Source organism: Candidatus Neomarinimicrobiota bacterium, from assembly GCA_016784545.1.
In the GTDB taxonomy this organism is placed as follows: domain Bacteria; phylum Fidelibacterota; class UBA8477; order UBA8477; family JABMPR01; genus JABMPR01.
In genome coordinates this window covers 1-57,671 of the sequence record JADHUM010000009.1, presented here as the reverse complement: position 1 = coordinate 57,671, position 57,671 = coordinate 1, and the positions used below count along the sequence as shown (strand labels likewise).

General features: G+C 44.4%; 40 protein-coding genes (1 of these 40 running past the window's edge). 4 read left to right on the top strand and 36 right to left on the bottom strand.

Features of this window, described 5'->3' with window-relative positions; translation table 11 throughout:
• The 4 genes in view from ISR87_03565 to ISR87_03550 are tightly spaced (at most 14 nt apart) and all read right to left on the bottom strand, a layout consistent with a single transcriptional unit that may run on beyond the window.
• Nucleotides 1-838 carry the beginning of an efflux RND transporter permease subunit gene (locus tag ISR87_03565; GenBank protein ID MBL7024509.1) on the bottom strand. Its footprint begins 2,249 nt before the window's first position, so the window shows 838 of its 3,087 coding nt (coding positions 1-838); it begins with the start codon at nt 836-838; its stop codon lies beyond the left edge, outside the window.
• Between the two features lie 14 nt (nt 839-852).
• On the bottom strand, nt 853-1,902 hold the full coding sequence (locus ISR87_03560; GenBank protein ID MBL7024508.1) for an efflux RND transporter periplasmic adaptor subunit: 1,050 nt from the start codon (nt 1,900-1,902) through the stop codon (nt 853-855).
• Nucleotides 1,902-3,341 (bottom strand): TolC family protein, encoded by a 1,440-nt coding sequence (locus ISR87_03555; GenBank protein MBL7024507.1) that lies wholly within the window; start codon nt 3,339-3,341, stop codon nt 1,902-1,904. Before ISR87_03555 ends, ISR87_03560 begins: the two co-directional genes overlap by 1 nt.
• Nucleotides 3,338-3,955 (bottom strand): TetR/AcrR family transcriptional regulator, encoded by a 618-nt coding sequence (locus tag ISR87_03550; GenBank protein MBL7024506.1) that lies wholly within the window; start codon nt 3,953-3,955, stop codon nt 3,338-3,340. The genes ISR87_03555 and ISR87_03550 overlap by 4 nt, the downstream gene beginning before the upstream one ends.
• Nucleotides 3,956-4,088: 133 nt before the next feature.
• On the opposite strand from ISR87_03550, the gene ISR87_03545 reads away from it, so the two are divergent.
• Both ISR87_03545 and ISR87_03540 read left to right on the top strand, forming a co-directional pair.
• Entirely contained in the window at nt 4,089-5,006 is a 918-nt protein-coding gene (locus ISR87_03545; protein ID MBL7024505.1) for a histone deacetylase, read from the top strand.
• Nucleotides 5,007-5,167: 161 nt separating this feature from the next.
• The gene (locus ISR87_03540) at nt 5,168-6,583 is read left to right on the top strand and encodes a DASS family sodium-coupled anion symporter (GenBank protein MBL7024504.1); all 1,416 of its coding nucleotides are present in this window, start codon (nt 5,168-5,170) and stop codon (nt 6,581-6,583) included.
• A 69-nt stretch (nt 6,584-6,652) separates the two neighbouring features.
• On the opposite strand, the gene ISR87_03535 is transcribed toward ISR87_03540, so the two are convergent.
• The 12 genes from ISR87_03535 to ISR87_03480 all read right to left on the bottom strand — a co-directional run bounded on the left by ISR87_03535 (nt 6,653) and on the right by ISR87_03480 (nt 20,343).
• On the bottom strand, nt 6,653-8,815 hold the full coding sequence (locus ISR87_03535) for a M56 family metallopeptidase (GenBank protein ID MBL7024503.1): 2,163 nt from the start codon (nt 8,813-8,815) through the stop codon (nt 6,653-6,655).
• Nucleotides 8,808-9,197: a BlaI/MecI/CopY family transcriptional regulator gene (locus ISR87_03530; protein MBL7024502.1), complete on the bottom strand. Its 390-nt coding sequence runs from the start codon at nt 9,195-9,197 to the stop codon at nt 8,808-8,810. Before ISR87_03530 ends, ISR87_03535 begins: the two co-directional genes overlap by 8 nt.
• Before the next feature lie 139 nt (nt 9,198-9,336).
• Complete coding sequence (locus tag ISR87_03525) at nt 9,337-10,587, bottom strand: tetratricopeptide repeat protein (GenBank protein ID MBL7024501.1); 1,251 nt, start codon at nt 10,585-10,587, stop codon at nt 9,337-9,339.
• A 233-nt stretch (nt 10,588-10,820) separates the two neighbouring features.
• Nucleotides 10,821-13,682 carry an FAD-binding oxidoreductase gene (locus tag ISR87_03520; protein ID MBL7024500.1) on the bottom strand — a complete coding sequence of 954 codons (2,862 nt, stop codon included), beginning with the start codon at nt 13,680-13,682 and terminating at the stop codon, nt 10,821-10,823.
• A 10-nt stretch (nt 13,683-13,692) separates the two neighbouring features.
• Entirely contained in the window at nt 13,693-14,649 is a 957-nt protein-coding gene (locus ISR87_03515) for an exopolyphosphatase (protein MBL7024499.1), read from the bottom strand.
• A 7-nt stretch (nt 14,650-14,656) separates the two neighbouring features.
• Nucleotides 14,657-15,154 carry a histidine phosphatase family protein gene (locus ISR87_03510; protein ID MBL7024498.1) on the bottom strand — a complete coding sequence of 166 codons (498 nt, stop codon included), beginning with the start codon at nt 15,152-15,154 and terminating at the stop codon, nt 14,657-14,659.
• A 139-nt stretch (nt 15,155-15,293) separates the two neighbouring features.
• A complete protein-coding gene (kbl, locus tag ISR87_03505; GenBank protein MBL7024497.1) occupies nt 15,294-16,475 on the bottom strand; it encodes a glycine C-acetyltransferase in 1,182 nt (393 codons plus the stop codon).
• On the bottom strand, nt 16,462-17,484 hold the full coding sequence (locus ISR87_03500; GenBank protein MBL7024496.1) for an NAD-dependent epimerase/dehydratase family protein: 1,023 nt from the start codon (nt 17,482-17,484) through the stop codon (nt 16,462-16,464). The genes kbl and ISR87_03500 overlap by 14 nt, the downstream gene beginning before the upstream one ends.
• Nucleotides 17,485-17,764: 280 nt before the next feature.
• On the bottom strand, nt 17,765-18,256 hold the full coding sequence (locus ISR87_03495) for a hypothetical protein (protein MBL7024495.1): 492 nt from the start codon (nt 18,254-18,256) through the stop codon (nt 17,765-17,767).
• A gap of 181 nt (nt 18,257-18,437) precedes the next feature.
• On the bottom strand, nt 18,438-19,109 hold the full coding sequence (locus tag ISR87_03490) for an ABC-2 transporter permease (GenBank protein MBL7024494.1): 672 nt from the start codon (nt 19,107-19,109) through the stop codon (nt 18,438-18,440).
• Nucleotides 19,102-19,968, bottom strand: coding sequence for an ABC transporter ATP-binding protein (locus ISR87_03485; GenBank protein ID MBL7024493.1), 867 nt, complete (start codon nt 19,966-19,968; stop codon nt 19,102-19,104). The genes ISR87_03490 and ISR87_03485 overlap by 8 nt, the downstream gene beginning before the upstream one ends.
• On the bottom strand, nt 19,969-20,343 hold the full coding sequence (locus ISR87_03480) for a GntR family transcriptional regulator (GenBank protein ID MBL7024492.1): 375 nt from the start codon (nt 20,341-20,343) through the stop codon (nt 19,969-19,971).
• 161 nt (nt 20,344-20,504) lie between these two features.
• Between ISR87_03480 and ISR87_03475 the strand changes: the two genes are divergently transcribed.
• Complete coding sequence (locus tag ISR87_03475) at nt 20,505-21,494, top strand: aldo/keto reductase (protein ID MBL7024491.1); 990 nt, start codon at nt 20,505-20,507, stop codon at nt 21,492-21,494.
• Between the two features lie 13 nt (nt 21,495-21,507).
• On the opposite strand, the gene ISR87_03470 is transcribed toward ISR87_03475, so the two are convergent.
• From ISR87_03470 to ISR87_03375, 20 genes are all read right to left on the bottom strand, one after another.
• Entirely contained in the window at nt 21,508-24,099 is a 2,592-nt protein-coding gene (locus ISR87_03470; GenBank protein MBL7024490.1) for a hypothetical protein, read from the bottom strand.
• A 9-nt stretch (nt 24,100-24,108) separates the two neighbouring features.
• Nucleotides 24,109-24,939 (bottom strand): hypothetical protein, encoded by an 831-nt coding sequence (locus ISR87_03465; GenBank protein ID MBL7024489.1) that lies wholly within the window; start codon nt 24,937-24,939, stop codon nt 24,109-24,111.
• 164 nt (nt 24,940-25,103) lie between these two features.
• Nucleotides 25,104-25,646 (bottom strand): DUF4402 domain-containing protein, encoded by a 543-nt coding sequence (locus ISR87_03460; GenBank protein ID MBL7024488.1) that lies wholly within the window; start codon nt 25,644-25,646, stop codon nt 25,104-25,106.
• A gap of 249 nt (nt 25,647-25,895) precedes the next feature.
• A complete protein-coding gene (locus ISR87_03455) occupies nt 25,896-26,459 on the bottom strand; it encodes a hypothetical protein (protein ID MBL7024487.1) in 564 nt (187 codons plus the stop codon).
• Nucleotides 26,460-26,484: 25 nt separating this feature from the next.
• Nucleotides 26,485-26,979 carry a hypothetical protein gene (locus ISR87_03450; protein ID MBL7024486.1) on the bottom strand — a complete coding sequence of 165 codons (495 nt, stop codon included), beginning with the start codon at nt 26,977-26,979 and terminating at the stop codon, nt 26,485-26,487.
• Nucleotides 26,976-33,359, bottom strand: coding sequence for a DUF2341 domain-containing protein (locus ISR87_03445; GenBank protein ID MBL7024485.1), 6,384 nt, complete (start codon nt 33,357-33,359; stop codon nt 26,976-26,978). Before ISR87_03445 ends, ISR87_03450 begins: the two co-directional genes overlap by 4 nt.
• Nucleotides 33,360-33,836: 477 nt before the next feature.
• Nucleotides 33,837-34,751 (bottom strand): hypothetical protein, encoded by a 915-nt coding sequence (locus tag ISR87_03440; protein ID MBL7024484.1) that lies wholly within the window; start codon nt 34,749-34,751, stop codon nt 33,837-33,839.
• A gap of 905 nt (nt 34,752-35,656) precedes the next feature.
• Complete coding sequence (locus tag ISR87_03435; protein ID MBL7024483.1) at nt 35,657-36,571, bottom strand: hypothetical protein; 915 nt, start codon at nt 36,569-36,571, stop codon at nt 35,657-35,659.
• A 591-nt stretch (nt 36,572-37,162) separates the two neighbouring features.
• On the bottom strand, nt 37,163-37,663 hold the full coding sequence (locus ISR87_03430) for a prepilin-type N-terminal cleavage/methylation domain-containing protein (protein ID MBL7024482.1): 501 nt from the start codon (nt 37,661-37,663) through the stop codon (nt 37,163-37,165).
• Complete coding sequence (locus ISR87_03425; GenBank protein ID MBL7024481.1) at nt 37,663-38,130, bottom strand: type II secretion system protein; 468 nt, start codon at nt 38,128-38,130, stop codon at nt 37,663-37,665. The genes ISR87_03430 and ISR87_03425 overlap by 1 nt, the downstream gene beginning before the upstream one ends.
• A 129-nt stretch (nt 38,131-38,259) precedes the next feature.
• Nucleotides 38,260-39,081, bottom strand: a complete 822-nt coding sequence (locus ISR87_03420) for an SDR family oxidoreductase (GenBank protein MBL7024480.1) — start codon at nt 39,079-39,081, stop codon at nt 38,260-38,262.
• Entirely contained in the window at nt 39,074-39,835 is a 762-nt protein-coding gene (locus ISR87_03415; protein ID MBL7024479.1) for an NADPH-dependent oxidoreductase, read from the bottom strand. Before ISR87_03415 ends, ISR87_03420 begins: the two co-directional genes overlap by 8 nt.
• A 181-nt stretch (nt 39,836-40,016) precedes the next feature.
• The gene (locus ISR87_03410) at nt 40,017-41,297 is read right to left on the bottom strand and encodes a T9SS type A sorting domain-containing protein (protein MBL7024478.1); all 1,281 of its coding nucleotides are present in this window, start codon (nt 41,295-41,297) and stop codon (nt 40,017-40,019) included.
• 45 nt (nt 41,298-41,342) lie between these two features.
• Complete coding sequence (locus ISR87_03405; protein MBL7024477.1) at nt 41,343-44,807, bottom strand: T9SS type A sorting domain-containing protein; 3,465 nt, start codon at nt 44,805-44,807, stop codon at nt 41,343-41,345.
• A 157-nt stretch (nt 44,808-44,964) separates the two neighbouring features.
• Entirely contained in the window at nt 44,965-49,125 is a 4,161-nt protein-coding gene (locus ISR87_03400; GenBank protein MBL7024476.1) for a response regulator, read from the bottom strand.
• 172 nt (nt 49,126-49,297) lie between these two features.
• Nucleotides 49,298-50,392, bottom strand: coding sequence for a peptide-methionine (R)-S-oxide reductase MsrB (gene msrB / locus ISR87_03395; protein MBL7024475.1), 1,095 nt, complete (start codon nt 50,390-50,392; stop codon nt 49,298-49,300).
• Between the two features lie 74 nt (nt 50,393-50,466).
• Complete coding sequence (locus ISR87_03390; GenBank protein MBL7024474.1) at nt 50,467-51,798, bottom strand: spondin domain-containing protein; 1,332 nt, start codon at nt 51,796-51,798, stop codon at nt 50,467-50,469.
• A gap of 212 nt (nt 51,799-52,010) precedes the next feature.
• Complete coding sequence (locus ISR87_03385) at nt 52,011-53,474, bottom strand: HAMP domain-containing histidine kinase (protein MBL7024473.1); 1,464 nt, start codon at nt 53,472-53,474, stop codon at nt 52,011-52,013.
• Nucleotides 53,471-54,202: a response regulator transcription factor gene (locus tag ISR87_03380; GenBank protein ID MBL7024472.1), complete on the bottom strand. Its 732-nt coding sequence runs from the start codon at nt 54,200-54,202 to the stop codon at nt 53,471-53,473. The genes ISR87_03385 and ISR87_03380 overlap by 4 nt, the downstream gene beginning before the upstream one ends.
• A 103-nt stretch (nt 54,203-54,305) precedes the next feature.
• Nucleotides 54,306-56,192 (bottom strand): von Willebrand factor type A domain-containing protein, encoded by a 1,887-nt coding sequence (locus tag ISR87_03375; protein ID MBL7024471.1) that lies wholly within the window; start codon nt 56,190-56,192, stop codon nt 54,306-54,308.
• Between the two features lie 505 nt (nt 56,193-56,697).
• Here ISR87_03375 and ISR87_03370 point away from each other — a divergent pair.
• Nucleotides 56,698-57,671, top strand: a 974-nt coding sequence (locus tag ISR87_03370; protein ID MBL7024470.1) for an activase, incomplete at its 3' end; no start/stop codon positions are given.

Sequence of the window (57,671 nt, the reverse complement as noted above, 5' to 3'; positions counted from 1 at the left end):
TCACACTATTATGTTGTTGATAGCGTGAGTAACTGCTGGGTTTTTCAAATCCATCGGTGACGGTAGCAACATCACGTATGCGTTTCACATTCCCCGAGGCATCTACGCCCAGGATGGTGTTTTCGATATCGTAGATCTGTGCGTATTTACCCACAGTTCGCACAAAGATATCCTGTCCCTTTAACTCAACGGTGCCGCCAGGGAAATTTATATTACTTTTTTTAAGAGCGAGTAAGATTTGGGGAATACTCAGATTATTAGCCAGCAGTAAATTTGGGTCAATTTCTATGGCTATTTCACGCTCCTCACCGCCAAACATTTCAACTTGATTTACCCCTGAAATCCTGGTGAGTTGATCTTTGACCCGCTCAGCGTGAATACGCAGGTCATGGGGTGAAAAATCACCATAGATATTCAAGATGCTGATGGGTGTATCCGCAAAATCTATGTCCGTCACGGTGACATTGTCAATTTCTTCTCTGAGCTCGGGAATGACTTCATTCACCTTTTCCTTCAAATCATCAATGCTGGACTCAAGATCAGCTTCAGGAGAAAATTTGATGGTGATAAATCCAACATTTTGCATGGCATAGCCAGTGATGTCATCCACATCCTGTAACTGCGCCAGCTTTTCCTCAATGGGTTTGATAATATCTGTTTCAACTTCAGAGGGGGCAGCCCCAATGTAGGTAGCTGAAACAAATGCATAGGGAATTTCAATTGCAGGAACCAATTCCAATGGCAGTATCATGTAGGCTGCAACGCTGGCGATAAATATTCCCAACGAAGCAAACATGGTGGCCTTGGGGTAGTCCAGAGCCTTTTTTGATATTTTCATGAGGTGATCCTTCCCTACTCCACGATATCCAGAAGAACACCATCTTTGACATCATTGTGTCCTTTGACAATGAGTACATCACCAGGGACAACTTCGGCATCAATAAATACTCGTGATCCTGAAAGCGCGCGAATACGGATCTCTTTCCGCACTGCACGACCATCTTTCTCAAGGAATATGAATTTCTTGGTTCCATCATCCTGGATCAGATTGAGGGGTAGCACCAAAGCTTTTTCATAGTATTCCTGTACAATACGGACATCGCCAACCAGACCCAATTTCATACCACTCATATCGCCTGACATTCGAACTTCAACATCAAAATTGTTGGACATGTTTTTGGGAGCCATGCCAATACGGAGCACGGCTCCCTCAAATATCCGATCCGGGAAGGTTTTAAATTTGATCTGGGCAAACTGGCCATTTCTGATTTGACCTATGCGTGCCTCTGGGACGGGAACAATGAGCTTTAGATGCCTCATATCAGCTAATACCATGGGTGGCTGCATGGCACCACCTGGAGATACCAGATCACCGATATTCAAATTCTTAGCCACAATCCAGCCACTGAATGGTGCTCTCAAAATAGTATTGTCCATTGAATTCTTAGCCTGTGTATAGGCAGCTCTGGCATTATCCAGACCGATTCTTGCCATTTCAAATTGATCAGATGAAATCACATTGGACTTAAACAGGGATTGGGAACTTTCAAGATCACGTTTGGCTTTTTCGTACATGGATTTAGCCTGGGCATACATGGTAGAATACACATCGGTCTTGATGCCTGCCAGACGTTGATCCTTAAAAACATAATCACCCACATTTGCCCAAACCGTATCCACTTGACCTGCAGATTGGAATAAGAGATTGACCTGATGCTCCGATACAACACGACCAATACTGTGGAAATCAATTTGAAAGGGTTGATATCTAACCGTATCCAGTGCAACGGGTACTTTTGTCTCTATAATTTCTTTTGCTTCCTGCTGACCCCCGCAATTAGCCAGGAACGTCAAACTTGCTGAGATAAGTAGTATGGGTAAATATGTCCTAATCGATTTCATTATTCTTCTCCAAGGGCACGTGCCAATGAAGCACGAGCGCTGTTATATTCAAAATATGCCTGATAAAGACCAAGTTCTGCCTGGTCACTGGCGTTTTGGGCATCTAAAACCTGCAGTTGGCTGGCCATGCCCTGTTGAAAGAGGCTTTGTGCCATATCAACACCCTTGTGTGCCTGCTTCACACCTTTTAATCCAGCATCAACTTTTCGGGCAGACTCCTGGATGCTCAGGTAAATACTTTTTAATTCAAGGAGTAAATTCTCCTTCATATCATGCTGCTGATATTCAGATTTCCTGTGGTCCGCTTTGGCTTTCTGTACCCTGGCAGTTGAACCAAATCCATTAAAAATTGGCATGTTTACACCCACAGCCAGGGATGAGGATTCATTAAAATTGGCGTCAGCAAATCCATTGTCATTATATGATTTCATCTCCTGGTAAGAGCCTGTTAATGCAACAGAGGGCATAAATTCAGCCTTGACCATGAGGATATTTTCTTTCATCAATCTGACATTGGCTTCCAGTTGTGAAAGCAGGGGCTGATTGGATAGCAGTTTCCGCTCCAATTCATCCAAATCCAGATCACTCTCAATCTCGGTCCGCAGTTTTCCCTGCGTCACAATTTCCTGATCTATATCAAGTCCACAACTGCGTTTTAACCCGGCATAGGCCAACGCTTTCATCTTGCGAGCATTGCTGACCATGGTGGTCTGATTTGCCACCTGGACATCCGCCCGAATCACATCAAACTCTGCTATCTTGCCCTGTTCATAGAGTGCAGTCACATTTGCCAGATTTCGTTTCATGACCTCCAATGAGTTCTGCATGACAGACACCATTCTATCGGCCAGCAAAACACCATAATAAGCCTTTTTGGTGTTCTCAATCACAGCGAGACGGGTGACATCAACTGCAGAAGTTGCCAGATCCCCGTAAACATTGGCACCTCGGATTGCAGCAATAACACGCCCCTCAAACAGGGGTTGAGTCAGACTGAGACCGTAGACCATGGTATTATCTGATCCAAACGCTATCTCAAGCGGAACCATCTGGATGCCGGTCATTTGCAAATTCTGCCCAGGCACTGCAATACCATCAGCTCCAATGAAGGGAACCGGATTACCGAATTTATCGGTTAGCGCAACGGGGTTCCCGCTGGCATTTATAACTCCAAAGGGGACTGGGAATGACAATGGCTGAGCACCAATGGCAAAGCTATGGGATACTTGACCAAAAGCTGAGACTACCGGGAGGGCTGACGAAAAGGCTTCCTTGCGTTGTGCCTTTGCCTTGAGGAGATCCTCTTTGGAATTCTGCATTTGGACATTGTTCTTCAATGCTAATTTGACGGCCTGGTCAATATCCAGCTCCATAGTTTCAGCATTCACTGAAATTATCAAACTGAAGCTGACGATCAGCGTCAGCATATATTTATTCATGATTTGGCTCCATTTAAAAAAATATCCATAATTTCATCGGCGTACATTTCATCCACCTGCATGTCACCTGCATTAAGTGAACGGACCTGTGCGTGGATCATCCCACTCAAATAGCTGGCATAGTGCTGTGCATTTCCTGGACGCAATTGACCTGCATCTATGGCAGCCTGCATTTCGATAGTCACCAACTTTTTTAAATCCTGAAAGCGATCAAAGACTTGTGCACTGCAGGCATGATTCATCAACACCTGATGATTTGTCATAATCACATTCATAAAATCGGTATTGCTTCGATAGTAGTTAAATTGAGAATTTGCAATGAGGCGAATTCGCTCGAGAGGATCCCAAACTGAAGACAGTTGATCGTATAGGAAATCCAGTACATTCCCCACAGCATAGTCAAATGCTGAAAGTAGTAGATCATCCTTATTCTCAAAATAATTATAGAGGGTACCTTTGCCAAACTCAGCCAGAGCAGCGACATCCTCAAGTTTTGTTTCAGCAAATCCTTTTTGGGCGAAGAGATGAACGGCAGCTTTCAGGATGTCTTCCTTATTGCGGAGCTTGTCTCTTTCCTTGCGACTTAAAACGGTATTTTTTGAACTATTATTCATAATATGACTCCTGGGTCACAAATAAGTCTTGTGGGTCATAATAGCAAGAGGCTTTGTTCTTTTTTTGAAACTATTTTGAACTTCAACTGACATACGGGTGGTCAAGGCATGAGATTTGAATATCTTTCTGGCCATGATAAATATTATTACCAGCGAAAGATTCCTACAACACGATACGGGTTTCGGTCACCCCGAACGGCCCGAGCGGTTATCAGCCTGCACAGATGGAATACGGAGAAGTGATTCCCTGGACCAGATAAAATGGATTGAACCACGCAGAGCCAATGTTGACGAGATAAAGCTAGTTCACACCCCTGCTCACATTCTTAATGTGCGGAATACCGCCGAACGAGGTGGTTTCAGTCTGGATCCAGACACCACGGTAAGCCCGGAGAGTTATGATATCGCTCTCCAAAGCACTGGTGCCTGGTTGGATGGAGTTGATCGGATTGTGGGCCACAAGGAATCTTCATTTGTGGTATCCCGTCCGCCGGGACACCATGCTGAGCGTGACCATGCCATGGGATTCTGTCTCTTTAACAATTGTGCTATCGCAGCCAATTATGCCATGACTGTCAGAGGTGTCAATCGAGTAGCGGTTCTGGATTGGGATGTGCATCATGGGAATGGAACCCAGCATATTCTGGAAACTGATCCCAATCTGGCTTATTGTTCACTCCATCAGTGGCCCTACTATCCAGGGACTGGCGCTGATCATGAAACCGGTAATTTCAACAATGTTTTGAATATCCCCCTTTCCATGGGTTCTGGTAAATACGAATATTTCGACGCATTTGATAAACAGGTATTGCCTTTCTTGAAAAGCTGGGAACCTGAATTATTGATCATTAGTGCTGGATTTGATGCCAGTAAAAATGATCCCCTGGGTGGCATGTTGCTCCTCCCTGAACATTTTGCCGAGTTTACCCGTTACTGTCTGGATATCACGCCCCATCTACTAGTCGGTCTTGAAGGAGGTTATGATCTCAAAGATCTTGCTGATTGTTCTCGAGCCGTTGCTGAAGTGCTTATTGAACGTGAGCGGGAATGAAGAATTAACCCGATACCAGGTGACCAGTCTTCTCGAGCGTAGCGCGGCGATCTCGGCCAATACCCAATCCATGAATTCGGAGATTGCCGCAGTCGTTATCACTCCTTCGCAATGACGACCAGAGATAGCATAAGCTAAAGCAGGAATTAGGTAAGAAAAATATGCTAGATACTAGAAGACAGGCGGGGCGCGTACTGGGAAAACTGCAAATTTCCTCAGGAGGACGTCTTTTAAAAATGATTGGGGCTGCACTTTTTGCAGCTGTGATCGCCTTCGTCCCCTCCTATTCCGGTTTAGAACCCGCGGCCATGTGGACGCTCTTTATCCTCATTTTTGCAGCAGGGCTATGGATGACAGAGGCCATTCCCGCATTCGCAGTGGCCATACTCATCATTGGGCTGGAAATTCTCATTCTCGGAAAACCAGGTGGTGTGTATGCCACTGGTCCCAAGGATTGGCAGATGTTTGTGAATCCCTGGTCCAGTCCCATTATGTGGCTCTTTCTGGGTGGCTTTGTGTTAGGCCAGGCGGCTCAAACCACTGGTCTGGATCGGATGATGGCTCGATTTGTTTTAAAATGGTTTGGGTCTCGTCCCTCCAATGTGCTGCTGGGAGCCATGGGTTTGACCTTCATCTTTTCCATGTTTATGTCCAACACGGCAACTACGGCTATGATGATGTCAGTGATGGCGCCGGTCATTGCCGGGATCGACAAAAAAGATCCCTTCGTCAAGGTCCTGCTCCTTGGTGTACCCTTCGCTGCCAATGTGGGTGGCATGGGAACCATTATTGGAAGTCCCCCCAATGCAATCGTTGCAGGTTTGCTACAGGAATCTCACAATATCAGCTTTATTGATTGGATGATGTTGGGACTTCCCCCGGCCATCGTCCTGTTTTTTATTGCCTGGTTCTATTTACGATTTGCCCACCCCTCAAATTCTGAAACCCTGGATCTCCGTGGACTGGAATGGGAAACCAGAACAGGTTCCTTGCTGCCCATGTGGAAACGTATCCTGGTATTCCCCGTGTTTATGCTGACTGTATTATTGTGGATGACCAGCTCCTTACATGGAATGCCCACCGCTGTGGTTTCATTTATACCCATCACCGTATTCGCTGTTGCCGGTATTTTGAATGTGGCTGAAGTGAGACGCCTGCAATGGGATGTGTTGATGCTCATGGCTGGCGGTCTGTCCCTTGGTGTGGCAATTCAAAAAAGTGGTCTGGCCACCTGGGTGCTGGGTCTCATCCCCATGGATAGCATGGGTTTGCTGGCCATTGCTTTTGTATTGGCCTATGTAACAACCTTGCTATCAAATTTCATGAGCAATACTGCCGCCACAAATATCCTGGCTCCTCTGGGTATTGCTGTGGCTGTTGGATTTGAACCCATCGTGGTCATCCCATTAGCCCTGGGTGCATCCTCAGCCATGTGTTTGCCCATCTCCACCCCGCCAAACGCCATTGCCTTCGCAACAGGTGATCTGAAAACCACTGATTTTGTTAGAGGTGGTCTTTTAATGGGGATACTTGGACCTGTTCTGGGTGTGGTCTGGGTCTTCTGGATGCTGGGATAGCTGGCATATAAAAAAGGGCGGATCGTAATCCGCCCCTACATGATTGCTTACACAATTATTACTAGTTATCTAGTCAATGAAGGTGATATCCAGGGGTATCTTTACCCATTGGGCTTTTAACTCTGCTCCTTCGGGAACTGCAACCCATTTTGTCTTCATCCATTTATCTAGAACACTATAATTCACCGCAACCCATTCTTCGCTATTGGTATTTGAACCACGAACTGCTTCGAATTCACCCTGGTCATTGATATAGAATTCGTAATATATCTTAGTTGCTTTTTCCCTGGCATCTGGACCGCCGATTTTAATGGGAATTTTTTGGAGCACATCAACAGGTCTTAGCCCTACTCCAGCATCTACGGATTTCTCTGCATCCAGTTCAAACCCAATCCCCATTTCCATGGTAGCAGAGATGGGTTCACCACCTTTGGATGCTGGAATCCATTCAGTAGATTTGAGGGCAACGATGGCTGCCTGTTTGAGTGCTTCATGGTCAGGTCCACTCTTCACAATCGGGTCAATGAGATTGCCTTTTTTATCAATGGTAAATTGCATGGTAAGTGTACCAGTAATACCATCTTTTCTGGCCTGCTCCGGATAGATAATATTTTGACTAATGGCTTTAAAATTTTTTGGACGAGGCGAGACATCCCAATCTCGCGTACCTATGGTATTTGCTGTAGTAATTGAATGTCCCTCTCCACCAACCTTTAGCCTGAAAACGATGGGCATAGCTATTCGAACTGCAACTGGAGACCCATCCTGTTGTGCAGGTAACCATTCTGTTGCCATGACTGCATCCAACGCGGCCGAATCAAGTGATGCATCACCTGCACTTTTGAGTACTATTGAGGCTTCTGCCTTACCTTGGGCACTGATGGTTACTTGAACGATGGTCGTTCCACCAATTCCGGTTTCTCTGGCTAATTCTGGGTAGTGGACATTTTCTTGAACTGCCGCATACCCTCCAACTGGTTCTGGTGGGACATCAAATGTTGCAATAATTACATTGTCTTCAAGACGAGGTGGAGTCTCAGTAGGTACTTCAGTTGCCTCTTGCTCACGTTGAATCTCTAAATGAAGGACTTCTTCACCCTTTATAAGCACAATCCGTGATTTTGAGATTGAGGAAACTGTGTATCCCTCTATTTCAGCTCCTTCACCATAAATATCCTCATTGATAATCGCGTAAGGCTTCTCCCTATCCCAAATGAGTCCATTTATAACAAATTCTCCACTTCCATTCGCAATTGAATTTGAATTGTTAATCACATTTTCTGAGTCCTGAGAACATGCGATAATCACTGCCAAGCTGATAACCACCAGGATCAACAGCATATGATATATTCTTAATTTCCCCTTCATGTCTCCCCTCTTTTCTTTGATGTATCTAAAGCGTTTAATGATACTGCTATCACTCATGAAAAAGCCACCAGCCAGGACGGGCACTGCTCTTTCACCCTTCTCTAAGGATAGCTGTCTGAAAAGCTGTTCTCCATAGGCTCCACGGTCTGCACTGGATAGCTCAATGGCTTCATCATCGCAAATTTTCTCCCGTTCCAGATCGATTTGATCGTTTACCAGCCAAATTACTGGATGAAAGAAGTACAGCGTTTTAACAATGGCCTGGAGATAAATGACCAGGATATCAAGACGTCGTACATGGGTGAGTTCATGAGCCAGGACACTTTGTTTTTCATCACGTGTCCAGGATTGGTATTCCTGGGGCAAATAAATGCGGACATTCCACAGTCCCTGCATCAGAGGGGATTGAATTTTCTCATTTATATATAGATGGATGTGTTGTGTTAATCCCAGGTCAGTTTTCATCTCCTCGAACCAGGCTTCTGGGGTCACCTCTTCAGCCATTCGCATGCGTTTTCGATGTGCATATTCTGCCAGAAAGAGCTTCATTCCCAGCAATAGAACCCCCAAACCCCAGAGTGTGGCAAGTATGGTGTTGACGGAAATACTACTGGTTGAAGAAACAGTCGTTTCCTGGATGAATTGTCCAGTGATAACTGGAGAAAGTAAAACCACCGGTATTTGCTGTGATTGCAGCGTAATATTAATCGGGATCAATGCTTTGATCAGGATGACCACCCAAAGGATGTAGGCAAAATTTGGATAGGCTTTAATGCTTAATCTGCTTAGAGGCCAGACGATGATGGATAAAACGAGAATTTGCCATGACGATTGAATCAGGATATGAATCAGTTGGTCAATCATGGTCTTCTCCTTTCTCCAATATGTCTTTTATCTTTTGGAGATCGTCTGGATTCAGGGACTTGTTTTTGAGGAGATAGGCAGCCAGGCTTGACCCTGAGCCCTGGAAAACCCGCTCGATAAAGCTATTGGTAGCGCCATCCACGACCTCTTCCCTGGGCACCTGGGTGGTGTAGAAATTCACCATCCCAATTTTTTCCTTGGCCAGATAGCCCTTGTCCACCAAGCGCTCCAAATAGGTTTGGATGGTGGTATAAGCCCGCTGGGCCTCTTCTGGCATTGACTCCATGACCTCACGCGCCGAAGCTTTGTCATTGATCCACAGGTGATTCATGATGAGCCACTCAAATTGACTTAATGCATCCAGACTTGTCTTACTACTCATATCGCCACCCTCCTACGTTTGTAGTAATATATGAATGATTTACATTCTTCAAAGTGTTTTTCTATCTAAGGCAATAAGCACTGGAAAAATAATTTTTGTTAAACCATCAAGCCTATGGCGCTGGTTCAGAGGTGTAAAATTACTGCTTTAGAAATAATACTTCTGATATTTTCTTGATTCGATCTTTGATGAAATCATCAATGCTGGGGGAGATCGAATCGGTAGCTGCCCTTTTATAGTACTCCAGGGCTACCGATTTATCCTCGTAATAACTATCATATGCATCTGCTAAAAAATAGTTGAGGAGTAATGAATTTGGATTCAGCTCTAAAGCCTTTTTATAGAACTCAATGGCATTTGGAAAATCTTCTCTTGATGAATAAATACTACCCATGCTATGATACAGGTCCATCAAATAATTTGGCTGTAAGCGTTCTATCGACTCTTTATAGGACTCGATAGCCGCATCATATTGCTTCTCGCTCTCATAGCATTTACCAATGTAATAATAAGTGGCTGCATCTGTGTCACCCATAGCAAGCGCTTCTTGAAAAAGTTCTAGTGCCCGTGGGTAAGCCGCAATCGTGTAGTAGGCATATCCCATTCTTTTAAAAACATCCTCAGACTTGAATCCAGAAAGCCATAGTCTATTGTAGAATGGGATCGCCAGTATATACTCTTTCTTCTTAAAGTGAATATCGGCTGTTAGTAACATGAATTTGGTGGAGCTGCGTGTCTTCCTATCTGCCTTATCGATGAGATCTAATGCTTGGTCTAGATGGTTCTGGGAATATTCATGTCGAGCAAAGTCATATATAATATTCGCGTTATCTGGAGATAACCGAAGTGCCTGTTCATAGTGATGCGATGCCAGTTCAGGTTCACCCGTATTCATAAAGCACTTCGCCAACATTCTCTGGCTGGAAAAATCCTGTGGATAGTGGGAGATAATAGTTTTGTATAGATTACTTGCGGCACCATATTCACCAGATTCATAGGTGATTTTAGCATAGGGACGAACAATAGAAATATCTGTTGAATCTTTCAGAAACAAACGCTGGTACACCTCTCGGGCTTTTGTTGTATATCCTATTTCTTTTAGGATAGTTGCATATCGATAGCCAATTTCGGTTGATTGGGGATCAAGATTGTATGCCTCCTCAAACACTTGTAAAGCCTTGATTGTTTGCCCCATATAAAACAATGCACTTGCCTGAAAAGCCATAGCGGATGCATCCGTACTATCGATGGAGAGCAATTTCTCTGTCTCAAGGATTACATACTCATAATCTCGTGCGAACAATTTTTCAAGCAAGGTGCTCTCAATTTCGCTCGTTGTTGCATGAATACTAATGGCTGATAGAGTTAGTACGAATAATAGTCTTGACAATTCCCCCTCCTCACGACTTACCTGCTCAAGTGCAGGTGGTAGTTCCGATCACATTCTCGCAGTAATAATGGACAGTAAAAGCTTAGGTCCTTTTGTTTCTATATTTTGTAATAAAATAGCTTACAGATTCAAGGAAGCAATCCTATTCTACTACTTGTGTAGTAGAATAGTGTCTTGGATGGTTTTGAGAAACAATGGGACCACAATTACATTTGCTTAGATCGTAGGCATACTCATCTCTGAAAAACAGCGGTGTGTACGAGATGAACAAGTGATGAATAGCTCTCATCCGTGGCATTTGACATGCCCATCTCACAGGTCCTTGATGTGGAGTAATGGCCATTTACACCCTGGTGAGTGCGAACCTGAGTGGCTTCATCCCGGGTTGCATGCTCGGTGAGTTCTGGCACCAGAAAACCTCGATCTCCGGCAAACCCGCAGCACCCCACATCCTCAGGGATAACGGTTTCTTCTGCACAAGCCTGGCCAATCGACAGCATTTTGCCTTCCAGACCCATTTTCCGTGATGAACAAGTTGGATGTAAAATAATTTTATCCGTTTTGAATTTTAGATCCAGACGTGGGATGATCGCATCATTTAAATAAGCGATCACATCAATTATTCTGAGAGCTTTCCAGTGCTCCAAATGCTCACCTTCAAGGATTGTATCATAATGCAGCATTTTGTAGGTACAGGGCGAGGTATCCACCACAATGGGCAACTTGCCATGTTGAGAGGTCTTCCACAGGGAACGTACCGTATTTTCGGCCATGAGTTTGTAAGCTTTATCAAAACCCTTGGATGAATAAGGGGTTCCACAGCAAAGGTCTTCCAGATGGTCTGGATAAATCGGATGTATACCTGCCTCCTGTAAAAGTTGAATAAAGGCTTCTGCAGTACTCAATTTGTTGGTTTCGCCAGGAGTTTTGTTCATCCCTCGATTGAGACAAGAAGCGAAGTAAACCATTTCTTCTTTTTCTTCAGAATTCTTAATCCTGATCACTGGCAATCCTTTTCCACCAGTTGGCATGAATTTGTGCCAGACGGGAATTCTGCCCCCACTCCATCGATGAAGTTTCATGGAGAAGGACACAATTCTTTGGCTACCTGCAAACCTGGCAATGGGAGTCACCAGATTGAGACCCAGCCTGATCATCTCCACCACAAAACTAAAATACTTTACTGTCCACCAGGCAATCCGACGACTGATTAAACCGTGACTCTCTTTTCTGAAGTGACGGGTTAAATCTCCAGTATCTATTTTTACCGGACATCCCAGGGCGCATAAACCGTCCACCGCACAAGTGTCAACACTCTCAAAGGCATAGTCCTTAAGCAGAACCTGAGCTGTTTCCCGATCCGTAAAATCGCCCCCCTGCAGATATTGAATTTCACGCCAGGTGGCAATGCGCTGACGGGGTGTCATGCTCACGTCTTTTGAAGGACACCAGGTTTCACAAAACCCACATTCAATGCATTTGTCAACCACAGCTTCTACGCTTGGTGTCGGTTTGATATTTTTGAGATAGATATCAGGATCGTCACTGATGATAACCCCTGGATTTAAAAGTAAATCCGGATCAATGAGCGCTTTAAGATCCTGCATTATTGCTACTGCAACCTCTCCCCACTCTGTTTCAAGAAATGGCGCCATATTGCGACCAGTGCCATGTTCAGCCTTCAATGCACCATCGTAGGTGCCTACGGTCATATGGACGACATCCTTGATAAAATTTTCATACTGATCTATGCCAGCAGCATCAGCAAAGGTTTGAGAGATGACAAAATGGAGGTTCCCATCCTTCGCATGACCAAAAATGATGGCATCTGTATAGCCATGTTTTTTGAACAGTCCCTGAAGTTCCAGCGTTGCATCAGCCAGATCTTTTAAGCGGAAACAGACATCCTCAATTATAACAGTGGTTCCAGATTTCCTTACGGCGCCAACTGAGGGCAGCAGGCCCTTTCGAATTTTCCAGTATAGTAAACGGGTTGTTTCATCCTGTGTGAATTTGGCTGGATGTATCAATTTTGCTTTCTTCAGAGATTTGAGACCTGCTTCAACCTTCCTGGATAATTCCTGGACATCTCGTGCTTGAAATTCACAGAGCAAAGCAGCAGACGCTTCAGGGAGGCTTTTAATTTCTTCAGGCATTCCCGGTTCATCCTGAATGGATCTGAGCGCTGCCCTATCCATGAGTTCCAGAGCCTGAGCCCCAGCCTCTTCCAGAGGGATGACTGTCTCTGTACCTGACCGGATATCTTTGAAAAAGAGTAAGGCAGCAGATTTATGGGGATGGTCCTCAAGCGTTTTCAGACGGACTTTTGATATGAATCCCAGTGTTCCTTCGGAGCCCACCAACAGGTGACTCAGTATATCAATCGGTTTTTCATAGTCGATGAGAGCGTTCAGAGAATATCCCTGGGTGTTCTTGCGAGTATATTTATCTCTCACACGTTTATAGAGTTTCTTGTCAGCGAGGACACGCTGCCTGAGATTCTGTAGACCCTGATGAATTTCAGGCGCCTGCTTTAAGAGTTTGTCATCACTATTTTTATCCAGGGTATCATAGGTCTGGCCATTGGGTAGTATAAATCGCACTGAATCCATGGTATGATAGGCATTATCCTTGACACCACAGCACATCCCACTGGCATTATTGGCAATGATTCCACCAATCATGCAGGCATCCAGGGAGGCGGGATCCGGTCCAATTTTACGACCATATGGTGCCAGCCGTCGATTGACCTGTCCTCCAATCAAGCCAGGCTCCAGGTGAATGGTTCCCTGCTCTTCATCGAAGAAAAATTCCTGCCAATTCCTGCTCACTTCCACCAGAATGCCATCCGTGATGGACTGGCCTGAGAGAGAGGTTCCGGCGGCTCTGAATACGAGGGGTATCTTGGTTTTTTGAGAATATGCAAAGAGGTCGATGATTTCTTTTTCATTCGCCGGTTGTACAACAGCTTTTGGAATCAGTCGATAAAAGCTGGCATCTCTGGCAAAACTATGACGATCGATTAGTCGTGTCTTTATCCGACCCTTTGGCAGGATGGTTTGTAATATATCCAGCGTAGGTATATCAGATTCCATCAGTTCTCCCCTATTTATTTTTTACATATTCATCGTGCATGTGATGCACCAATCCATCAGCCAGTCCAAATTGGGGGACAAATATTTCATCAATATCACCCCACTGCATGATGGATTTGAATATTTTTGAAGCATGAACAATAACATCTGCTCGGTCTGGCCGGAGATGCAATATTCTAATACGTTCTTCAATGGTATATGAATTGAGCATGGCATCAATCTCAATTAATTCTGTAAAACTCACTGGCTGATCAATTTTACTGCGGGACAGTCTGAGAATTTTATTCATGTTACCCCCTGAGCCAATGGCACTTAGCTGAATATCAACCGGGCGGTATTCCAATACCCAGGCTTGCATATCATCCCAGATATCCTGAGCTACTCGTCTATTCAATAAACGCACAGAGCCAATGGGAAAGGACCGTGAAATCACGCGCTCACTCCTGGCAAAAATGGTCAATTCAGTGCTTCCACCTCCCACATCAATGTAGAGATAGGCCCGGTCAGGTTGGAGTGTTTCAGCGATATGGGAAGCAAATATCATTTCAGCCTCAACCCCGCCATCAATAATCTCAAGGTTGAGCTGACTTTCCTCTCGAATTCGAGCTGCTATTCTGGCTCCATTCTTGGCCTCGCGCATGGCTGAGGTTGCACAGGCCCTATAGTCCATCGGTTCGTAAGCTTTTAATAGATGAGAAAAGGCGATGAGGGTGGAAACCAGTTGCTCCTCCTTGTGGGGAGAAATGACGGCATCCCTAAAAACATCGGACCCCAGACGAATGGGCATTCGCACCAGGGATTCCTTGGCGAATACGCAATGTGCCCCTGTGGTTAACACTTTAGATAAGAGGAGGCGGACCCCATTGGAGCCAATATCGATGGCCGCATATTTTTGCTCAGAGTCTGGGACCCAATCAAGGTCAGGGTCTCTTTTTGTCACACGAAATTTCTTGGACGATTTGGCCATCTACGATTTAGCCCAGGTTCTTTTTTGTCAGATAGGTGAGCAATTTACCACCTTTTTTGATAGCCTTAGCCCAGCTTCTGGTGTTGAAGGTGATACCGACAACTGATGAGGTTGGCATGCCATCACGAAACGCGTTACATAAGTTCCAGGACAAGGCATTGAAGGTTGGATTGTGCCCAAAAAGCATCAGGGTTTCCACTTGATCATCAACGTGTGAAATGATATCAATCGCCTGGTCAATTCCCCCGAAATGATAGAGAGGTTGTAGCTGGACGATATCGGTGGTAGGGTAATTTAATTTTTCAGCAAAGATTTCAGCAGTTTCAAGGGCCCGGCATGCTGGACTAGAAAGGATGAGGTCAACCTCAGCTAGATCCTGGGCAAGATGGTTGGCAATGATATTCGCTTTTTCGATGCCATATTCAGCTAAACACCGATTAAAATCAGAATGGTCGGGCGCTATTTCAACTGCCTTGGAATGCCTGATAATATATAATTTTTTCATAGTCCTGAGTCCTAACATATCAGGCTAAAACATAGCATAAACTGCTAGGAACTGTTAGTTAGTTTTTCAGGTAAATGATGAATTGATCTGTTTGTGGTAGGGTGGTAGCATGCTACCACCCTACCGCAATAAACACGAATTAAATTACCCCAAATTTTTTGCCGACTTCAGCAAAGGCTTTGATGGCCCGATCCAGATGCTCTCTGGTGTGGGCGGCGCTTATTTGAGTTCGAATTCTGGCTTCTCCCTTGGGTACAACAGGGAAGGAAAAGCCAATGACATAGATGCCCTTTTCCAGCATGGCTGCAGCGATATCAGAAGCCAGCTTGGCATCCCCAAACATGATGGGAACGATGGGATGTTCCCCAGCTTTTATATCGAATCCTGCAGCAGTCATTTGCTCTCTAAAGTAGCGTGTATTCTCCTCCAGTTTCTGACGTAAATCTGAAGATTCAGAGAGGAGGTCAATGACTGCAATGCTGGCTGCGGTGATAGCAGGTGCCAATGTATTGCTGAACAAGTATGGTCTTGAGCGCTGTCTTAACATATCGACAATTTCCTGGCGGGCTGCTGTAAAACCTCCACTGGCTCCCCCCATGGCCTTCCCCAGAGTAGAGGTGATGATATCTACACGTCCCATGGCACCACGAAATTCGTAGGAGCCTCTTCCATTGGGACCAAAAAATCCGGTGGCATGTGAATCATCAACATGAACGAGGGCATCATACTTTTCTGCAAGATCACAAATCTTATCCACCTGTGCCACATAACCATCCATTGAAAAAACACCATCTGTGGATATGAGACGTGTTCGGGCATCCTGGGATTCTTTCAAGATGGCTTCCAATTCGTCCATGTTGTCGTTGGCATAGCGATATCGCTTTGCTTTGCAGAGCCGAATACCATCAATAATAGAAGCGTGATTGAGCTGGTCTGAAATAATGGCGTCCTCTGGCCCCAGAATGGTCTCAAAAAGCCCACCATTGGCATCAAAGCAGGAACTATAGAGGATGGCATCATCCAGCCCCAGGAAGTCGGCTATTTTGCCCTCCAGCTCTTTGTGGATACTTTGGGTACCACATATGAATCTTACTGAACTCAGGCCAAATCCCCATTTATCAAGTCCGTTTTGAGCAGCCTTTATTAAGCGGGGATGATTGGCCAGACCCAGATAGTTGTTGGCACAAAAATTCAGAACAGATGCCCCCCCAACCTGAATTTCAGCACTTTGCTGTGACTCAATAACTCGTTCAGCTTTGAAGAGGCCTGCTGCTTTGATCTCGTTTAGTTCATTTATTAGACGGGTTTTAGTTGTGTTCATAACGGCTCCTGATCTCAGGCATTAAATATTCTGAAAAGGCTGTATCCAGATCATGATTGGCAGACCAACCCCAGTCTGCTCTGGCCTGATCGTCATTAATATCTGCTGGCCAGCTGTCGATAATGGATTGACGATTATCGTTGATAACAAAATCTATATTAGCATTTGGATAATACAATTTAACCTTGGATAAAAACTCCCCTGCTGAGGGATTGAAGGCTTTCACATTGTAAACCATCTGGGTTAAAGCATCTTTCGGTGCTGCCATGAGCATTTCGATGGCTACAATGGCATCACTCATGGTCATAAAGGGGATAGTCGCATCTGCCCTCACAAAACAGCTATATTTTTCCCCCTTTGCAGCGGCATGAATCATTTCAGGAGCGTAATCACTGGTCCCTCCTGCTGGGAGGGTGTGAGCACTGATGATTCCGGGGAATCGAATGCTTCTAAAATCAACCAAGCCTGCTGTGTCTGTAGTGGAGAGTCTTTTGTAATAGTGGCTGTAGTAATCTCCCAGGCTTTCACAGTAGAGTTTGTTACAGCCGTACATGGTTTGGGGATGACGATAATCATCCTCGCGAACGGCTCCTACTGCGGTTTTTTCTTCAAGGCTGGGGATACCATAAACTGCAATAGAGCTGGGGAAGAAAAATTTAACAGGCTGACCGTGGCTTTGGGCTTGTTCCATGGCGAGATCCAGGAGGTTCAGGGTCCCATCCACATTCACTTCGTGGGCGATCACCGGTGAAAATTCCGCCCTGGTGCTTAATAGAGCGGCCATATGGTAAATGGCTTCTATCTGATATTGAGCATTGATCCGCTCCAGGAGGTTGCGGTCCAGAATATTTCCAATGAGGCAATCCTCAGTTCGTTCCAGCACAAACTCATCAGCCATATTAAGATCAATGCCAATGAGATTTCTGATGCCCTGATTATACAGAGACCTAACCAGTCCATGACCGATTTCACCATTTACACCTGAAATTAAAATAATCGATTTACGCATTTGCCTTCTCCAGAACTCTTGTTCTCATGACTTGAGAATGTATCCCCCGAAGCATGCCCCGGGTCTTGTCCATAGCTTGTCTTCGTTCCGACCTTCGGAACTTCGCCGCCGTTATCCGCCCACTGGGAATCTCAACATCGCTCCCAAGCGGAAAACCCTTTTGCATTTATCCAACCGCGTGCATGTGGTTTTCTGCGAAGGCGGATAAATAGAATAAAAAAGCCCCCTGCTGTAATTCAGCGAGGGGACTTAAAATATCTGATTTCAAAAAAGGGGAAGCTTATTCGGTTGGGGCTTCGTCCTTTTTCAAGTACTCATCAATAGCTTCGTTAAAGGTTTCAAGTGCCTTTTTGGGAAGATTATCAATATTGTCATTGATGCGACGGATAACCATGCGCGTGCTGGAGGCATTTGTTTTTACAGTCGTCAGTTCTTTCTGCATGGTATTGATTGATTTATCAACATACATCTGAGATGAGTCCATTTGTGCAGTGAACTCAAGCATGAGGGAATTAAGAGAATCTAGCTGGGCAGTCATGGCCAGTATTGCTGCCCGATCTTCCATCAGCACAGAGTCCAGGACAGCACTCAAACTGCCGGCAAGGTCTGAGACCAAAGCCTCTTTTTGAGCCTCACCTTGAGCCTGAACATACTCTACAGTTGCAAGGTTAAATTTTGCTGCGCCACCTTCAGTGGGAATGAAGCTCATAGTTGAGCAAGACCCTAGAAGAAGAGAAGCAAGTAAAATTGAAAGTGTCATGAATTTGCTCATTTTATACCCCTTTAAGTGGAAAGCGTGATGTGTGATCTGATGGATGTAAGTCACACGATATTAACTTTCGAAAAAAATAGCGTTTGCCGCACCCAAGTCAAGTGAAAAGCAGAAATCATGCCTATTTCTGGTGTATACCTTAAATCCGCTTCTATTAAAACATCTGATGGCAATTTTATGGCTAAAATTCTTTCCGAGAAAAAATTTTTTCGCAGAGTTTGAGGTTAATACCATTTATCAGGAGAAGAGTCATTGTGCTGTTAAGATATTTTAGTGGGCCGGAATGATAGGCCTGCAAATAGAGAATAATTGATTTAAGGCCCCCAAATAAATCCGGACCAGCAGCATTAAAGCGCAGGAGGAAATAAATTCCTAAAAGGACGTTCAATCCCAGCATAAAAATCAAAAGAGCTTGCACACCCTTGCCAATAAACATGAATAACACAGGATAGGCGATAACTGTCAGGGCTGTGAGGAACCAGAGATAGATAAATAGGGTATTCAAGTCAAGATGATGAAAGAAAGCGGAGAAGGCATGGGGGTATACAAGTCCCAGGCAAAGCCCCAGAACAATGATATATGCAATTCCAGCACCCATAAAAACCCAACCTGACATGAATCGACCTCTGGCAATTCCATTTCGACTGAATGGCATACTCAATAACTCTTGAATGCTTTTATCATCCTGTATAAATATGAATACCGAAAAAATGAATGCGACAGGCACACCAATAACAAAGTATCCTTCGTCAGCTTTTGGATATAGCAGGATTAGGCTTATGGAGAATATTGGAATCAAGAATAAAAATTTCTGTCTGAATAGTATCCAGTCCCGTTTGATAATTTCATACATCTTTTGAATCTCCTTTCACCATGTGAATCATAATATCTTCATAATTTGGTATTGCGGTGGGGGTATCCTCGGGCAGGAGTCCACCAAGTTTATCAAAATCTGATGTGAGCACAGAATACCCAAACGAAGTCGGTATTATCCCTCGGACAACATCCATGGAAGAGACGCTTGCAGGAAGATCTACCAATTTCAATATTCGCCACTTGTCGCTAATTATCTCTCGATTCTCACTCATGAGGATTTGTCCCTGGTCAATGATGGTCAGGTAGTCTGCAATTCCATCCAGATCAGAGGTCACATGGGTTGAGAATAATATTGATTTAGTTTCGTCCTGGAGCTCCTGTTGCAAGAGCGTCATCACCTCTCGTCGGGCAACTGGATCGAGACCTGCAGTCGGCTCATCTAAAAGAATTAATCGGGCATTATGTGATAGCGCAAGAGCGATGCTAAATTTCACTTTCATACCCTTTGAGAGGTTCTTGATCTTGGTTTTTTGATCAAGTTTGAATTTTTCCATGAGAGATTGGAATTTTTCCTCATCCCAATCCGAATAGACTGAAGCAAATGACTTTTTCTGGGTTAGTAGTGAATTCACACCTGCATCAATGGGACTGTCTGCGATGTAGGCTATCTGCAATTTGGCCTGGGCTTCCTCCGTCTGATTGTCTAACCCATAGATTTTTATTTCACCCGAATGTTTTAGCAAATGGTTCATGATGGTCTTAAATAGGGTCGTTTTTCCAGCACCATTCTTCCCCACCAGTCCCATGATATATCCCTGAGGGAGTTCCAGGTTAATATTTTGAAGTGAGAACCTTGAAAAAGATTTTGTCAGTCCCGTGATGTGCAGAGCATTCATCTATTCACCTCCATAAATAAGATCAAGCATGACATGCATGTCTCCAAGTTTGATGCCCAGTGACCTGGCTTCTTTAACTGCCTGGGACAGAATTTTTTCTACCTCTCTCATTTTCTTCTCCGTAAGCAATTCCTGGCTCTGTTCAGCGACAAAACTACCCTTTCCACCTACTGTGTTGATAAATCCATCTCTTTCCAGTTCATCATAGGCCCGTTTGGTTGTGATGACACTGATCTGTAGATCAACAGCAAGCCTCCGAATGGATGGCAATGCATAGCCAGGAGGTAGGGTTCCAGCAATTATCTGTTTCTGGATCTGCCTCACGACTTGTTCATAAATCGGCGTTGGATCGGCATTTGAGATAATAATTTTCATTGAGAATGTCTCTTGTTAATACTGTTCATATCATATATATACAATATGATCTTTTAAATTTTGATGTGCAAGCATTTTTTTCATTTCTTAGGCTTGGAATATGAAGTACCACTATTATTCTTTGCCCTACATTACTTATCGAAAAAAAAGAGGAATTGAATATGGAATATCGGCGTTTAGGAAGCTCAGGTTTAAAAGTGAGCACACTTTCATTTGGTTCATGGGTCACCTTTCAAGCCCAGGTTGATCTTTCACAGGCAGAGGAAATGATGAGGACTGCGTATGATGCAGGAGTAAACTTTTTTGACAATGCAGAAGTTTATGCAAATGGTGCTTCTGAGGAGATCATGGGTGATGCCTTGAAGAAACTGGGCTGGAGCAGAGATACCTTTATCGTTTCGTCTAAGGCATTCTGGGGAGGGCAGCTTCCCACGCAGAGGGGTTTGAGCCGAAAGCACCTTACCGATGCCTGTCATGCTGCCCTGGGCAGACTAAAGGTAGACTATCTCGATCTGTTTTTCTGTCACCGACCCGATGAATCAACACCCATTGAGGAAACAGTACGTGCCATGACTGATCTTATTCATCAGGGCAAGGTTCTTTATTGGGGAACTTCCGAATGGAGTGCACAGCAAATCATGGAAGCCTATGGCGTTGCCCGGCAATATGGATTGATCCCCCCAACTATGGAGCAACCTGAATACAATATGTTTCGTCGGGATTTTGTTGAATCGGATTACCGTCGGCTCTATACAGAGATCGGTCTGGGGACAACCATCTGGTCACCCCTGGCCTCTGGGCTACTTACTGGAAAATACAGCGATGGGATTCCTGATGACGCCAGAGTCAATCTACCTGGTTATGGCTGGTTGAAAAGAATGGTTGAATCGCCGGAGGGTCAGGCAAAAATTCAGAAAGCCGTAAAACTCCAGGGAATAGCCAAGGATATTGGTCACTCGCTGACAAATATGTCATTGGCCTGGTGTGCTGCCAATCCCAACGTGAGCACAGTTATTCTGGGAGCTTCAAAAATGTCCCAACTAACTGAAAATTTAAAAGCATTGGATGCCTTGCCGGCTTTGACACCTGAGGTGATGGAAAAGATTGAAGCGGTTCTGGAAAACAAACCAGCCCCACCCCCTCAATTTTGATTCATTGACAGGGTTATTCGAGGATAAAGTCCAGGGCTTCGACAAAATCACCCTCTAAGCTGGATCGAACTGTAAACGACAGTTTCTCGGGTTTGGACTGTGCACCGAGAAACTCCAATTGACTCTCGTCAACCCAGGCCTCATAGTCACCTGGAGGTACTTCCATGGAATAATAGGATCCATCGGAAAAGGTTCTCAATGTTGCTTCGAATGGTCCATCAATTTGTTTTACATGGACTCGTAAACCAGAAATTGGGTATAACACCCCATCGGCGAGTTTATCCACCCTGCCATCAATGATACCCGTTGTATAAAACGGAATATCCAGGGTTTTATAGCTGTTTGGGTCAAGAACGACAGAAAATTCCTTATTCCTGGGAAGCAATAGAGGGTTGGGTACCTTCGCTTCATTTACCACAAAGTTATATCGTCGGTAGGGTTCCAACTGACTCAATCTGGAGATTCCAGATTTGCTTAGCTGTCGTGCTGATGCACGTTGAATACTCACTGCGTTTCCTGGGAGTATATCCTCAAAGCTTTCATAGGTACCTGAATTATTTTCATCAATGAACATTCGAATTGAAGCCCCTGCTCTGCCCACCTGTTGTCGATTATCCCAGAGCACTTCACCATTGGTTCGGTCAAATGCAGCTGACCCACGAAGGGATTGTTCATAGGAAGCAATGTGATTTCCATGTTTCACAGAAGAAACAGATCTAAACTTTTCGGCATCCCAGGCTATACCAATTTCATAAACACTATTCTTAAAAATCAAATCTTCGTGGAAAGTGAGTTGGAATTTCAACGCCTTGCTCACTTGTTTGGTCATTTGAAGGCTAACATTTAAAAAACGTCCGACATGGCTACTATAGTTGAGATCTGCGCGAAAATATGTCCCGCGGATTAAGGGGTGGTAAGCTGGATTTCGGGGCACAGAATAGACCAAGCCAACCTGGGATGAGTTGCTCATGGCGTGCAAATCCTCACCGATGATATGCTCCTCTTTCCACCCATATCGCATCCTGAATCCCCATATTGAGTGATTCATGTTCAAGTTATAGCTATATACATCATGCTCGGAAAAATTCTGCCAGCCACCATCGAAGCGCAAAATGATCGGGTTTAGGCCGATAGAGATTGGGAAATAAAGACCTGTATTGAGAGTTTGTATGTACCCAATTGGATTCAAGATACTCGCTTTCTCAAAATATGTATATTGCATATTCCAGGAGCTGGCCTGGTCACCCTGTTTGTAGGATGATACTTGATACAATGAACCGTAGATGAGCTTCAGATTCAGCATGATGCCATAATCCAAGCGACTGGATAACTGATTATAAACTAAAGGTCTGTCGCCATTCTCATTTTGAATGTAGTCGATACCGGTCTTTGCACTTAACCAATTATTCAAACCAAAGGTAAATGAAGCCAGTCCCAGATTTTTATCACCTGGATTTAAAGGATCCGTGCTGGTCTTTGCTCCACCACTTAACTGATACCTGAACTCACCTGGGGGAAGAAAGGCAAAGGGGACATTTATTTCCCTATCTAATTCGAGAATATGACCCTGCTTTGCATAAATGCGAATTTTGAAACGAGAAATTCCATAACTCAGGGGGACATAAAATCGGTAATAACCAACTTCATCCGCTTTGCTGACCTCAACCAGGCGATTGTTTTGATACAGTTCCACTTCAGCATCCGGGTCCGTTTGACCGTCAATGATATACTGGTCAAAAGTTGTTCTTACCACTGTAGGCTCATTGGATATGTTTGCACCTACAAAGGAACCGGGTTTTAACCCTGTTGAAGTTAGTGCACCAATATGAGCTCTGGTAAACCAGGGGCTTTTATCCTGCACATACCGCCAGCGAATACCCGAGGTCTGCAAAGACGTACTAAATTGATTGGAGATTATGTTTAGTCTCCCCTCAATATCACCAAACAGAAGTTCGCCTCCAAAACCAGTTTGCAGATTTACATTATTGCTTCCCTGAGTGGTTGTGGAAGAGAGTGTATAATCTGCGAAGACACCATTCAACATACGGGGAGACCTGTCTGAAACGAGAGGGTACCACTCCTGAGAGACTTGTGTATATTGCATTCTGCGCTGGTGGGCTCTGCGCTTTTCATGGCGGGATACAATGGGTAATACATCCTGGGTTTTCAGTTTTAATATCAGTCGACTCATATCAACTGTGAGTTCCAAATTGAATAAGCGCATAAAGACTTCAGGCTTTACAAAGAAATCAACGTCTTTCACCAGAAATTCAGATGCAAAAACCTTATATTCCTTTCCTCCAACCCAGGCTTTAAACATGGAGAAATCGATGAGGTATGGGTTTTTTTCGTGAAGATAATAACCAGAAACACTAAAGCTTTTTGGACTCAATTCATAGTTTACCCCAAATAGTTCAAAAAGTTCTGTGACGGGTAAATAGAATTCTCCATCCTTGGCAATTGCCACAATAATTTCATCGATGATGCCTTGATAACGAAAAGAAAGATAGACTTCCTCTTCAGAATCATCATAAGTTAGCTCTTCGTTTGCATAGAGACTGCCACCCAGCCAGACCAGCCAGATGGTAAATAGAATTCGAATCAAGGGGATCAATTAACTTTTGGTGAAGCTACCTCTTATGGTCTGAGGTTGAGCTTTCACAACGTCATTGCCTGGGATATCAGATCGTCCTGATGTGGCAGTGACTTCTACATCATAATTACCAGCCGGTAAGTCAGTTGCATCTGCTTTTAACAGGCGTAGCCCATCGTAATAGATGGAGACAAACATTTTCTTTTCAAGAACCTGAGTTCCGCTGGAATTAAAAATCTTGGCGTGCATGGTACCCAAATATGGGGCATTTCCACTTTTTGTATAATCTACTAGGACTCTAAGAACCTCATCCTTAACAATTGGTCGAACCCCTGTAAACTCAATACCAGTCGACAATTCACCAGTACTAAAAAAGATTGAGGTTATTTGACTGAACTGCATGGTGATCTGAGCGCTAATTCCAGTTTTTCCCTCTTCTCCAATTTCAGGACTCACAGCGCTGGAGGTTGTAATCAACCTGGACCAGTACATCCCAGGTTCTAAATCTCTGGGAGGTTTAGCTGTAATTCTCACAACCTGTCTCTGTCCAGGACCTAGAATAAAGTTTTTTGGGAAACCTCGGAGCCATGATGTCGCTGAATGCAATTCTGTCTCTTTTACATCATCATAAACCAGTTCTATATTCCCCTCTTCATTTGCTTTTGGATAGGCGAATTTAAACTCAAGTTTTACTTCCTGGGGATCATCAGAGTTATTCAGTATAAGAACCGTTTCAAAACGTTGCTTGCTGTCAAGAAAGGCTGATGTGGGTGAGATAGCTACCTGGGCATTCAAGCTGGATAGCACAATAAGAATTACCAGTCCACAAAGGATCATTTTTCTACTAATCATGGTTCTCTCTCAGTTTTCGAACATAAATTATTTTGTGTCCCAATATATTAACCGAAATCAGTCGCTGAAACCAACTAGAATCTACAATAGTGTCATGTATGCAAATAAAAAAAAGGGCTGTGAAACGCACAGCCCTTTTCGAAGATAATTTAAGATTGTCTTTTTTAGTTGTAAGTGACTACCACTGTAAGTGGAACACCAGAGCCAGTTGCTGTTGAATATGCACCTGGACTTTGAGAGGCACCCACAGTAAGCGTACCACCAACCCACATTTTGTAGGTTCCTGAGCCACCGTTGCCAAGCGTTCCGCTAAAATTAACATCGTCACCAGTAGTCAGAGTAGCAGCTGAAGCTTGTGTTGTCGCATGACCAATAGCATTAATCGCAAAGTTCATTGTGGCAGCAGATGCATTTACAAGAGTTGCAGCAGAGTTAAAGGCTAAATCTATTGAAGCGCCTTCTTCTCCAGCAATCTCAATCACACCAACGGTTGTTGTTCCAGTTACGCCAGTATGTGAAGCAGCAGTTGTTGGGTCCACAACTCCATTGGTACCTTTTACTACATTACCAACGGCAATATCAGTGTTGGCAGTAAAACTAAGGGCTGTCACTGCAACAGTGGCTGTAGCATCAAGAACGCCGTCCTGTGCAACAGCAAAACTCAGTGTCAGTGCAATCAGTGTTATTATGAGTATCATCTTTTTCATTTTTTTTTACCATCCTTTTTTCAATTCTTTTCTGTCCGTTTCTCCGTCGAACTGGCATCAATATATTCAACAATGGTGCCAAAGCTAGTGATCTATGTCTAAAACACTGTGCTACAGCAAGTTACGCCAATATGGGCAATAATTTTTGAATATAGATTACCATTTTACTCACCTATAGTAATAATAAAATGACAAGAATTTGTGACAATGTGTTTGAAAAATATTACAGTTGGGTTTTCAAAGAGGATTCTAGTTGTATGAGACGTAGAGTTCCACATTACCACCATAGCTACCAGAAGCTATCTGTTGAACATCGATTGTTCCAAACAGATATAGATATGCAGTTACAATTTCTGGGGTGTGAGCTCCGCTGGGAGGGGTAGGTGGTGCACCAGCAGGTCCACCGGAACGTTCTCTCAGTTGGAAGCGAGCTGTACTTCCGCTGACGGTAACCGCCTGGTTGATATCATTTACACCATGATTGGCATAGGCGAATTGAAGTGTCAATGGCATGGTTTGGCCAGGATAAAGGGTATGAACTAGGTTGGCAGGTGCCACAAGCGTAACTTCAACATCCAGTTCTGCATTCCCGCTGATGGCAAATACTCCCATACCACCGTCTCCCAGGCCAATTGCAGTGATCCCATCCCCTGCAAAAACTTGAGGGAAAGTCATATCAGCATCCTTGGTCGCATCCAAAGAACTGGAAACGTGGACACTAAAATTGATTGTCTGACCAGAAATTGGCTGAATCATCAAACCCGCAATCAGGAGTATCAGTGCCGGGATATAGTGTGATCTATTTATAGTCATGCCCATAATATATTTTAATCTCAATCTAGTTGTATTCCACTTCCACAAGGAAATCACCATCGTATTGTCCAGGTACCAACCCTTTCAGGCTAAATCTACAACCAACCCAGATAAAAAATATTCCTTCAGCGTTCAAAGACACATTTTCCGGATTGGTGGTGAATAGCATGGAAGCTGATTGATTGTTTTCAGTATTGCCGCTCAGCAGGTAATTCATGAGCAGGGGCTGATTCGTCTCCAGGTTAGTCATGGTAACCTGTTTTGAATAGGATACCTGAATACTTGAATTGGCCTGGCCTTCCAATCTCAGCAATCCGGCACCTCCATCGGTGATAGGTGATATCAACTTTTCTGTCTGACCTGGCAAAACAATGCCTGCATCTATATCGGAAAGGGTCACCACTTCAATCTGATCTACAACGGTAGCAGAGACATTGAGATCACGGGAAGAATTCTCCTGCTGACCTAAAAGCGTTGAACCTGCAGCTATAAGTACGATTATGAAACTGAATGTTTTCATCTTAATAATATCATCTTCTTTGTGAAATACCTGTTTCCAATTTGCATGTTGCAGAAATATATACCACTGCTTCTGCCCCTTGCAAGCCAGTTCAATGTATGCTGACCAGCATCATATGTTTTATCCTCGACAAGGACATCTGCAACTCGGCCTCTCAGGTCAAATATTGTTGCTGATACCTTTGCTTCAAGCGGGATGGCAAATGGGATAATCGTTCCCGCGTTAAACGGATTGGGATAATTTTGGCCTAGTGCGAACTCCCTGGGGATTTCGGGGAAAGCACCACCAGGATCTATTCTAAGTAAAAATCTTGGACTATCTCCGCCGCTCTTTTTCAAGAGTTGAAAAGGTTTTGTGCGGGTCAGCGCTTTGGAGGGTTGGAGGGATTCCAATGGTTTTTTCCCAAGACTGGAATGTTCAAATTCGTAGAAATTCTGAGTTTTCAAATCAACTTCTGCTCCAGTTTCCAGGTCTTCCAGGATGAGTGTCCATTCGGGATGCATGTCCTGAACCCGTGGCCATGACAATCGATAGCTTCCCGAGAGTGGATTGCCGTCAACATATCCATTCACATGGATTGGTATATGGCGGACTCGCCCGAATCGATAAGGGTGGGATTGAATAGAAAGGTAGCTGTTGTCAGAGCCCTCAGTATATAGCTCAACATAGGTGTCTGCGGGCGGTACCAGATAATATGCATCTCTATTGTCCTTATTTATGGATCCTGATTCGTTGAACTGTATATGAGCGGTGGATCCCAATGTGTCAGCCTCTAATAGCAAGATAATCAAGGGATTCGATTCACTGGAGTGTTTGTAGAAAACGCCACCAGTGGTCTTGGCCGCTAGGGGTACCTTCAAAATGGGACTGTCAGCATTTGCCTTGACCCAGAAACCTTGGAAGGGCATAATCAAGCCATTTCCCAGTGATCCCGTTGTTCCGTTCCAAGTGAGATAGGCACCTTCACCAGAATTGGCTGTCACATCCCACACGTAGATCACATTATCTATATTTGTCTTTGTCCAGCCCGCATGATCCCAGTCAATAGTGGCAACAAATGGGTTGCCAATCAGGTTCCAACCGGTATCAGCTAATGCTGTATAGCTCACCCCAAAATCAAATTCACCGGAAGTTCCCTCAGCCTCTGTCCCGGTAACATCGATGGTAGCCGGAAGTGACTGTGAATAGTCTGCTTCACCAGGAATCGAACCAAAAACATATACAAAAAGTCCTCTGCCTGGCACAGTGGCATCACTGGTCGTATCTGGTTTGCGCCAGCGCTGGTTGTCAGTTCCAGCATAGGTTTCATCATACCAGAGGACCGACGGACTACCTGAAGAGGAGTCGGAACCACCATAACCCTGGGTGAAAATTTCGCCAAAGAGGTCTCCATAGGTGGATGCAACAGGTGAGGAATACATTCTCCAACCAGTGCTACCAATAATGTCCCGCTTGACTTTGATCGACCCACCGCTTACCACCTTCGTATTAGCTATAAGACTCTTACCGGACTCTATGATCAAACTCCCATTTTCAAGGGTAAGTGTCTCCGTAATTTCCACATTGTCGGCAACTTCAACCCCGGCCGAATTGTTAATAGTGACATTACTGAATGTTAGTGGACTGGTAATAAATTGAGTTGATGTTCCATTGAATTCTACATATTTGACAGTGGCACTGGCAAGGCCCAAGTCCCCACCAACCCGCAATGTATCGCTACTGCTACCATTGATATCTCCCCCACCCAGGACATCTCCTTCGACCTCAAAAACGATGCCGCCAGACAGTGTGAGGTCCGCACCTGATTCCAGCGTCAGAGAGGAGATCACCACACCATCGGTGGAAATAATCGGATAACGGGTTCCATCGGCAGGAGTAGCAGGAATGAGGATGGCATCCGAACTGGTAGGTATACTACCGGCATCCCAATTCACAAGTGTATCCCAGCGCGTGGTGTAAGGATTGGTTCCAGGGTCGCTCTCCCAAATATTGGTATACGCGTTGAAATTGACTGTAGCCCTATCAGTCATGTTCTTGCCGTTCAGGACACCAGTGATCACTGCCTGGTCCACAGATGAGGAGGATTGAAGCAGCTGAATATAGGTTCCATCACCATTATCTGTGACGCTTCCCAGCAAGGCTCCAGCTGTAGTGATCAGGTTGACGGTTTCTCCCCCTGATGCGTGATCATTGCCCCCAGCATCTTTTATCTGCACGGTAATAGTCGAGGTACTCACCGCATCATTCTCAAGAACGGTAGGTGTGGCCGTGATTAGAGATGTCTCCTCGCTGGCAGGGCCTGATACGACAGAGAAGGTATTACTGATACCAACAATCTTACCTGATGTATCCGTTGCGGAAATGGTAAAATTCCCAATCGCATTAATGGAAACCGTATCTGGCGATAATATCCCCCTGTTGAAAACAGGCGTTATCCCACCCCCTGTACTTAAATTACCTGAGGATGTAAGTGTTACCATACTGGCAAAATTCGTATCCGCGGTGGTCGTACCATCGACAGCAGATATTTTGATATTGAATTCAACACCTGCAGTTTGGGTTAGAATGTTTCCCCCACTCACTTTCTCCACTAGGAAAGTAGTGTACTGGCCCGGATTTGTAACGGTGCAGGTATCACTGACTGCAGAAGTAATTCCCGAACTTGAAGCGGTGAGCAAAAAAAGACCCGTTGTGTCGATAGCCAGATCGGTGAAGGCCACTTGACCATAAGCATCTGTATTCAGGCTGGTGGTTCCTCTCAGACCGGCACCAGGCGTGTCTGAATAGCTCAATGCCATTGAAATAGTCGTTCCCGAAGTTTCTATAGTATTGCCGTTGGCATCCTGAATTTCTGCTGTGATCGTAGGCGTCAATGGTTCGTTTTTGGTACCACTGGCAGGGGGTGCCTCCGAATAAATGACGGCTGAAGGGATACCGGCAACCATGGTAAGTGTCCCATAGCTAACTTGTTCAACCCCACCTGTTGTACCGATGTTGTATATTTCCCCGGTATTTGGTACTGTCGCTGTTGTCGGCCGAACCTGGAGTCCAGTGATAATGACCTCTCCCGGTTGGCTTGCAGCTGTCGATACAGCATTAATGGTAAAAATGACAGAAGAATCTGTGTAAGAGTTATAGGCAACACTTAGGCTGGTGGTTGTCCCATACGCAGGTTGAGTGGTGACAGTGGGGGTTGCGAGCGGGTTCCATTCAAAACCATCTGGGATCAATAGCTCCCCTGTGCCATTCAGTGCCAGCTGACCCACATAATCCTCCGTGAAGCGAGGACCAGCCAGGGTGGTCCAGGCTGTGTTTGCGTCATCTGCGGAAATTGCTTCTCCACCGGTCGCAGGCTCCAACAGACGTACACTGATGGCATATTTATCAGATATATAGTCCTCTACCTGAATACGTTCAGTATCGGATAGGTGACGACCGTAGAGGATGACCTCGGCGATCATGCCGTCCCATTCACCCTCCGGTCCTTCACCGAGAATTGCGGTTACTGCATTTGAAATCGTCCCAGTGGGCGGCGAACCTAAGTAGGATACACTATTCAACACGCCATCGACGTACATTCGCCAGGTGTTGCCAGATTTCCAGTCGAGGCAAATGACCTGAGGATCCGTAGATTGCATATCGTGGTGGCTCTCCAACTCATTGGCTGAGACATTGCTGAGGATGGCTGTTTTAATCACATTCAGCTCCGAGCTGTTGTCCCCTACCGCATCATATCTGACCGTAAAATATTGATCCCCTCCTACACCGTTGTCAACCATCCAGAGGCCGTTGTCAGCAGAAGTTACATCTGATTCAACAACAAAGAAGATGGTGAATTCTGTCAACCCATTGATGTAGTTCTCTCCATCAGCATCTTCCATATGCGTATTGTTGATTGCCCACTCCAGGGAGCTTTCGCCGTTCAAGCTGGCAACGCTGGACCTCCAGACCGGATTTTTTACACCTGCAACAAAGTCACGGCCATTGCCACTCTGGTCTTTCCAGACTTCAACATCATCTCCGTCAATGGCATCAATGGTACCTCCGACATCACTATATACACCGGACGTTGAATTCAGCCACAGGTCGAGATTTGAGATCGTTGCTGGGACACCTGATGCGATTAATCTGGTTACGGGTGTACTGGCTGAATCAGAATCATAGGCGATAAATGTGAGGGTTCGCGTTGGTGTTTGCGGGTCAGCTCCCACATTCTCATATATGACGGATCGAATGGCGCTCTGGTAGACACTTAGTGATTTCAAACCATCAAGGACAAGTTTTCCAGCCCCTCTATACCAGGTTCCTGACAATCCAAAAATGGTCGAATAGCCAAGACTATCTTCGTTCACAAAATAATTGCCAGTAATTTGAATCGTCACACTATCGAGCTTAGTGTCATCCCCATCAGAGACTGTAATGGAGTCTGTAATGGAAATAGCCCCATCACCTTCGTTGTAAACAATGACCGATTCTTCCAGATTCGCCAGGACTGGCGCATCATTCACGGGTGTAACGCTTAGATCTCGGCTCAGGGAATTGCTGTGAGCTTCACCATCACTCACTTTAAATTGAATTGTTCTTGTGGATCCATCCGGGTCTGGATTCAGGTTATCATAGGACACTGATCTGAGTGCTGTTTGATATTCAGTTAGAGAAGCGCTTCCAACCAACTGCAATTCACCCGAAACGCTACTCCAGCTGGGTGTGATACCGTAAACAGATGTGAAATCAAGATAATCCTCACCATTGACATAATTATTTGAAATGGTCACCCAGGCAGAATCCAGGTAGTAGTCATCGGCATCAGAAATTGTCAGAGCACTGGTTATGTTTGTTTCCGGGTCACCATCCGTATAGGCAATGGTCGTGCCTTCGATGCTGGCCAAAACGGGTGCACTATTGTCCGCACCGATGGTAATATCGCGGGTCGCCACATTGCTGTAGTCAATACCGTCACTTACAGAAAAACTTAAGGTGCGGGTCGAGTCAGTTGGGGTACTATCTGTATTCTGATAATAAACCTCCTGGAGGGCTGAGCTATAATCAGCCAGGCTTGCATTACCCGTCAAGTGTAACGTCCCCGTGCTATTTGCGAATGTCCCCGAAATGCCATAATTACTGGCAAATATCAAGGTATCTTCATCACTGAAGTAGTCACTGGTTATCTGGATCTTGGCACTATCAAGATTGAACTCACTATAATCATGGCAGGTTAAACTGTTCGTGATGAGTGTGGCTGGATCGTCAGCCTGATAGGAGAGTGCAATAGTTTCAATGTCAGTCAGCGTAGGTAATTCATTCGTGTCGGAAACTGTAAGAAAGGTTCCCGGTGCTGACATATTTGCATATTCAGTGGCGATCCAATCGGCACTCACCGCAACACTACAGATCCTAACCTCGTCGATAAGGCCATTCCAGGATGAGGTGGCTCCATCCTTTGAGCCTTTTCCGATCAGGAGTGTCTCATTCTTGCTTGTCAGGCCTAGTTTTGAGGTTGCCCAGCTATAATGATCATACGATCCGTTAATGTAAAACCTGGACGTATCGTTCTCTACGTGGGTCAAGACCAGATACTGCCAGGTCGTATCAGCAGATCCATTGCTTGACTCATGTCTCAGTTTGTTGTTGTTACCCGTGTTCATGGAAGTTCGATACACATTGGTGCCACCACCACGTTCACCTGCTGCATCTTGTCTGATCATCAGAGCTGCATCCGCCCCGTCAGGTTGATCCCCGTAGATCAATCCCATATCAGAATTCAACACATCCGCCCGAGCCCAGAGGGACACCGTGAGACTATCGAGCCCATCCAGATAAATCCCTCCATTCACCTCTTCCAGTTCATCACCATCCCCATCGAACTCACGACAAGAGCCTACCATTCCTGAATCACTGGTGGCTGTGTTGCGATTTAATAGGACATTCGTATTTGAAGCGGCATCTGTCAGATCGTCCAGATGCCAGACTCCCAGATAATTGTCATTCCAGGTCAGGGTGTCAGACTGATCTGCATACACACCACTTTTACCGTAATAGAGGTAGATGGTGCTATCTACCGAGGGCGACAGGCTGGGCAGGCGAACCCAAAACAAGAGTTCTCCAGAAGTTGAGCTGTAATCTTCCAGCTCAAAATCCAGAAGTGTGGAACCATCGGACTGGGTGAACAGGATATCATAACCAGATGGATTCTGAACACCACCCCCATTGGAGGTGGATCTAAGCATGGCGTCAGTGAAGCTGATCATCACTGGAAAATTAATATGATCAGCTGTTCCGCTAACCTGAGAACCATTCAGAGTAATAAGCTTACGATGTTCATACCCGGCTGGTTGTGCAATTACGCTTGTGCAAAACAGGATGAGCAAAAACACCAACATCAAGCGAGGTTGTTTCCTGGGATCGGACTCTATATATGTTGTCTTACTTATACTTTCACTCCTACTACGAAATTAGGCCAACCCTTCATATTAACAACATATATGCCAAATTCTACCATCTCCGAGGGCTGGCAGCCATCTTGTTGATCATGAAATTAAATATCATGTTTATATTATTGTTTATATTGACTTTATTATATATTTCCACGAAGGATATACTAAGATTAATTTCCTCTTTCAGCAACAACTGACAAACTCATGCAAGAGTACATTCATAAATATGTGACATAACTCAAGTTTTAGCGTCAGATTTTCATGACAATTTTTATCCGAATTTACCTTTTTTGATGTTGGTAGGCCTAATTAGGGTTAAGCTATTACTCACTAAATCGTGGCATCAAAATCTAATTGTGATGAAATAAAAAAGCCCTGAATCAGGGCTTTTAAAATTCTATAAATAGTTGGGTAGATCAGAGATTAATTGATGCGAGCCCATTCCTGGATTTGCTTGGGCCAATCATAGTCATCATAAGATCCAAAACCATTTGGCCATTTATAATATTCACCATGCTCATCATCGGTAAAGTCCATATTCCAAGTTTGCACAACAGTTTCTGCTACAACAGGACCGCTAAGAGTGCCGTTCAATAGTCTGATCGTACCTGCTGAATAAACTGCTCCTTCGATTTCATCACGGTAAGAGCTCCAGAATCCGTAGAAAGAGAAGTCTGAATTTGGATTTGTAAATACCAGTGCAGGTAAATCAGCATTCGGGTCAGCTTTGATGACATTTTTCTTCCAAAAGTCAATACCGGTACCAGCAAAAACCAGCGTGCTATTTTCCAGTTCTACCCTGTCAAATGTCAACCCACTCCCCATAAAAACATTGATGCCCTCTGATATGTCTCCATCATGGAATGTCCGGGAATTGTCATAGTGCACTTCAACAGCGTGGTCAATAAAATACTGTAAATCTGCCTGAGGCAGAAATCCCATTTGAGATCTAATCTGGTGCTCAGGTTCTGGATTTACTGTTCTACCATTGGTATAAAAAGTGCCGCTGGTTGCAACAGCTCGCTTAAAGTGATTATCCTCTTCCAGACTTAAAACCAAACCAGTCTGCTCTTCACCATTAGATTTGATAACACTTAATTTTTGAGTCGTGCTGTCAAATGCAGCAGTGAGATCACCAGAGCTATAGGTTCCAAGGTTATCCCCGCCGGCATTCACACGCCAGAGTGCCACATTGGCAAATGATTCAACTTCAACTTGATCCTGTACGGTTTGTACAGCTGCCTGCGTATCCAAATTAACTATAGTAGCTAAATTGAGTACACCCAGGCCAGTTGCACTGAAGATGACTGCCGTGATCATGATGGCGACTATATACATTAGACCATTCTCATGACAGATTGTGTTTTCTCGTAATCATAGCTTGCTAATATAAACATAATTCCATGCCTAGGTAAATAAAGCATTGAAAATGACGGTGGAAATATTTTGGTAAATTGCTTCGCATAGGCTACTAATAGTTCAAAATTTATGCCATTTTTTATTAATTTTACTAAGCCCCTATAACTCAGACAATTGCGCCCATCAACTAAACGTCTAAATCATGAAAATGCCGTAAATTTTGCATCACAATATGACACTTTTTTAGAAAATGTGTCATATTAACACACCATTAATCATGATTAGCTAGAAGTGACGGTGTGATTTTGCTCACATCTACCCAGACTAGCAGCAGTGATATTTCCTATTAGTGCTTTATTTACAGTATCTTATCATGTTGATGTTGATGTCCTATTACACTGATTCGTCGCTTTTCTTTCCGCTGGGCAAAAAGCGTATTTTTCCAAAAATGTAGTATATATATTACACTTTTAGGCTATCCAGGGCATTTTCAACATTTTCCATATATGATAGATTATTCTAGTTCTAGGATGATTTACTGCATTTCATAAAACAAGTAGGCCAAATATAATTTTTCGGGGTAACTGAGTAGGAAGCAAATTGAAAAGTTTTAAAAAGAGGTGATACATTGATTGTTCTGTAAAGACTGACCGGTTTGCATACTAGATATGGAAGATCAGCTAGGGGCAGCCACTATCTATTCCATGCAGGGCGAAACTCAACCTTGATTAACTCCATGTGAAGAGAAAGTATATTCTCAATTTGAGAGTTACTTTCTGAGGATAGATCCACTCAGGGGTGAGTGTTATTGAGATGGGTTAACTTAAAAAAAAAGCCCTGAAACAGAGCTTTTAGAATTTTATAAATGATTAATGGATCAGAGATTAATTGATGCGAGCCCATTCCTGGATTTGCTTGGGCCAGTCATAATCTTCATAGTTGCCAAATCCCAGATTCCACGCATAATAGTCGTTGTTTGTGTCATCTATCATATCAATATCTCTACAGATGCGGGCTGTGTTGGCAACCACAGGACCTGTGAAGGCTCCCTCATGCAATCTTACATGACCAGTTGAGTAGATAGCGCCTTCGATATGAATCTCTTCACCGGACTCTTGATCAAAATGTGTGTCGGGTTGACCTGTGAAAACCATGGCAGGTAATGGTTGACCATTTACCATCGGTGCCACAATTCTTACATCATCTTTTAGTTCAATATCCCAGCCAACAAACACCAGGGTAGCATTTTCTATGTCAACATTATGAATATCCAGATGATTTCCATAAAATATATTTATCCCCTCAACAACATCCTCATCATGAATGTGCATTGAGCTTCCCCAAACTTGGTTGGCAGCATTTGCTACAAAATATGCCATGTCCACTTGTGGGAGAAAACCAATATTTGGGCGGAGTTGATGGTTTGGCTCTTCATTTGTGGTTTTACCGTTGTAATCAATACCATAGCGTGTTGCAACGGCACGATCAAAATGAGTGTCCTCCTTAAGATCTAAAATGACACCTGTCATTTCATCACCACTACCCTTGAGCACCGAAATCTTCATCGAGGCATTATCATAGGTTGCAGTTACCTCACCAGCGGTAAATGTCCCCAGACTATCGGCTCCAGTATTTACACGCCACAACGCAACATTACTTAAGGATTCAACCTCAACTTGATCTTGTACCTTTTGAACAGCGTTCTGAGTATCAAGATTAACAATAGTAGCTAAATTGAGTACACCCAGGCCAGTTGCGCTGAAGATGACTGCCGTGATCATGATGGCGACTATATACATTAAATCCCTTTCAGAGGATTACTGGGGCATGTGAGAGTTTGCTGTTGCATGCCTCTATAGGTTCAATTATTGTGCCAATAATTGTCATTAATTCATAACCTCCTATCCCTCAGTCTGTTACACCAGTATAGATAACCATTTTGCTTCTAAAATGAACAGTGTTTTCATTTATAATGTGACACTTTTTTACAAAATGTGTCACATTATTAAATCTTCAGATATAATCAATCACGGATAGAATTAAGAATTCTATTGAAATGTGCAGTCCCTCAAGCATTAATTATGATACTAAATGCTTTATTTACATATATTTATTAAGTTTTATATGGAGTGATAACTTGTGGACTCTTCGCTTTTGACCTGCATTAAAAAAACCGCCAGAAGTACGCAAAAGTATTAAAATTATTACACTTTTTAGCAGTAGGTCTAATTCTCAATATGTCACTAATATGATCTAATGGACTATTTAGAGGATGTTATGGCAGCTTTCAATCTGGATATTGTGTGGAATAAATATTTCTATGTTGGATGTATAAAAATATATTTGGCAATTTTCTAGAGGAGTAAACGAAAACCTTTTTCCAGCTAGACTTAATTCCGGATTGCGACTATCCATTCCAGCTCGATACTATCGCCCTCCTCTGACAGCACCATTTTGACATTCATCATCTTTTTGCTATAGCCGGTTCTTTCTGTAAAGAGAAGTTCAGAAATATCTGAGTCAATGGGGCTGTGGATTAAACTGTCAATTTTCCATTCCAAACTCAGTCCATTTGCTGAGAGATGATCCACTGTCCCATCCATTCGAACTGAACGCATGATCACACCTGAGCTTGAAGTGATATCAGAGCTCTCGTCGCTGGCACTGGCAAAAATCTTGAGTGAGTCTGCCTGCTGACTGGTGAGCTTGGTTCTCACATATTGGTCTACCACATAAGCATCCTGGCTCAACTGAGATCGTATCATTGTATCATTGTACATATTGCGGGTAAACATGAGTACTGATGAAAACCCAATGGCTACAATACTTGAGATGACAGTAGCTATCATAAGCTCAACCAGGGTCGTTCCTCTGGAGTTATGACGATACACTAGTAATTCCAGGCCATTTCTGCAGAAATGTACGCAGTCAGGCTATCGCTCACATTTCCCGTAGTAAACCAGGAGATTTTGATCTGAATCATATAATAGTCTGGTATCTCAGTATCCGTGGGTGATAAACCGTCCGTCGTATCATCGATCCCAAAGACTTCAGTGGTTCGATAAGCAGTGAGATTATTGGCTGTAATCATCTGATTAGTTTCCGGCAGACTATCAGGCAGGGCGTCAAAGCCCCAATCAACAGCCTGTTCCATCCGGGATGCCATATTGATCCAGGCAAGCTGCCGCCGAATACCCCGATCAATATCCCAGCGCGAATAAACCATATATTGGGCCGTACCCATGGCCACTATGGACAGGAGGGTCACAGAGAAAATAATCTCGATGAGGGTAAATCCTTTACGAGGAAGGCGTGCTCTACATTTACTAATTATAGTATTTACTGGGAACTTCTTCAATTCTCACCCGCGATTGGACCCCTTTATAAAGGTAATAATTACTGGCTTTTAAATTAGAAGCACCAGGTACTTAGGGTTAGTAAAATATGATTTAATTGCCCCACTCCATGGTGGTAACAAATATCTGGACTATAAGCCTGATCCCTCATCAAAAAAATCTCTTTTTGAGAAGGGGGCACACAAGAAACGCCAGAATATCTTCCCGGCTGTAAGCCAACGAATATCCCTCCCCTTCCCAGAGTTCGATAGTATCTGCCTGACCATCCAGGGTGTTACGGTCTCAACTCTATCGGCAAGAATGTTGAATATCTTTTTACCCTTTTTGAAAGAATCACTCGATATGTCCGTATTCCCCAGCAGAAGATCTGTAATCACCATCCCAGGGCTCAGAGCGGAAACATTAAGGGGCGTCGCCCTGGTTTCCCTGGCCAGCGCTTTTGTGAGATAGGCAAGCCCACTTTTACTGGTGCCGTAAATGGTTTGACCAAGAATGACTCGTCCATCACTACCCAGGCCTTCCATATTGTATACATGACCCCAGCCCTGTGACAACATCCCCCGAATAGCTACTCGAGAACCGTACATAACTCCACGGAGATTCACACTCAATATCTCATCAATCTTCTTAACGTCCTGCTCCCAGAAGGGAAGGCTATTATGTCCCAGACCAGCATTGTTAATCCAGATATCAATTTGTCCAAAATATTGGATACAATAATCCAACAAACCTTGAAGCTGTCCATATTCTCCAACGTCACAGGCGCATCCTTTGACATGGTCTGCATCGCATTCCTGTGACAGGGTCTTGCGCACTTCGTCCACCTTATCTTGCGCTCTGCCAGAAATTATTACTCTGCATCCCTCTGCCAGAAAAGACCTGGCCAGCCCCAGACCAATGCCCCGGGTGCTTCCCGTTATGACTACTACAGTATTATTCTTGATCTCAGTCATCTGATAGGGAGCATATATTGAAACCCAGGTCAGATAGTATTTGCAGGTTTTCAGGTCGCAAGGACCCTCCTAGACTTCTGGCTATAACACCAGACCAGGCAGCAGCATGCATATTCTTACCCAGTGATACATAGTGTTGGGCCAATTCTTCATCATGGACTTTAATTTGATCAATGGGATTGGTTTGATTGTACTTCTCACTATGGATGACCAGTTCTTTAGGCAGCCGCGGTTTTTGAGGTGGAATATTTTGCTTCACCGGCCACCCCAGACACATGCCGAAGGTGACATATACTTGCTGCGGAAGCCCAAGTAGTTTGGCAACTTCAGCGGGATGGTTGCGCATGGCACCAATCATCACAGCTCCCAAACCCAGGGATTCTGCACCGGTCTGGACCGACATCCCCACCAATGAGGCATCAATAGTAGAGATTAGAAAGGTTTCCAGGTTGTTGGTCATTTCAACAGCATGTAATTCACAGACCTTGCTGAGTCGATGCAAGTCTGCGCAAAAGGCCAGGAAAACGGGGCAAGTTTCAATCTGCTTCTGATTGCCGGCCAATACAGCCAGTTCCCTTTTTACGCCGGGATCTTTAACAACAATAATACTATATGCCTGCATATTGCTGCTGGTTGGCGCTCTTCTGGCTGCTTCGAGAATATTCATGAGCATTTTCTCAGGGATATCCTCATTGGTGAATGAGCGAATGGTTACATGTTGATTTTGTACATCAAGGGTTGAACTCGTTTTCATGGAAGACCTTTATCAATAGATATTTAAGAATTTCTTAAGTGTCGCTAATATACAACGCAACATCTTGAAATATTATCTGGGATACAACCTTCAGTGAGATAAAAAAAGAAGCCCCCTGACAAGTGGGGGCTTCCCTATGACATTGGCTTCAGGAGGTAGAAATTACTATCAGCCAATAATCCTATTTGAGGAACAACATTTTGATGACATCCACATGACGGCCTGCTTCCAGTCGAGCGAAATAGACACCGGTACTCATCTGTCGGCCATGCCGATCCAACCCATACCAGGTGGTTTCATAATTACCAACGCTTCTGTGATCGTTTACAAGCTCGATCACCTCCCGCCCCAGGAGATCATAGACCACCAGACGAATATTTCCATTCTCAGGTAATGAATACCTGATATGGGTCATGGGATTGAAGGGATTGGGGAAGATACTTAATAGGAAATCAGCGGGGACTGCTAAGGGTTTTTCATCAATTCCGACGAGATCCCCAATATCTCCAGTGGTTACTCCGTCGATTGTGCTGCCAATAAGAACGTTTACCACTCCCAACGCTGCATGAAAGGCATAACTCCAATAATGGCCAAGAGCATATCTCCAAAATTGTTCAGAATAGACCATCCCGTTACACCATACCCCATAATCAATCGACCCATCAGTCCTTATAAGAAGGCCATCCCTTGATCCCGGATTAAACGTCTCTAAGGCACAAAAGTGCACCGGGATGCCGTGTGTAAATCCTTGCCCCTGATGAATCTGGTGAAGATTCCCATCCAGGGTATACACAATCGATGTGTCCACAGCAAGACTATCGCCCGATAGATTGTGATGCAATATCTGGGTTTCAACTCTGTAAAATGAAGTATCTGCATTACTATAAGTATCAACAATTTCATTTCGTAAACCAGTATAGAAAGCGTAGGGGGAATAATTCCAAATATTGCCCTGGGAGAGCGGCTGGAAGCTCAACCAGTTTGAGGTGGTATCACTTGCGATTGCAAAGCTCAGGAATCCCTCCTGGAATGAGCTTGAGTCATTAAATAGCTGGAGGGAAAACCCTGAGATGGAGTCTCCGGGTAGGTCGACATATCTAATCCCAAGGAGCTCCTCTCCGTTAAAACCTATTTGTTCAACCAAGAGACTATCAACCGTGGAAAAGGAAGTTGGTTCAAACTGCAACGTATCAGTAGCTATGGGAGCATTTTCATTCACAGGTATAAAACACGTCAATCTATACTCTACCACCGTAGAGTTGTTATTGGCAAAAGTAAAATCGAGATATTCTATATTTGAATCTGGTCGATCATCATCATAATAACCAATGAAAATTTGATTAAATGAAGTATCAACAGGTATCATATACTCATGCTCTATGCTTGGGATATGAAGCGTGAATTCTTGACTCCAGAGCAAATTCGAAACTAATAAAACCAGAAATAAGGTACGTTTTTGCATGATTTTCCCCATATCTAGAATTTGCATCAATCCTGAAAAACAGTATTATTTCAGATAAAGCATTTTGATGACATCTACATTCCGTCCAGCTTCAAGTCGGGCAAAATAGACACCTGTACTCACCTGGTTACCGTGACGGTCCAGACCATACCAGGTTGTCTCATAGTTACCGACACTCCGATGGTCACTAACCAACTCCACTACTTCCCGACCCAGCAGATCGTAAACCACCAGGCGAATATCTCCACTCTCAGGTAATGAATACCTGATATGGGTCATGGGGTTGAAGGGATTGGGAAAGTTCTGGCTTAGCATAAAACTTTGAGGCATCTCAACATATCTGGTTTCCACATCAACAGGCTCCATAGAAGCATAGCCAATTTGATCGATATTGGAATTTGCTGACCAACCAGTATACCAGATCTCATACCCCCCTTGATTAAGAAGAACTGTGGGATAATAAGATGCTGTCTCATTCCACGACCCGGACTCCCCAAATCCTATCTCTGGTTCGGTTACGGTTGTCCGATTCCAGTCGATGCCATTCATGGATGTGGCCCTGCCGATGGTAAAGGAGTTTGTGTTGTCATGGGCAAAGTACCACATGTAGTAATACTCCCCGTTGAACACCACTGAAGATGCATATAGATCTTGACTATCCCATCCATTCTCGCTGGGGTCGAAAACGGGATTGTTTTCCACATCTTTGGTCCATTCTATTCCATCAGGTGATGTGGCGAATCCGACACGGGCAACAGCAGCACGCGTGCCTATATACCAACCGTGGAACAATGAGTCCTGGTATATGACATCTGAGAAGACAACAAAGTCTGAATCCCATGTTCCGGAGCTGCCTTCCAGAACGGGTCCTGGTGTTAAGGTCCAATTCGTCCCATCTAGAGAAGTCGCATGACCTGCTCTGGCATTTGTTCTGAACCACATATGGAAGAGATCATCCACAATGACCACCCGTGGCATTTCTAGATATTCGTCCTGCCACCCGGCCGGGTCACTTGTCAAAACAGGGTTGCCTGGATCGCGATCCCAGTTTATCCCATCTGAAGAGGTAGCGTGGCAGATTCGTTTTCTTAATCCATCATCTCCAGTGTACCACATGTGATATTGTCCCTCATAGAACAACACCTCCGGAGCATATACAGCCACGCCATCATAGCTACCCTCTACTCCAGGTGAAAACACTGGATTACCTGGCCAATGCCACCAGTTCCAGGCGCTGGTAACTCTATGACCTGAAAGATTGGATTCAAAGGCCCCCATATCAGGTGATGACCCCACAGGATCTGGACGGATATGTCCAGTCACATCCTGGGAAGGTGCGTGGTAGGTGACACCATCAATGACACAAGTGGATGTGCCAGCACCGATACAAGCCGAGCGAGATGTATTTAGAGAATAATCAGTAACCAGATGTGGATCAATAGAAAGGCTTTCCTCGAAATTGACATGGCCCGGGTCTCCTGTATTTCCAACGCCCCACATGATTGACTCGATTCCACCTTCGAGACATGAATTGTAAACATCTATGGTACGGGTACTCATCGTATTCCCATACATAGCCATATTATGTCCCCAATTTTCCCACTCATTGGCATTCATCCGAATATTATCCGCTATGATTGTATTGATGAATTTGGCCCTCGCACCATTGAAGTATACACCACCTCCACCCCAGACGGCTCGGTTATTCGCTATCGTGTTGTTGATAAAGATTGGATCCGAATCCCAGACTATGGAAACACCTCCACCATATCCCAATTGACCCGAATTGCTTATGGCCGTATTCGAGTAAATGAGGTTTCCAATAATCATTGGATTGCAGTCACTAATAATGGATATACCGCCACCAGTATCATCTGCATGATTACTGTGAATTTTGTTGCCCTGAATCAAAGGATGAGATGTCTCATATATCATAATCCCACCACCCTGTGCCCCAATATTATCAATAAAATTTTTGGCTACATTATCACTAATCTCATTGTTAACAATTTCAGGGTGAGCACCATCACTTATAAACATACCCCCCCCAACGGCTTGTACATCCAGATAGTTGCTTAATGCCCGATTATGGTGGATGTAGCTATTTTCTACTCTTATTTTGCTACTATTAAAAATAGTCAGTCCACCCCCAGTCCACCCACCAGAATTTGAAAAACTCTTCGCGTATTGTATTTCGCAGTATTTCAACAGCGAGGAATCATTCACTGTAGCAATATTATTGAAGAGAATCCCATCCCACACACCCAGTGTAGAGTTTAAAACCGAGAAGCCCAGCGTATCGTCTACCATAAACCGAATAACTTCAGCCTCACTTCCCACAGCAAGCAATTGCCCTTGTACTAGCAAGGGGGCATGTGTTAAAAATTCAATGGTTGTTCCCGCTTCAATGGTGAGAGTCTCGCCATCAGGAATGGTGAGTTCACCCTGAACTCGATAAGGTGATTCAGCCTTGGTCCAGGTTCCGGACACATCGCCTGCTGGAACCATAGTGGGGTTATATTTAGCTAAACCAACATGATTGATCATGCTAGCATCCCAACCGCCGTAGATGGCACTAAGCCCCTCATCCGTCTCTATCACATCATATATCCCGACACCGGTGGCACCAAAATTACCAACGGCATCCCTTCTCAGCACAGGATTGTAGAGCTCATCACGTCTCCAGTGAATCCCATCTGATGATTGAGCGATGATTGTTTCAGCTGCATAACCAGCACCATAACCACCTTCCATGGCCCACATCACATATTGACCACCTATTTTGTGAACAGATGGTATTTCTAACCAACGATTGGTTTTAGGTGTCAGGACAGGTTCTCCGCTGGGGAAGGTCCAATTCACACCATCAAGGGAGTAAGCATAGTGAATGGCCTCGAAGGTGGGATCCACCTTTGAAACACCTAACCACATCTTGAAAGTGTCAGCATCCTGGATTACGAAGGGATTTCGAAGCCAGACATAATCACCGTCATCAATGAACTGAGTCGGATTGATGACCGGACCTGAATGTTTGTCCCAATTAACCCCATCTGTGCTGGTAGCATATCCGATGGTCTTGTTGCGACCATGAGTGGGCAGGTATGCCGTCCCTGTGTACCACATTTTGTAGATAGCACCGTCCTTGATGACCATGGGACCACCCACGTGACAGGAGTCCCAACCCGTGGCTGAACGCTCGAGAACGGGGTTCCCGGCATACTCTGTCCAGCCGGATTCAAGATCCATTGTGTGCCACATCCCTATGCTGAAATTGGTTCCATCTGAACCACCGATGTACAATTTGAAGGTATCAGCATCCTGGAGGACATGACCCCAATTCCAATCCCACATATCACCACTTCCGTTCCAGGCTCCGGAATCTCCTATGGTATAGATGAGTGGTTCTTCATTGGGTTTGTGCCAGATCTGACCAAAATCAAGTGCTGTTTGCCCCCAAGCCCAACTGCAAAGCACCATCAGAATTAATACAATTACTCCAAAACGTCGCATAAGTGTCCCCTTCCTGAATATTTTGATACAAGTTTACACTATTCAGGTAATTAGGACTATCACAGATGGAACCAATCCTATCCTATATGGAACATTTTCAACAATATCAGGGGGTTTTTACGTTGAGATGTTTGTGAGCGTGGAGGCTCAGAGAATTTTATTCCGAATTGCTCTTTTTCTGGTCAGATAAAAATGCAGAGGGAGACTTCCCAAATTCCTCATTGAAGGAACGGGAGAAGTGTGAGGGATTTGAGAAGCCTACCTGATAGGCAATTTCTGTGATGGTGGCATGATTATTCTGGAGCAGCATAGCAGCGCGCTTGAGACGTATCTGTCGAACAAACTCCACAGCGGTTCGACCAGTGAGTGCTTTCAATTTTCGGTTTAGCTGTTGACGACTCATGTATATGTTTTGAGCGAAGCTATCGACTTTAAAATCTGGATCACTCAATTGATCACTAATAATCTGCACAGCCCGTTCCAGGAACTGTTTGTCCATGGATGAAATATTCATGTCAGACGGGATGAGACTGAATTCCCTCTGAAAACGCTCCCGTAAGGCCTGTCTTTGATCTATCAAATTTTTGATACGTATCTTTAATTCCAGCGCTTCAAAAGGTTTTGTGAGATACGCATCAGCCCCTGTCTCCAGGCCTTTGACCTTACTATCAAGGTCTGCCTTGGCCGTCAGCATGAGAACTGGAATATGACTGGTACGCTCATCAGTCTTCACCTGGCGGCAAAACTCCAACCCATTCATCTTGGGCATCATCACATCACTGATTACCAGATCAGGAACAAGCTCTCTTACCCTATTAAGTCCATCCTGACCATCTACCGCTTCATAACATTGATATTGTTTGTCCAGATAGCCTCTGATATAGTTGCGGACATCAAGGTTGTCCTCCACAATGAGAAGAATTGGCAATGCTTCGCCCCGATTTTCCTCACTCTGAGGACCACCCCCTTCTTGATCCAGGTCAGGTACTGTCACAGTATCAGAATCCTGGTTTGTGATATAGTCAGCATGCACGATTTTGTGGGCATTGAGGTGTTGCTTACCTCTGGGCAGACGGATGGTAAAAACTGTACCTACATCTGGGTTGCTGTCAACAGAGATGGTTCCACCGTGCAATTCTACCAACTCTTTAGAAAGCGCAAGCCCAATCCCGGTGCCCCCCCATTGCCTGGTTTCTGTATTGTCCACCTGATGAAAACGGTCAAAGACCTTGTCCAAATGATTCTCTGGTATCCCAATACCCGTATCTGAAACACGAATTATGACCTCCCCCTCACTGCTTAAGGGGGAATCTGGACTCTGGCTTAGACTCACTTTGATAGACTTGCCAGCACCTGAGAATTTGAAGGCATTTGAGAGTAAATTATTGAGAATCTTAACCATGGCATCTTTCTCAACATACAGCTGGACATTCTCTTTAGCCGCTTCAAACTTAAGATCTATGGTGTTGCGCTCTGCCAGAGATCCAAACGAATCCACCAAGCCTTTAATGAGGGGGACAATATTCTGTTGGGATGCCTGGAGGATCATCTGCTTGTCTTCTAATTTGGAGATATCAAGAAGCTGGATCACCAACTCCAACAACCTTTTTGCTTGTCTCTGGATGAGGTGAAGGTCATCACGCATGTCATGATCTTTAATCTGATTCATGAGATTGCTCACAGGTCCCAGGATGAGTGTGAGGGGCGTGCGAAACTCATGGGATATGTTGGCCATGAATCGGGATTTATGCTCATCCAATTCATGATAATGTTCTGCTGCGAGATGTTCCAATTCGACTTGATGCCGGAGTTTAATTTTGCTGACCTGAAAACGCCAAAATGCCACCATCATTCCACCCAGAACCAATAAATAGCCCAGGTAGGCCCACTGTGTTTCCCACCAGGGCGGTGAGATGATGATTTTCAGTGAGACCCCCTGTTCATTCCACACACCGTCATTGTTGGATCCCTTGACCCTAAAGGTATAGTTTCCTGGATCCAGGTTTGTGTAGGTTACTTCGCGCTTGGTAGCATCTACATAGTTCCAATCATCCTCAAAGCCTCCGAGATGATATGCGTATTGATTTTTTCTGGGGCTATGAAAATCAAGAGCTGAAAATTCCAGAGTAAATATGTTCTGTCTGTATGTCAGATTCAATTCCTTCATGTAAGAGATATGCTTCGGAATCGAGAATCCCTTTCCGGGTTCAGTTTTCGATCGAACTGGGACGGATTCATGGAATAGTTTAAAGTCTGTGAGGACAATGCTGGGTGCCTGAGTATTCTCCTTTAAACTATCGGGAAAAAAGGAAACCAAACCCTTATCTCCACCTACAAAGATCTCTCCTGTGCCGCTTCTATGGATAGACTCGAATTCATACCCATCGCTGGGGAGACCATCCTCTTTCCAGAATGATTTAAAAGTTTCTGTCTGAGGATTAAATCGCGAAAGACCAAGTTTTGTGGTAATCCAGAGGCTTCCCTGATTGTCTTCCTGAAGATCCAGGATGTGATTATGGGGTAAACCATCCTTCATCGTATAATGGCGAAAGGTTTCAGATTCATAATCATAGATATCCAGGCCTGCCATGGTTCCCACCCAGAGGACCTGATGTCCCTTGAAATCTGATGTGTATAGAGCTTCCACCATATCATTAGAGATAGTTAAAGGGTCATTGGCATTGTGTGTATACCAAGTCTCATCGTTGCTTTTCAGATCGACTCTTAATAGTCCTTTTCTGAACGTCCCAACCCATAGATATGATTGATCCTTGTAGGGTGTTTCGTGGACGGCGTAGGCACGTTGATTCATAATCGAGGTTGTTTCGCCACTCATGGGATCATATTTATCAACGTAATTGGAAGCAGCAATCCAGGTAAAACCAGAGGGCCCAGTATAGCTGGATTGGATGGGACCAGAATGTGTTTTGATGATGCTTATTCGATCTGTCAATAATTCTAGTACGTAGACTTCCTCGAGTGTGCCAATCAAAATCTGCCCGGGCTTGGAGAGGGTCAGCGTTAGCACTGCATTATTCTGAAGTGCATTCGGATTCCCACTTTCTGGTAGGTACCATTTCGATGCTCCCGTGGATCTATCGTAGCGACATAGCCCACCCCCAATCGTGCCCACCCATATTAGCTCCTTGTCACCTGCTTGAGTAGTCAGTACGGAGGTGACCCACTTATTTTCAAGACCGGTTGGACCAATAACTGAATGTTCATAACGAGAAAAGGCTGCCTTTTGGGGATCCCACTTACTGATTCCATTTACATGACCAAACCAGACTATCCCTGATTTGTCATCACAAATTGAAAAGATGATATCTGACCCTATGCTGTGAGGGTTATTGGGATCGTAGAGAAATCTGGTAAAAGTATTGGTTTCGCGGTGAAATATATTCATTCCCCGTCCATAGTTTGAGAACCACAAATTTCCCATTGCATCTTCGAAGAGGTATTCTCCCTCATAGCCGCTCATGGAATTCGGATCTTTTGGATCATGTTGATAGTGTTTGAATGTGATCTCGCTCAGGTCATCTCTGGACGAGGTTATTCTGTCAACTGATTTAGAGGTGCCAACATAAAGTGTACCGAATCGATCTTCCGTCATATCATAGACACCCCTGCCACCCAGGCTTTTGGGATCAGATCGATCTTGTACCGACCAAGTAAAATCATCTGTTTCAGGATTATAATGACCGAGTCCGTTTCGAGACGTACCAACCCATAGCACACCCTTACTATCGTAAAAGAGATCTGTTACAAGGTGGCCAAGTCTATATCTTTTAAACTTACCCGTCCTAATATCCAGCCTGTCAAGGCCGAGCCCCTGGACTCCCACCCAGATCTCAGGGATTCCACCAATGTTGGTTTCCTCGATAATCCAGACACTATTATTACTGATTGAGGTAGAATCATCGGGGTCATAACGAAAATTGGTAAAGCGTTCGGTTCTCAAGTCAAGGCAAGCCAATCCTCCTTCAACAGTACAGACCCAAAGTTTATGCTCGCCATAGGCATGAGATTCAAGGGCCTGACGAAGAATATTACCCCCAAGACTGGTTGGATCGTCCGGGTCATGCCTGAAAACCTCAAAATTGTAGCCATTGTATTTATTCAAGCCGTCCTCTGTTGCAATCCACAGATACCCCTTGCAGTCTGCGACTACCTCAAATACATACCTCTGTGAGAGGCCATCCTCTACAGACAGGTGCTCAAATCGAATGTCACTTTGTTGTGCGGATAAATGGATCAGCTGACCCAGCAAAAGAATGATTATCCTTTGTGCAGTATGACGCCAAAGATTCAGATCCACCCCCCTTAACCGGTTTAACTGGAAGTGCTTACAAAATAGTTTCAAAACCTTGTTAATGTAAAGAGTTAATCATCACATCAATTCACTTTGAAGCACACGAATAAGAAAAGGCTCCCAGATGGAAGCCTTTCATGAAACATCAATACTCCCAGTAATTCTTTTCGTTATTTCTTCACTTCCCAGTGATTTGATCAACATACTCTCCATAACCCTCCAGTTCCATTTTAGCGAGAGGGATGAATTTAAGAGCAGCTGAATTAATGCAATAACGCATGCCATCAGGACCTGGTCCATCATCAAACAGGTGACCCAGATGTGAGTCCGCACTTTTGCTCTTCACTTCTGTCCTCACCATGGAAAAACTCATATCAGCTACTTCAATTATATTTTTGTCTTCAATCGGTCTGGTAAAACTGGGCCATCCTGTACCTGAATTGAATTTATCCCTGGAGCTGAACAACGGCTCTCCGCTCACGACATCCACATAGATACCTGCTTCCTTATTATTCCAGTAAGCATTGGAAAAGGCAGGTTCAGTCCCACATTCCTGTGTGACTTTGTACTCCATCCTGCTCAGGGATGTCTTAAGCTCTGATTGTGAAGGCTTGCTGAAATAGCCTGTATCCTTGAAGGTTTCCTTGTCATTTTTCCAGGTTTTCTTGAGATATCCATCTCTGCCAGAGCCCACCTTATACCTATTATAATATTTGGTGTTCTTGCGGTAGTAATCCTGATGATAGTCTTCTGCAGGCCAGAATTGTTGAAATTTGATAATATCTGTAGCAACCCGATCTTTAAATTTACCTGAGGCATCCAGTTTGGATTTTGATTCCCTGGCCAATTTCGACTGGTCACTTGTGTGGAAAAAAATGGCAGTCATGTATTGTGAACCTCTATCAGCAAATTGCCCGCCCCCATCTGTTGGATCAATATTTTGCCAGAAAACCTTTAACAGGGTCTCATAACTGACTTTTTGTGGGTCATAGCTCACCTGAACCACTTCAAGATGACCGGTTAAGCCGCTGGTCACCTGTTTGTAGGTAGGGTTGGTTACACTACCACCAGAATAACCTGATATCACTTCTACAACCCCATCCAGAGCTTCAAAAGGGGCTTCCATGCACCAGAAACATCCTCCGGCAAAGGTTGCCGTTTTGTAGTAGGTCGAAGCAAGCGGTGAATCTCTTGACACAATCTGGCCAGTAATCGATCCCAGAAGGATCAAACTTAAAACAATGGACAGGGTTACTTTATTTTTGGTTTGCATATGAATTTCCTTTCTAATCCCCGGGGTTGGAGGCAGAGAGAACATCTCTCTGCCTGAACTTAATCCCCTGAGATCTATATCTCTGTAATAGTTACTCTGATGATGTCACTGAGCGAGGGATAGTTGTACATATCGTCAACTATACTCACCAGTCCCATTTCATCCATACCAGCACCAGCACCCGCTTGTCGTGGCGCCTGATTCAGCCCAATCCCTGGCGTTTCGTTGACCTCGGTACCTGCATCCCAAATACTGAGATAGCTGGTGACATCACCAGTCATGGCTGTCCCATCATTAAACAGGGCAATGCCCATTCCTGAGGGTGCCACGAATAGATCATTTGACTGAACCAACATGGTGGCCAGTGAAAGATAATCACCTTCCATGGCAGTGATGACGAATTCGTAACTGGCACCTGGAGCCAATGCACCAGGACCTGCTGCACCAACTGGGATATTGAAGGCGCCAGATGCAGTATACATGCTTGATGCGGTCAGAGCAGCTGCCAGGCTACTTGGGTCACCATCTTCAGCCAGATCTTCAAGACCTTCCCCGCGATCTGCCACATCTGCAGTAAAGAGAGGATTTGCTGATTCATGGACCACATACACACCTGGGGCATACAGCTGAGTTACACCTGTATCCATGGCAATCATTGAAGAGAGGTCCGTTGGATCACCGTCTTCAGCAATTGCTGCCAATCCGTATCCATAATCAGCCATTCCAGCAGTAAAGAGCACATCTGCACCGGAATGAACGACATATACACCGGGAGCCAGTGGTACAGCTGTGCTACCGCCGTCAGAGGTCATGAGTGTGCTGGAGCTGGAGACATTTTCAATGCGCAGTGTAAATGCTGTCGCTCCGTTTGAACTCAAGCTTACCTGGACCACATCTGCTACAGCTGGCAAGTTTGAAAAATCATCTGATGCCAGACGAACTGTGTTGTCAGTATCTGCTGCACCAGTATTGGCACCAGCCTGACGAGGTGCCTGATCTGCACCCAGACCTGGTTCCTGATTCAGCTCGCTACCAGCATCCCAGAGCATGATTTGACTGGTGATATCACCTACCATCTGGTCACCCATGCTATCATAAAGATCGATTCCCCCACCATCGGGAGCATAAAAAAGATCATTGGATTGGACGAACATGGTGGCAAATGACAATTTGCTGCCAGGTGCAGCGCTAAAACTTACTTCATAAGCTTCACCAGGAAAAATAGGCGCTGGACCTGATGCACCCACAGGGGTGTTGAAAGCCCCGCTTGATGAATAGCTTTTAGCTTCAGCAATATTCTCGATAGTAACTTTGAAGTCCCCCTCAATTTGCGGTTCATTCGTTGTCGTATCGCATGCAACAATCAGTAGTAGTGTCATTCCTATCAGGGTCATTTTTTGAATCATGGTATCCTCCTTGTTTAGTTACCTTTAGTTTTCTTGACCTGGGCCAAGATACCAGGTGGGTATCACGGAAGTATCACGCGGGCATCAAATGAGTGTAAAGTCTACAGATAGATAAGGATTTAGTTTGAGGATATGTAGGCGCGGAGCATGATCCGCTGGTACTTCTGATTTTTTATTGAATTCGTTGCAGGAAAAGAAGAACCGGAGAATTGCTAAGCAATAGGTAGACTGAAATAAAAGCAGGTACCCCGTCCTAATTCGCTCTCCACCTCAAGTACTTGATCATGGGCTTCGATCATTTTGGATGCGATGGTTAAACCCAGACCCGTACTTGTGGATCCCTTGATGGATTTTTTGCCACCAGTGTAGAAGCGATCAAAAATGCGAGGCAAATCATCAGGGGAGATCCCCTGACCAGTGTCCTCGATGCTGATCATTACAGATTTATCCTGCTGCTTTATATCCAGACTGATACGCCCCCCTGATTCCGTAAATTCAGAAGCATTACGAATCAGGTTGGAGATGACCCGTTCCACCATGGCTATATCCCCAATCACTGGAGGTAAGCTGTGGGGGATGTTGTCAACCAGTTCCAAACCATGGTCTTCTATCTGAGTTTTAAATTTCAGGCATACATCCTGGGCAAGTTCATTGATTGAGAAGGGTTCCTGCACTGGAAGAATCTGTTTGGCTTCCAGCTTGGACAATTCGAATAACTCATTGACCTGATTGCTCAAACTCTGGGTGTTTTTAAGAATAACTCCCAGATATTTTAGTTTTTTCTCATCATCCATATCCGTTTTCATGAGAATGGTTTCCACATACCCCTGAATGGAGGCCAGAGGGGTTCGCAGGTCGTGGGAAACGTTGGCAATCAATTCCCTGCGCAGATTGTCATTCAGTCGGAGCTTCTCTATGGTGGCTTCAATGGTATCAGCCATGCTGTTAAATGAATGACCGAGTTGCCCGAATTCGTCTTTGGTTGAAACATCAATACGATGCTCAAGATTCCCTTGCTCAAATTCTGAAACGATCTCTGAGATCACCCGGAGGCGTTTGGTCAGAAGGGCAAACAGTATCAAACCAATGATGCCAGCGAACACAACGGTAATGAGCAGACCGTTGATCATGGTGCGGACAATATAGCTCTCCTGGAAAAAGGCGAAGGTTGAGTCATACTGCTGCCCCCCGATAATGATATAGAGGAATCCTTTTGACCCATCCCCCATGAGGAGCTCAGCTGCTGAAAAGGGTTTACGTTTGCCTGGCTGTCTGGGGTCGCTTCCCAAAATGGGAGCGTGATCTGCCTGTAATAAGAATTGATAGACTGGATCCAGATCAACTGAATCAGCCACCATGGTTTTTCCAGGCTCGGCAAAAAAGGCCAGGACATTGCCCCACTCATTTAATACATAAATCTCAATCTTGGGGTTCATCACCATCATATAGTGAATGCGTTCTCCAATTTTGCCAAAATCCAGTTCTTCATCCAGAATGGGTATGAGTTCAAAGGCCATATCCTTTGCAAGATTCAGATTGAGGCGCTGATCAACTTCCTGATTGAAACTAATAAATGAGCGTGTCGTTATCACAACCTGACTGATACCCATAAATATGAGGACCAGAAGAAATACTGAGGTCAGCTTGCCATAAAATGACTGAAAAAAACGTCTCATGTGGCTAACTCTTCCAGATCCACAAAGCGATACCCCACGCTCCACACCGTTTGGATATAGCGAGGATTGGCTGGATCCTGCTCAATTTTAGCTCGTAAACGATTGATGTGTGAATTCACAGTATGCTCATATCCACTAAATTGATAACCCCAGATTAAGGTCAGCAATTGTTGTCTTGAATAAGCCTTTCCAGGATGACTGGCAAACAGATAGAGCAGGTCAAATTCCTTGGCCGTAAGCTCAATCGATTGGCCATTAACAGTGACACGTCTCTTCTCACTATCAATATCCAATGCTTCAATTTTAATAGCCGTGGCAGCGGCCTTTGGTGTGGAGCTCTCCGCATCAACTTCCATGCGTCGGAAGAGCGCTTTGACTCTGGCAATAAATTCGCGAATGCTAAAGGGTTTGGTGATGTATTCATCAGCGCCCAGCTCAAGCCCCAGGACCTTGTCCAGTTCCTCTGAGCGAGAAGTGAGCATCATGATGGGTGTCAGCCTGTCCTCCATGCGGATACGCTTGCAGATCTCCATGCCATCCATACCAGGAAGCATGATATCAAGAATAATGAGATCAAAACTTTCGTTTTGTGCCAGTCCAAGCCCTAACTCGCCATGGTCTTCAGAAACCACCTCAAATCCCATATCTTCTAGATGAATGGTTAAGAGATCAACGATTGATTCGTCATCCTCCACAACCAGAACACGCTTCTTATTTTCTTTAGAAATCACCACTTACCTTTGATACTTAATTAATGACAATTTTAAAGTGACTGGAAATTGGTTGAAAAGCAAATTGTAATTTCATATCTGAATTCAATGGATTTGCCCGCTAATCCCCATCCTTTAATGAATTCCTTTTCTCGATGAGCATACAGCGTTCCACAAGATTAATAAATTCTGCCCGATAACCGTATTCATCATCACCTTTAGCCCCCTTTGCAAGTTTCTTAACCGTTTTTAAATCTGCCTCACCTTTAAATTCTGAATCTCTGAGTATCTGTGCGAATTGGGCCACAGCGGCTGAGAATCTGAAGTTATTAGATGCCTTTGCCAGTTGAATAGGCTTCCCAGTGAGGACTTTTGATATTTCCTGACTCTGGTCGCCATCAGGATCCTTATAGCGAATTCTAACCGTGAGAACGTCGGAGGATTTGAAGGCAGAATTTTTTATCTTTGTTTCTTGATACTTCAATTCCTGCACCTGGGTTTTATCATTTGGTCGAAGGGGTACAATTTCATATAAAGCAGTCACGGTATGACCAGCACCAACTTCTCCTGCATCCTTTTTGTCATCCTCATAATCCTCATTTGCGAGACGACGATTTTCATATCCCAGCAAACGATATGAATGGACTTTTGCGGGATTGAATTCAACCTGGATTTTTACATCCTTGGCAATTGTATAAAGGGTCCCTGTCAACTCGTCGACCAGCACTTTTTTGGCTTCCATAATGTTGTCAATATAGGCGTGTGTACCATTACCTCTATCGGCAAGTTCCTGGAGTCGATTGTCCTTGTAATTGCCCTGACCGAAGCCCAGTACCGTAAGAAAAATCCCATTATCACGCTGATCTTCAATATATCTGACCAATTCAGAAGAAGAGGAAATGCCTACGTTAAAGTCACCGTCTGTGGCAAGGATTACTCGATTGTTACCCCCTTTGATAAAATTTTCCTTGGCAATTTTATAAGCCATTTGAATGCCTGCCCCTCCAGCGGTACTGCCACCTGCTTCAAGCTTATCGATAGCCCTCAGGATCTTTTTTTTCTCAGATCCTGGTGTTGAAGATAAAACCTCACCGGCTGCCCCGGCATAGACCACGATACTCACTCTGTCATTCTGGGTGAGTTGCTTGACAAGGAGCTTAAAAGCTTGTTTGAGCAAGGGTAGTTTATCAGGTTTCTTCATTGATCCTGAAACATCCAATAGGAATACCAGGTTGCTGGATATTTCCTCATCTCTTTGTAAAGATTTACCTCTAAGACCAATATGAATGAGTTGATTTTCATCATTCCAGGGGCAATCTGAATACTCCAGATTTATGGAAAGAGGATCGTTTGACCGAGGCACTTCGTAGTCGTAGCTGAAATAGTTGACTAATTCCTCAGTGCGAACCGCATCAGCATAGGGGTATTTCCCCTGCATGATGAACCGCCGTACATTGGCATATGAAGCAGCATCCACATCAGCTGCAAAAGTTGAAAGGGGGTTTGCAGTAACTTCCAGGAAACCAGTCTCGTCTATCTTACTATACTCTTCAGTATTTGAGACCGGGAACTGCATCCTGTTGGCGGGGTAGGACATTGCTAAAAATGAGGCAGCTTCCGACTGTACGCGACTGATCTTCATTTCCTGCATTATTAGTGGCCGCTCAGCGCTAATCGTGATGGCTTGGGACTCGACCATTTCGATTTCCATTTCGATATCCACAGTCAGAATAGAATCAGCTTTCACCTCAATATTTTTTACGATTGTGCTGTAGCCAATAAATTGAGCTACCAATTCGTACTTACCGGCGCTCACATCCTTAATAAAATATTTTCCCTTCAGATCAGTAGCAGCGCCTTGTTTACTCTCCTTTAAGAAAATATTTGCACCGATCAGTGGACTTCCATCTCTAGCAGCCACAATTGTACCCTTGATTATACCCGTATCACCAGCAAATAGACTCAGACTGAGCAGAACACAGATAATAGCAATGATTGACTTTTTCATTTCCCCTCCGAAGATATTGTTTATAAATATAGTGAAAACTTGAGGGACTCCTATCACAGATTCTGAGGCCTTACACCCCTTTAAATCCCTTTAAATTAATACTTTTAATATTGTATTGAGTTTTTGAAATTGTGGTAATTACTGTCCCTCAGAAATAGTCATTTATTTCATTTTAAATGGAGTCCTACCAAAAGCGAGATGCATAATTGTGTCTAAAACATTGAAATTTTACTAATTTATATTAAGTTATTGCTCCTAATCTTAGTTGCGATAGTCAAATATTGAATCTCTTGTTGATGCTGATATAGTTATTTCAAAGACTGAAATATGTGGTGTCCATAGATAGGGGACACCAGCGGGGTGTGGTCTTTTACAGATCTATGAATCAGATCTGGTGATATAAAAAGAGTAATGGAACAATGAATGCATGCAGTTGTGTGTGCTTCTGTCATTACTCAACCCACACACCCAAAATTTTCGATTACTATCTTATAAGGAGCTACTTATGCAGCAATATCTGGGTATATGTGCGGGGGCTTCAACCATCACTTCTGTAAATCTCCACAGAAATGGTCAGGGAACCACCATAGGCAATGTCTTTAATAAACCCCATGAAGGCAATCCCAGAGAAGTCATAACCAATCTCCTGAACAATATAGATATCGACAAATTTGATGGCGTCGTGGTCACTGGTCGTCGATTTAAAGAACTCATCGACCTGGAGACCATCTCTGAACCACAGGCTGCTGAACTCGCATTAAAATTCATCAATAAAGACAAAAAAGCCTATAACGCCATTATCAGCGCCGGTGGAGAAACCTTCATGGTTTACCAGCTGGACAGGGCTGGAAAAATTTCCAAAGTGTTTACTGGGAATAAGTGCGCATCAGGTACTGGAGAATTTTTTCTTCAGCAAACCCGCCGTATGGGCGTGAACATGGAAGAGGCCATTGAATTTGGTCAGGGTGAAATCCCCCATGTTGTCTCAGGACGATGTTCCGTTTTTTGCAAGAGTGATTGTACCCACGCCACCAACATTGGGGTTCCCAAGGGACAGGTGGTTGCCGGTCTGAGCCAGATGATGGCCAGTAAAATTCTGGAACTCCTGAAAAATACTCCCAAAGAAGACATCATCATCGTAGGCGGCACCACCCAGATTGATGTCATGATGGACTATCTCAAAGCAAGCATTAAGAATCTGATCATTCCGGAGGAAGCAACCTATTTCGAAGCTTTAGGCGCTGCCGTATATGCCTCTGATTTAAAGAACGGTCATAAAGTTGATCTAGATAATCTTTTTTCGAAAAAATCTTCCCAATTCGATTTCCATAAAGCCCTCTCGCAATTTGAGGACCAGGTGAATTTTGTAGAACTTGATCGTGGTGTTGCCAAAGAGGGAGATCGGTGCATTCTTGGCCTGGATGTGGGATCAACCACCACCAAAATAGTTGCTCTGCGGGAATCCGATTTGAAAATCGT

Coding starts and splice junctions, on each gene's coding strand:
- ISR87_03560 (MBL7024508.1), bottom strand. CDS start 1,902: ATGAAATCGATTAGGACATATTTACCCATACTACTTATCTCAGCAAGT.
- ISR87_03555 (MBL7024507.1), bottom strand. CDS start 3,341: ATGAATAAATATATGCTGACGCTGATCGTCAGCTTCAGTTTGATAATT.
- ISR87_03550 (MBL7024506.1), bottom strand. CDS start 3,955: ATGAATAATAGTTCAAAAAATACCGTTTTAAGTCGCAAGGAAAGAGAC.
- ISR87_03545 (MBL7024505.1), top strand. CDS start 4,089: ATGATAAATATTATTACCAGCGAAAGATTCCTACAACACGATACGGGT.
- ISR87_03540 (MBL7024504.1), top strand. CDS start 5,168: ATGCTAGATACTAGAAGACAGGCGGGGCGCGTACTGGGAAAACTGCAA.
- ISR87_03535 (MBL7024503.1), bottom strand. CDS start 8,815: ATGATTGACCAACTGATTCATATCCTGATTCAATCGTCATGGCAAATT.
- ISR87_03530 (MBL7024502.1), bottom strand. CDS start 9,197: ATGAGTAGTAAGACAAGTCTGGATGCATTAAGTCAATTTGAGTGGCTC.
- ISR87_03520 (MBL7024500.1), bottom strand. CDS start 13,682: ATGGAATCTGATATACCTACGCTGGATATATTACAAACCATCCTGCCA.
- ISR87_03515 (MBL7024499.1), bottom strand. CDS start 14,649: ATGGCCAAATCGTCCAAGAAATTTCGTGTGACAAAAAGAGACCCTGAC.
- ISR87_03510 (MBL7024498.1), bottom strand. CDS start 15,154: ATGAAAAAATTATATATTATCAGGCATTCCAAGGCAGTTGAAATAGCG.
- kbl (MBL7024497.1), bottom strand. CDS start 16,475: ATGAACACAACTAAAACCCGTCTAATAAATGAACTAAACGAGATCAAA.
- ISR87_03500 (MBL7024496.1), bottom strand. CDS start 17,484: ATGCGTAAATCGATTATTTTAATTTCAGGTGTAAATGGTGAAATCGGT.
- ISR87_03495 (MBL7024495.1), bottom strand. CDS start 18,256: ATGAGCAAATTCATGACACTTTCAATTTTACTTGCTTCTCTTCTTCTA.
- ISR87_03490 (MBL7024494.1), bottom strand. CDS start 19,109: ATGTATGAAATTATCAAACGGGACTGGATACTATTCAGACAGAAATTT.
- ISR87_03485 (MBL7024493.1), bottom strand. CDS start 19,968: ATGAATGCTCTGCACATCACGGGACTGACAAAATCTTTTTCAAGGTTC.
- ISR87_03480 (MBL7024492.1), bottom strand. CDS start 20,343: ATGAAAATTATTATCTCAAATGCCGATCCAACGCCGATTTATGAACAA.
- ISR87_03475 (MBL7024491.1), top strand. CDS start 20,505: ATGGAATATCGGCGTTTAGGAAGCTCAGGTTTAAAAGTGAGCACACTT.
- ISR87_03465 (MBL7024489.1), bottom strand. CDS start 24,939: ATGATTAGTAGAAAAATGATCCTTTGTGGACTGGTAATTCTTATTGTG.
- ISR87_03460 (MBL7024488.1), bottom strand. CDS start 25,646: ATGAAAAAGATGATACTCATAATAACACTGATTGCACTGACACTGAGT.
- ISR87_03455 (MBL7024487.1), bottom strand. CDS start 26,459: ATGACTATAAATAGATCACACTATATCCCGGCACTGATACTCCTGATT.
- ISR87_03450 (MBL7024486.1), bottom strand. CDS start 26,979: ATGAAAACATTCAGTTTCATAATCGTACTTATAGCTGCAGGTTCAACG.
- ISR87_03445 (MBL7024485.1), bottom strand. CDS start 33,359: ATGTTGGTGTTTTTGCTCATCCTGTTTTGCACAAGCGTAATTGCACAA.
- ISR87_03440 (MBL7024484.1), bottom strand. CDS start 34,751: ATGTATATAGTCGCCATCATGATCACGGCAGTCATCTTCAGTGCAACT.
- ISR87_03435 (MBL7024483.1), bottom strand. CDS start 36,571: ATGTATATAGTCGCCATCATGATCACGGCAGTCATCTTCAGCGCAACT.
- ISR87_03420 (MBL7024480.1), bottom strand. CDS start 39,081: ATGACTGAGATCAAGAATAATACTGTAGTAGTCATAACGGGAAGCACC.
- ISR87_03415 (MBL7024479.1), bottom strand. CDS start 39,835: ATGAAAACGAGTTCAACCCTTGATGTACAAAATCAACATGTAACCATT.
- ISR87_03410 (MBL7024478.1), bottom strand. CDS start 41,297: ATGCAAAAACGTACCTTATTTCTGGTTTTATTAGTTTCGAATTTGCTC.
- ISR87_03405 (MBL7024477.1), bottom strand. CDS start 44,807: ATGCGACGTTTTGGAGTAATTGTATTAATTCTGATGGTGCTTTGCAGT.
- msrB (MBL7024475.1), bottom strand. CDS start 50,392: ATGCAAACCAAAAATAAAGTAACCCTGTCCATTGTTTTAAGTTTGATC.
- ISR87_03390 (MBL7024474.1), bottom strand. CDS start 51,798: ATGATTCAAAAAATGACCCTGATAGGAATGACACTACTACTGATTGTT.
- ISR87_03385 (MBL7024473.1), bottom strand. CDS start 53,474: ATGAGACGTTTTTTTCAGTCATTTTATGGCAAGCTGACCTCAGTATTT.
- ISR87_03375 (MBL7024471.1), bottom strand. CDS start 56,192: ATGAAAAAGTCAATCATTGCTATTATCTGTGTTCTGCTCAGTCTGAGT.